The 57,671-nt window shown below is 53.8% G+C and carries 51 protein-coding genes and 3 tRNA genes (1 of these 54 running past the window's edge); 29 read left to right on the top strand and 25 right to left on the bottom strand.

Annotated features, from left to right (window positions below):
• Positions 1–219: 219 nt before the first annotated feature.
• Positions 220–1,497: an OmpP1/FadL family transporter gene (locus AC4IE8_RS19100; RefSeq protein ID WP_068987887.1), complete on the bottom strand. Its 1,278-nt coding sequence runs from the start codon at positions 1,495–1,497 to the stop codon at positions 220–222.
• Positions 1,498–1,852: 355 nt separating this feature from the next.
• Here AC4IE8_RS19100 and AC4IE8_RS19095 point away from each other — a divergent pair, with 355 nt between their 5' ends.
• From AC4IE8_RS19095 to AC4IE8_RS19085, 3 genes are all read left to right on the top strand, one after another.
• A complete protein-coding gene (locus AC4IE8_RS19095; RefSeq protein WP_068987888.1) occupies positions 1,853–2,761 on the top strand; it encodes a selenium metabolism-associated LysR family transcriptional regulator in 909 nt (302 codons plus the stop codon).
• Between the two features lie 27 nt (positions 2,762–2,788).
• A complete protein-coding gene (locus AC4IE8_RS19090; protein ID WP_490791744.1) occupies positions 2,789–3,175 on the top strand; it encodes a hypothetical protein in 387 nt (128 codons plus the stop codon).
• Between the two features lie 343 nt (positions 3,176–3,518).
• Positions 3,519–4,589: an AI-2E family transporter gene (locus tag AC4IE8_RS19085; protein WP_068987890.1), complete on the top strand. Its 1,071-nt coding sequence runs from the start codon at positions 3,519–3,521 to the stop codon at positions 4,587–4,589.
• Between the two features lie 60 nt (positions 4,590–4,649).
• Here AC4IE8_RS19085 and AC4IE8_RS19080 read toward each other — a convergent pair whose 3' ends face one another.
• Together AC4IE8_RS19080 and AC4IE8_RS19075 are read right to left on the bottom strand one after the other, a co-directional pair.
• Entirely contained in the window at positions 4,650–4,841 is a 192-nt protein-coding gene (locus AC4IE8_RS19080) for a YgaP family membrane protein (RefSeq protein WP_068987891.1), read from the bottom strand.
• A 206-nt stretch (positions 4,842–5,047) separates the two neighbouring features.
• A complete protein-coding gene (locus AC4IE8_RS19075; protein WP_068987892.1) occupies positions 5,048–5,737 on the bottom strand; it encodes a Crp/Fnr family transcriptional regulator in 690 nt (229 codons plus the stop codon).
• Between the two features lie 188 nt (positions 5,738–5,925).
• Here AC4IE8_RS19075 and AC4IE8_RS19070 point away from each other — a divergent pair, with 188 nt between their 5' ends.
• Complete coding sequence (locus tag AC4IE8_RS19070) at positions 5,926–8,769, top strand: hybrid sensor histidine kinase/response regulator (RefSeq protein ID WP_068987893.1); 2,844 nt, start codon at positions 5,926–5,928, stop codon at positions 8,767–8,769.
• A 176-nt stretch (positions 8,770–8,945) separates the two neighbouring features.
• Here AC4IE8_RS19070 and AC4IE8_RS19065 read toward each other — a convergent pair whose 3' ends face one another.
• From AC4IE8_RS19065 to AC4IE8_RS19055, 3 genes are all read right to left on the bottom strand, one after another.
• On the bottom strand, positions 8,946–10,355 hold the full coding sequence (locus tag AC4IE8_RS19065) for a PhoH family protein (protein ID WP_068987894.1): 1,410 nt from the start codon (positions 10,353–10,355) through the stop codon (positions 8,946–8,948).
• A 77-nt stretch (positions 10,356–10,432) separates the two neighbouring features.
• A complete protein-coding gene (locus tag AC4IE8_RS19060) occupies positions 10,433–10,918 on the bottom strand; it encodes a peroxiredoxin (RefSeq protein WP_068987895.1) in 486 nt (161 codons plus the stop codon).
• 56 nt (positions 10,919–10,974) lie between these two features.
• A complete protein-coding gene (locus AC4IE8_RS19055) occupies positions 10,975–11,514 on the bottom strand; it encodes a glycine cleavage system transcriptional repressor (protein WP_068988575.1) in 540 nt (179 codons plus the stop codon).
• Between the two features lie 272 nt (positions 11,515–11,786).
• Between AC4IE8_RS19055 and dapA the strand changes: the two genes are divergently transcribed.
• The 6 genes from dapA to AC4IE8_RS19025 all read left to right on the top strand — a co-directional run bounded on the left by dapA (position 11,787) and on the right by AC4IE8_RS19025 (position 18,140).
• Entirely contained in the window at positions 11,787–12,662 is an 876-nt protein-coding gene (gene dapA / locus AC4IE8_RS19050; protein ID WP_068987896.1) for a 4-hydroxy-tetrahydrodipicolinate synthase, read from the top strand.
• Positions 12,663–12,780: 118 nt separating this feature from the next.
• A complete protein-coding gene (gene bamC, locus AC4IE8_RS19045; protein ID WP_068987897.1) occupies positions 12,781–13,923 on the top strand; it encodes an NlpB/DapX family lipoprotein in 1,143 nt (380 codons plus the stop codon).
• Positions 13,924–13,928: 5 nt separating this feature from the next.
• Positions 13,929–14,696 carry an MBL fold metallo-hydrolase gene (locus tag AC4IE8_RS19040; protein WP_068987898.1) on the top strand — a complete coding sequence of 256 codons (768 nt, stop codon included), beginning with the start codon at positions 13,929–13,931 and terminating at the stop codon, positions 14,694–14,696.
• Positions 14,697–14,931: 235 nt separating this feature from the next.
• Positions 14,932–16,200, top strand: a complete 1,269-nt coding sequence (locus AC4IE8_RS19035; RefSeq protein WP_068987899.1) for an NAD(P)/FAD-dependent oxidoreductase — start codon at positions 14,932–14,934, stop codon at positions 16,198–16,200.
• 78 nt (positions 16,201–16,278) lie between these two features.
• The gene (ispG, locus tag AC4IE8_RS19030; RefSeq protein ID WP_068987900.1) at positions 16,279–17,490 is read left to right on the top strand and encodes a flavodoxin-dependent (E)-4-hydroxy-3-methylbut-2-enyl-diphosphate synthase; all 1,212 of its coding nucleotides are present in this window, start codon (positions 16,279–16,281) and stop codon (positions 17,488–17,490) included.
• Positions 17,491–17,639: 149 nt separating this feature from the next.
• Positions 17,640–18,140: a GlcG/HbpS family heme-binding protein gene (locus AC4IE8_RS19025; RefSeq protein ID WP_068988577.1), complete on the top strand. Its 501-nt coding sequence runs from the start codon at positions 17,640–17,642 to the stop codon at positions 18,138–18,140.
• Between the two features lie 26 nt (positions 18,141–18,166).
• On the opposite strand, the gene AC4IE8_RS19020 is transcribed toward AC4IE8_RS19025, so the two are convergent.
• The 3 genes from AC4IE8_RS19020 to AC4IE8_RS19010 form a co-directional block, all read right to left on the bottom strand.
• Positions 18,167–18,553 (bottom strand): NifB/NifX family molybdenum-iron cluster-binding protein, encoded by a 387-nt coding sequence (locus tag AC4IE8_RS19020; protein WP_490791743.1) that lies wholly within the window; start codon positions 18,551–18,553, stop codon positions 18,167–18,169.
• A 24-nt stretch (positions 18,554–18,577) separates the two neighbouring features.
• Positions 18,578–19,012 (bottom strand): DUF6858 family protein, encoded by a 435-nt coding sequence (locus tag AC4IE8_RS19015; protein WP_068987901.1) that lies wholly within the window; start codon positions 19,010–19,012, stop codon positions 18,578–18,580.
• Positions 19,013–19,105: 93 nt separating this feature from the next.
• A complete protein-coding gene (locus AC4IE8_RS19010) occupies positions 19,106–19,813 on the bottom strand; it encodes a Crp/Fnr family transcriptional regulator (protein ID WP_068987902.1) in 708 nt (235 codons plus the stop codon).
• Between the two features lie 560 nt (positions 19,814–20,373).
• On the opposite strand from AC4IE8_RS19010, the gene AC4IE8_RS19005 reads away from it, so the two are divergent.
• On the top strand, positions 20,374–21,369 hold the full coding sequence (locus tag AC4IE8_RS19005) for a response regulator (protein WP_490791742.1): 996 nt from the start codon (positions 20,374–20,376) through the stop codon (positions 21,367–21,369).
• A 233-nt stretch (positions 21,370–21,602) separates the two neighbouring features.
• Here the strand turns inward: AC4IE8_RS19005 and AC4IE8_RS19000 are convergent, their stop codons facing one another.
• On the bottom strand, positions 21,603–22,952 hold the full coding sequence (locus AC4IE8_RS19000) for a TrpB-like pyridoxal phosphate-dependent enzyme (protein ID WP_068987905.1): 1,350 nt from the start codon (positions 22,950–22,952) through the stop codon (positions 21,603–21,605).
• A 549-nt stretch (positions 22,953–23,501) separates the two neighbouring features.
• Between AC4IE8_RS19000 and uup the strand changes: the two genes are divergently transcribed.
• From uup to AC4IE8_RS18970, 6 genes are all read left to right on the top strand, one after another.
• A complete protein-coding gene (uup, locus tag AC4IE8_RS18995; RefSeq protein WP_068987906.1) occupies positions 23,502–25,400 on the top strand; it encodes an ATP-binding cassette ATPase Uup in 1,899 nt (632 codons plus the stop codon).
• Positions 25,357–25,851, top strand: a complete 495-nt coding sequence (locus AC4IE8_RS18990; RefSeq protein ID WP_490791741.1) for a hypothetical protein — start codon at positions 25,357–25,359, stop codon at positions 25,849–25,851. The genes uup and AC4IE8_RS18990 overlap by 44 nt, the downstream gene beginning before the upstream one ends.
• A 744-nt stretch (positions 25,852–26,595) precedes the next feature.
• Entirely contained in the window at positions 26,596–29,505 is a 2,910-nt protein-coding gene (soeA, locus tag AC4IE8_RS18985; protein ID WP_068987908.1) for a sulfite dehydrogenase subunit SoeA, read from the top strand.
• Between the two features lie 23 nt (positions 29,506–29,528).
• Entirely contained in the window at positions 29,529–30,254 is a 726-nt protein-coding gene (gene soeB / locus AC4IE8_RS18980; protein WP_068987909.1) for a sulfite dehydrogenase subunit SoeB, read from the top strand.
• A 126-nt stretch (positions 30,255–30,380) separates the two neighbouring features.
• The gene (gene soeC / locus AC4IE8_RS18975; protein WP_068987910.1) at positions 30,381–31,358 is read left to right on the top strand and encodes a sulfite dehydrogenase subunit SoeC; all 978 of its coding nucleotides are present in this window, start codon (positions 30,381–30,383) and stop codon (positions 31,356–31,358) included.
• 69 nt (positions 31,359–31,427) lie between these two features.
• Positions 31,428–32,219, top strand: a complete 792-nt coding sequence (locus AC4IE8_RS18970; protein ID WP_068987911.1) for an esterase/lipase family protein — start codon at positions 31,428–31,430, stop codon at positions 32,217–32,219.
• Positions 32,220–32,427: 208 nt separating this feature from the next.
• Here the strand turns inward: AC4IE8_RS18970 and AC4IE8_RS18965 are convergent, their stop codons facing one another.
• Entirely contained in the window at positions 32,428–32,826 is a 399-nt protein-coding gene (locus AC4IE8_RS18965) for a hypothetical protein (RefSeq protein WP_068987912.1), read from the bottom strand.
• Between the two features lie 586 nt (positions 32,827–33,412).
• On the opposite strand from AC4IE8_RS18965, the gene AC4IE8_RS18960 reads away from it, so the two are divergent.
• From AC4IE8_RS18960 to tsaB, 3 genes are all read left to right on the top strand, one after another.
• The gene (locus AC4IE8_RS18960) at positions 33,413–34,411 is read left to right on the top strand and encodes an efflux RND transporter periplasmic adaptor subunit (protein ID WP_068987913.1); all 999 of its coding nucleotides are present in this window, start codon (positions 33,413–33,415) and stop codon (positions 34,409–34,411) included.
• Between the two features lie 8 nt (positions 34,412–34,419).
• Positions 34,420–37,581 (top strand): efflux RND transporter permease subunit, encoded by a 3,162-nt coding sequence (locus AC4IE8_RS18955; RefSeq protein WP_068987914.1) that lies wholly within the window; start codon positions 34,420–34,422, stop codon positions 37,579–37,581.
• A gap of 73 nt (positions 37,582–37,654) precedes the next feature.
• Complete coding sequence (tsaB, locus tag AC4IE8_RS18950; protein ID WP_068987915.1) at positions 37,655–38,335, top strand: tRNA (adenosine(37)-N6)-threonylcarbamoyltransferase complex dimerization subunit type 1 TsaB; 681 nt, start codon at positions 37,655–37,657, stop codon at positions 38,333–38,335.
• A gap of 267 nt (positions 38,336–38,602) precedes the next feature.
• Here tsaB and AC4IE8_RS18945 read toward each other — a convergent pair whose 3' ends face one another.
• The 4 genes from AC4IE8_RS18945 to AC4IE8_RS18930 all read right to left on the bottom strand — a co-directional run bounded on the left by AC4IE8_RS18945 (position 38,603) and on the right by AC4IE8_RS18930 (position 41,718).
• Positions 38,603–39,142: a Slp family lipoprotein gene (locus AC4IE8_RS18945; RefSeq protein WP_490791740.1), complete on the bottom strand. Its 540-nt coding sequence runs from the start codon at positions 39,140–39,142 to the stop codon at positions 38,603–38,605.
• A gap of 8 nt (positions 39,143–39,150) precedes the next feature.
• Positions 39,151–39,690, bottom strand: a complete 540-nt coding sequence (locus tag AC4IE8_RS18940; RefSeq protein ID WP_068987917.1) for a Slp family lipoprotein — start codon at positions 39,688–39,690, stop codon at positions 39,151–39,153.
• A gap of 91 nt (positions 39,691–39,781) precedes the next feature.
• The gene (locus tag AC4IE8_RS18935) at positions 39,782–40,783 is read right to left on the bottom strand and encodes a hypothetical protein (RefSeq protein WP_490791739.1); all 1,002 of its coding nucleotides are present in this window, start codon (positions 40,781–40,783) and stop codon (positions 39,782–39,784) included.
• 5 nt (positions 40,784–40,788) lie between these two features.
• Positions 40,789–41,718 (bottom strand): hypothetical protein, encoded by a 930-nt coding sequence (locus tag AC4IE8_RS18930; RefSeq protein ID WP_068987918.1) that lies wholly within the window; start codon positions 41,716–41,718, stop codon positions 40,789–40,791.
• A gap of 154 nt (positions 41,719–41,872) precedes the next feature.
• Between AC4IE8_RS18930 and AC4IE8_RS18925 the strand changes: the two genes are divergently transcribed.
• From AC4IE8_RS18925 to AC4IE8_RS18915, 3 genes are read left to right on the top strand one after another with little or no spacing between them, the layout of a single operon-like run.
• Positions 41,873–43,129 carry a glycerate kinase type-2 family protein gene (locus tag AC4IE8_RS18925; RefSeq protein WP_068987919.1) on the top strand — a complete coding sequence of 419 codons (1,257 nt, stop codon included), beginning with the start codon at positions 41,873–41,875 and terminating at the stop codon, positions 43,127–43,129.
• Positions 43,119–43,934 carry a ferritin-like domain-containing protein gene (locus AC4IE8_RS18920; RefSeq protein WP_068987920.1) on the top strand — a complete coding sequence of 272 codons (816 nt, stop codon included), beginning with the start codon at positions 43,119–43,121 and terminating at the stop codon, positions 43,932–43,934. The genes AC4IE8_RS18925 and AC4IE8_RS18920 overlap by 11 nt, the downstream gene beginning before the upstream one ends.
• Positions 43,919–44,623, top strand: a complete 705-nt coding sequence (locus AC4IE8_RS18915; RefSeq protein ID WP_068987921.1) for a hypothetical protein — start codon at positions 43,919–43,921, stop codon at positions 44,621–44,623. Before AC4IE8_RS18920 ends, AC4IE8_RS18915 begins: the two co-directional genes overlap by 16 nt.
• A 44-nt stretch (positions 44,624–44,667) precedes the next feature.
• Here the strand turns inward: AC4IE8_RS18915 and AC4IE8_RS18910 are convergent, their stop codons facing one another.
• The 5 genes from AC4IE8_RS18910 to AC4IE8_RS18890 all read right to left on the bottom strand — a co-directional run bounded on the left by AC4IE8_RS18910 (position 44,668) and on the right by AC4IE8_RS18890 (position 47,675).
• Positions 44,668–45,396 (bottom strand): UDP-2,3-diacylglucosamine diphosphatase, encoded by a 729-nt coding sequence (locus AC4IE8_RS18910; RefSeq protein WP_068987922.1) that lies wholly within the window; start codon positions 45,394–45,396, stop codon positions 44,668–44,670.
• Complete coding sequence (locus tag AC4IE8_RS18905; protein WP_068987923.1) at positions 45,393–45,881, bottom strand: peptidylprolyl isomerase; 489 nt, start codon at positions 45,879–45,881, stop codon at positions 45,393–45,395. Before AC4IE8_RS18905 ends, AC4IE8_RS18910 begins: the two co-directional genes overlap by 4 nt.
• A 65-nt stretch (positions 45,882–45,946) precedes the next feature.
• A complete protein-coding gene (locus AC4IE8_RS18900) occupies positions 45,947–46,516 on the bottom strand; it encodes a peptidylprolyl isomerase (RefSeq protein ID WP_068987924.1) in 570 nt (189 codons plus the stop codon).
• Between the two features lie 298 nt (positions 46,517–46,814).
• Positions 46,815–47,195 carry a c-type cytochrome domain-containing protein gene (locus AC4IE8_RS18895; protein ID WP_068987925.1) on the bottom strand — a complete coding sequence of 127 codons (381 nt, stop codon included), beginning with the start codon at positions 47,193–47,195 and terminating at the stop codon, positions 46,815–46,817.
• A 162-nt stretch (positions 47,196–47,357) separates the two neighbouring features.
• On the bottom strand, positions 47,358–47,675 hold the full coding sequence (locus tag AC4IE8_RS18890) for a c-type cytochrome (RefSeq protein ID WP_068987926.1): 318 nt from the start codon (positions 47,673–47,675) through the stop codon (positions 47,358–47,360).
• Positions 47,676–48,071: 396 nt separating this feature from the next.
• On the opposite strand from AC4IE8_RS18890, the gene AC4IE8_RS18885 reads away from it, so the two are divergent.
• The 3 genes from AC4IE8_RS18885 to AC4IE8_RS18875 all read left to right on the top strand — a co-directional run bounded on the left by AC4IE8_RS18885 (position 48,072) and on the right by AC4IE8_RS18875 (position 51,987).
• Positions 48,072–49,613, top strand: a complete 1,542-nt coding sequence (locus tag AC4IE8_RS18885; protein WP_490791738.1) for a methyl-accepting chemotaxis protein — start codon at positions 48,072–48,074, stop codon at positions 49,611–49,613.
• Positions 49,614–49,861: 248 nt separating this feature from the next.
• The gene (gene cysS / locus AC4IE8_RS18880; protein ID WP_068987928.1) at positions 49,862–51,247 is read left to right on the top strand and encodes a cysteine--tRNA ligase; all 1,386 of its coding nucleotides are present in this window, start codon (positions 49,862–49,864) and stop codon (positions 51,245–51,247) included.
• A gap of 188 nt (positions 51,248–51,435) precedes the next feature.
• The gene (locus AC4IE8_RS18875; protein ID WP_068987929.1) at positions 51,436–51,987 is read left to right on the top strand and encodes an REP-associated tyrosine transposase; all 552 of its coding nucleotides are present in this window, start codon (positions 51,436–51,438) and stop codon (positions 51,985–51,987) included.
• A 154-nt stretch (positions 51,988–52,141) separates the two neighbouring features.
• Here the strand turns inward: AC4IE8_RS18875 and folD are convergent, their stop codons facing one another.
• Positions 52,142–52,999 (bottom strand): bifunctional methylenetetrahydrofolate dehydrogenase/methenyltetrahydrofolate cyclohydrolase FolD, encoded by an 858-nt coding sequence (gene folD / locus AC4IE8_RS18870; RefSeq protein WP_068987930.1) that lies wholly within the window; start codon positions 52,997–52,999, stop codon positions 52,142–52,144.
• A gap of 194 nt (positions 53,000–53,193) precedes the next feature.
• On the opposite strand from folD, the gene AC4IE8_RS18865 reads away from it, so the two are divergent.
• The 3 genes from AC4IE8_RS18865 to AC4IE8_RS18855 all read left to right on the top strand — a co-directional run bounded on the left by AC4IE8_RS18865 (position 53,194) and on the right by AC4IE8_RS18855 (position 53,790).
• A tRNA-Pro gene (locus tag AC4IE8_RS18865) sits at positions 53,194–53,270 on the top strand.
• A 358-nt stretch (positions 53,271–53,628) separates the two neighbouring features.
• A tRNA-His gene (locus AC4IE8_RS18860) sits at positions 53,629–53,704 on the top strand.
• A 10-nt stretch (positions 53,705–53,714) separates the two neighbouring features.
• A tRNA-Lys gene (locus AC4IE8_RS18855) sits at positions 53,715–53,790 on the top strand.
• 69 nt (positions 53,791–53,859) lie between these two features.
• Here AC4IE8_RS18855 and AC4IE8_RS18850 read toward each other — a convergent pair.
• The 4 genes from AC4IE8_RS18850 to AC4IE8_RS18835 form a co-directional block, all read right to left on the bottom strand.
• Entirely contained in the window at positions 53,860–54,372 is a 513-nt protein-coding gene (locus AC4IE8_RS18850; protein ID WP_490791783.1) for a tyrosine-type recombinase/integrase, read from the bottom strand.
• Positions 54,373–54,803: 431 nt separating this feature from the next.
• Positions 54,804–55,175, bottom strand: a complete 372-nt coding sequence (locus tag AC4IE8_RS18845; RefSeq protein ID WP_490791737.1) for a hypothetical protein — start codon at positions 55,173–55,175, stop codon at positions 54,804–54,806.
• Entirely contained in the window at positions 55,172–56,236 is a 1,065-nt protein-coding gene (locus tag AC4IE8_RS18840; RefSeq protein WP_490791736.1) for a site-specific integrase, read from the bottom strand. The genes AC4IE8_RS18845 and AC4IE8_RS18840 overlap by 4 nt, the downstream gene beginning before the upstream one ends.
• Positions 56,237–56,244: 8 nt before the next feature.
• Positions 56,245–57,671, bottom strand: partial view of a tyrosine-type recombinase/integrase gene (locus tag AC4IE8_RS18835; protein WP_490791735.1) — the 3' portion only. The gene runs 253 nt beyond the window's last position; 1,427 of the gene's 1,680 nt are visible here — the last part of the coding sequence; its start codon lies off the right edge, out of view — the gene reads right to left on this strand; the stop codon is at positions 56,245–56,247.

Genomic DNA, 57,671 nt, shown 5'->3' with positions numbered 1-57,671 from the left:
TTTTTTTTGCGCTTGAAAAAGCCACACTGGGGTTGCCAGCGGCTAAGCTTTCACAAGCCGCTAATGCCGGCCAATCACCGCAAGCATCCACAAAATGTATCGACCGGGTAGCCGCTCTGGCTCGTATTGAACGGGGCTGTTCAGAGTTAAAACTGAATTTAAATGGATAAAAAGGGGTGCGGCAATCACCCGCACCCGAATTATGGATCGTCAGATCTTCTACATGAAGGTCTTGGTCACGCCGAGACCGAACAGATGCACACTGGAGTCGTAGGTGCCGTTCACAGCGGTGGTGCCGTTCAACTCCTCACCCACAACGGCGGCTTTGTCGCTGTTGATGGTCCGTTTGTCGAAGTCCACATACATATAGGCCACATCGAATGTCCAGCCATCATCGATGGTGTGTCCAACGCCCAGGCTGTACAGCTGACGATCCGCATCAGGCACCCGCGGACTGAAATAGTCTTCTTTCTGTGGGGTTTCGTCGTAGGTGTAGCCAATCCTCAACTGGGTCGCCTTGGAGAAGTCATAGGTCACGCCTAGACGGTAGGCGGAGGCATTGTCGAAGTCGTTGACACTGGTAAAAATGTTGGAGCCGAACTGCTCATTTTTGACTTCCAGGGTATCGAACTTGTTCCAGCCGGTACGGGTGTAGTCAAATTCGATCGCCAGCTTTTCAGTGGCTTCATAGCGAGCCCCAACCTGCAGTCGCCAAGGCAGCTCAAGGGTCGCAGTGACCTCGTCTGAGAGGGTCGAGGGCAGAACGCCGACGTCATCATCCAGGGTGCCTTCCGCTTTGATCTTCGAACTGGAGTGGTAGTTCAGACCGAAACTCCAGCTATCCACCACCAACAGGCCGCCCAGGTTGAAACCGACACCCTGGCCGTCACCTTCCAGATTAAAGCCCGGATAGGTGCCGCCATCGTTGAGAACGCTGTTGAACAGCACTTCCCGCATCCAGTAGTAGTCAACACCGATTGCCAGAGCGGCCTGATCGTTGAGTTTGTAGGAGGCGCTGGGGCTGAAGGCGACGATCTCAAGCTTGGTCTGTGTGGGCATGAATGAACCCAACGGATATTGATCACTGTAGGTATCCGTCTCCCAGTCGGTCTCCAGACCGAAGGGGGCATTGACTGAAATACCCAGGGACCACTCCTCGTTGAGGGTGTCGTGTGCGGATATGGCCGGTACGGCAACCAGTTCGTTGCCTTCGCTGTCGACCGTTCCTGATCCGGTATCGACGCTCAGGTCGGGTAGCACCAGGTTGGTTCCCAAAGAGACGGAACTGCCTTCGTGAAAGGACATGGCGGCCGGGTTATAGGGGATGGCTCCCAGGATTTCGTGATTTGCGACCAGCGCGTTGGATGTGGCCGTGCCTGCGATGCTCAGCTCCGGAATGGCGAAGCCTGAGGCCTGTACCCCAGAGCTGGCCATCAACAGGGCCGAACTGCAGGCGACTGCCAGGGTTGTGGCTTGAAACTTATTTTTATGGTGCATGCGGATCCTCCACCTTTCTGTTGTTATGTCCAGACCGGCCTTGCTTAAGGAACCTCTGAACAAGTCATGAACCGACAATCTGTTCGGCTCAGATTTATTCAGAGGTTCCTAAATTTATTCTTAGGTCCTGGTTGAGTCTGGTGCGATTCTATTCCTGATCAGACCATTTATCATCCATCGGCAAGTTCAGTCAAACTGAAGATCAGTTAAATGTGCGAACAGGCCCGAGCAGAAATTACCATAACCTGTCTGCGGGAAAAAAGGAAAAGTGACTCAGCGCTCCCTAAAGCTAGCTGTTTGTGGTATAAAAGTTGTTTATCCATACAAAGAACAACTGATCGGACATCATAGACACATGGCGGATCGTAGATTACAGGTTTTTCATACAGTTGCGCGTCTTTTAAGCTTTACCAAGGCGGCTGAGACCTTGCATATGACCCAGCCGGCAGTAACCTTTCAGGTGCGGCAACTGGAAGAGTATTTCAATACCCGATTGTTCGACAGAACCCACAACCGGATCAGCCTGACCGAGGCTGGGGAGCGGGTATTCAGTTACGCCGATCGCATTTTCGACCTGTATGCGGATATGGAGAACTCTGTCAGGGAGATGACCGGAGAGATCCGTGGTGCATTGACCATTGGTGCCAGTACCACCATCGCAGAGTACATGCTGCCCTCGTTACTGGGCGATTTCGGTACACGTTATCCGGAGGTGACGATCCATCTGCGGGTTTCAAACTCCGAAGGGATTGTCTCCATGGTGGAGAACAACAATATCGACCTGGGAGTCGTGGAGGCGCCGGTCGGTAACAAGAATCTGGTGGTTGAAGTTTGCCGTAATGATCAATTGGTGGCCATCGTACCGCCCAACCATGACCTGGCGAATCAGGAGACCGTGGCGATAGAGGAGTTGCTGGAGTACCCCTTTATCTGCCGGGAAGAGGGTTCGGGTACCCGTGAAGTGATCAACGAGTATCTGGATAATAATTGTGCCGACTCGACACTCAATATCTACATGGAGCTGGGTAGTCCGGAAGCGGTAAAAGGCGCCGTGGAAGCGGGTATGGGTGTCTCGGTGGTCTCCCGGGCGACCATCCAGAAAGAGTTGAAGCTGGATACCCTGAGGGCGATCAATCTGGCGCCGGCAATGGAGCGTCCATTCTCATTTGTCCATCAGAAGCAAAAATTTCGCCTGCGGGCCATGGAAGAGCTGCTCGAATTTGCTCGTGGCTATTGTGAGGATCATGCTGAAGAGCAGTTGTAGGCTCTAACTGCAACGAGGTTGGTATCGGTGCATATTGTACCCAAACAGCAAAAGCTCGATCCTGAGCAGCAGCGGCTGCTAGACCTCTTTGAGCGGATTGCGCCGAGTGATCGGGACTCCCTGTTGGCGTTTGCTGAGTTTCTGTCACAACGACCCTCTCAGGAGGCCGTGTCTGTTGATCGAAGCTCGCCCCTGGAACCAAAACAGCTCGAACGGCCTGCGGATGAGTCCGTGGTGAAAGCGATCAAGCGTCTCTCCGAGAGCTACTTTATGCTTGAACGGGATCAGTTGCTGGATGAGACCTCGTCCCTGATGACCTCCCATGTCATGCAGGGTAGAACCGCCGTGGAAGTGATCGATGATTTGGAAGCGCTGTTTAAAAAGCACTATCAAAACTATCTGAGCGAGTCATAACTACCCGCGGGCTGAAAGCGATAGAGTGAGTCGTCGGGTTAACTAGGGCCTGTTAACACGAATCCAATACGTCCTGTTGTGCCTGAAAAAGCGCCAATCAAGGCGCGAGGAGTGTAGTTTGGTTATTCTAAATGAGCGACGAGCAACGCCGAGTGGCGCTTTTTCAGGCGCAACCCGAAGGGCTGGGTCTGTTTTTGCGCCCAGCGGCGTTATCATTCACTCATGTAGAATGACGACACGACGCTCATTCTGCCTTGCTGGGCACAAAAACAGACCCAGCAGGACGTATTGGATTCGTGTTAACAGGCCCTAACATCCGCCTATTTGGTACCGGGTTATTCAAATGCAGGTCATTACCAACTGGTTCAAGCGCTACTTCTCCGATCCTCAGATCATCTTTTTAACCCTCTTCCTGATCCTTTTTTTCGGTATCGTGATCATCATGGGGGATATGCTCGCGCCGGTATTGGCGAGTATCGTGATCGCCTACCTGCTTGAGGGAATCGTGACACAAATGGAGCGTCGCTCCTGGCCCAGGCTGATCTCGGTGGTCCTGGTGTTCATTCTGTTTCTGCTGTTTGTCGCCCTGATCCTGCTTGGACTGCTACCGCTGCTCTCCCGCCAGGTAACGGACTTTCTGCAACAGCTGCCCAGTATGATCGCTATGGGACAGCAGGCGTTGATGCAGCTACCCGAACGGTATCCGGATCTGATTCCCCAGGCACAGGTGGATCAGCTGATCCAGCAACTGCGTAACGAGGTCGCCTCGTTTGCCCAGCAGGCCGTCAGCTGGTCCCTCGCCTCGGTGGTCGGGGTGATCACCCTGGTGGTCTACCTGATCCTGATGCCCCTGCTGGTGTTCTTCTTTCTCAAGGACAAGCAGCTGATCATCGACTGGTTCGTCTCTTATCTTCCCCGCCATCGACGCTTCTCGGTAACAGTCTGGAAGGATGTGGATGTGCAGATCGCCAACTACGTGCGCGGGAAGTTCTGGGAGATCATCATCATCTGGTCATGCAGCTTTGTCGCCTTTTCGATGCTGGGATTGAATTATGCTCTGCTGTTGGCGGTATTGGTGGGTTTGTCGGTGATCATTCCCTACATCGGTGCTGCTGTGGTGACCATTCCAGTGCTGTTCATCGCCTGGTTTCAGTGGGGCTGGTCCTCAGACTTCGCCTGGTTGGCCGCGATCTATTTCATCATTCAGGCCCTGGATGGCAATGTACTGGTGCCATTGCTCTTTTCAGAGGTGGTCAATCTGCATCCGGTTGCCATTATTGTGGCGATTCTGGTGTTCGGTGGCTTTTGGGGATTCTGGGGGGTGTTTTTCGCCATTCCACTGGCCACACTGGTGCAGGCTGTGCTGGCGGCCTGGCCGCGGAATGAGCTGGTGGATGAGGCGGCTGTAAAATAACCCCTGCCCGGCTCCCCGGAATGGGGAGTGCCGGGCAGGCTGTCAGCAATGCTGGGAGTCTCAGGCTTTTTTGGTGTTGATGCCAAACAGGCTCCACAGTGGGCAGTAGGAGACCAGCCCGGTAACCAGCGGCACAGCACCAATGGCGCCAAGCCAGTTGATCGGGTCACTGAGCAGGAAGCCCCATCCAAGAATCGCCAGACCACCCACAATCCTGAGAATACGTTCAATACTGCCTACATTTTGAGTCATGTTATTTCTCCTGAGTAATACATAAACCGCTTTTGTTCAGACCAGGGCTTGATTCGCCACAATGGTTTGAAATTGACCCTGCGCCTGCGGACTATCTAACGCATCGGATCAATGGTGGATCAGAGGATAGATCTCCACTACGCAAATGTATGTGACTAAGTCACACTGCAGGTGGTGCTCAGGTGCCGGATGAGTGTTAACAGGCTCTAATAGTGGTTTTCACGACTCTTCTCGATCAGACGCTGTTCATCACAGATATTGATGACACCTCTGGCAGTGGAGATCATCTGCTGTTGCTCAAGGTCTTTTAAAATGCGACTGACGACCTCACGGGAAGTTCCGAGGTCAGAGGCGATCATCTGATGGGTCGATTCGATTCTTGCGCCACTCTGTTTGCCGAGTTGAATCAGGTGCCCTGCCAGACGACGGTCTACCCGGCGAAAGGCGATCTCTTCCACAATGCCGATCACCTCGGTGAGTCTGCTGCTGATCAAATTGAAAAGATAGTTACGCCAGGCAGGGATCTCGTCCGTCCAGCGAATCACATCCGCGGTACTGATCAGCACTGCTTCGATCGGTTCTTCCGAGACCGCATAGGCTGGAAAAGGCTCTCCATTCATGATGCAGGAGGCGGTGAGAATGCAGCTCTCGCCGGGGCCGATCCGATAGAGGGTAATCTCCCGGCCGTTCTCACTCAGTTTGTAAACCCGGGCGGTTCCCGAGATCACCAGAGCCAAATGGGAACATTCAGTGCCCTGGTGACAGATCGGTTGGTCGGCTGGCAGGCCGATCTTGCTGGCACGGTCAAAAAACCTCTGTTTAAAGTCGCTCTCCGCCTGCTGCAGAAACTGAAACTGCCGGGTAATTTGGGTTATGTTGCTGGTGTCGGAAATCAAGTCAACCTCAAGCTTTTGCTGTCACGTTATTGATCGAACAGGGGGATCGTTGCCGATAGTAGTTTGTTGCGGCGATCCAATGCAATGTGAATAGTGGGTTCAAACTGAAATGCTTGTAAATGAGGCAGTTGTATTCAGGATATGCTAATTTACTAGATATTTGTGATGTTAGGCGCCGAATTACTGTCATGTCAGAAGCGGACATAGAAGCGATTAAAATAAAGAAAGAGCGAGTACGCCTGTTATATGCCAATGGTGTAACCCTGATTATCGCCAATTTTATCGCCGGCGCGATCTTCTTCTATCTCAACAAGGTGTGGGAGTTTGATCAGGGCGTGATCTGGGGCGGGCTGTTTGCTCTGCTACTGATCGGTCAGAGCGTGTTGACACTGGCTGCCAGGTATAGCGAACTGGACAGATTACAGCTCTGGCGCTATGCCCTGTTGCCCGGCGTCCTGTTACTCGGTCTGTTGTGGGCGGCGGCTCTGCTCCATCTGCTCTTCAATCCGGAATCGACTGAGTTTCTGGTGATCGATCTGGTGCTGATCGGTACGGTCTTTCTGCTTACCGCACTTTTGCTCACCATCGATACTTTCTTCAGTATCATTTTTGTACTGACCGCCTCAATGGTGGTTATGGTGGTTTTAAACGGTGAGCAGGGGAGTGTCAGTGAGGAGTTTATTGCCGGGTTGATCGCCTACGCATTGGCGCTGCTGATTCTGGCTGCCTGGATGACGGTCTATCAACAAGGCTATCTGTTGATCGCCGCCAACCGGGTATTGTTGCATGAACGGATGGTGGCATCGGAAACCGAATTGAGTGAAATGCGCAGCCGGCTGATTCAGGAGAATGATCAGCGCCAGTCTGTGGAACAGGAGCTGTTTCTCGCCAAGGAGGCGGCGGAGGGGGCCAATCTGGCCAAATCAGAGTTTCTCGCCACCATGAGTCATGAGATTCGAACCCCACTGAATGGCATTCTGCCGATTCTGGAAATGCTCCTGGAGACCAAGCTGAATGGGGAACAGAAGCAGTTTGTCGCCACCGCCCTGAACTCCTCTCAGCTGTTGCTCAGCATCATCAACGACATTCTCGACTTCTCCAAGATCGAAGCCGGGAAACTCGATCTTGAGTTTATCGAGCTCAATCTGGAAGGCACCATCGAGCAAGTCACATCGTTGATGAAGAACGCAGCCGATCGGCGCAATTTGAAGCTGGGTTACCGTATTGACCGGGATGTACCGAAAACGGTTCGTGGCGATCCGATCCGTCTGCGCCAGATACTCACCAACCTGGTTAGTAATGCGGTGAAGTTTACTGAGCATGGGGAGGTGTCGGTTGAGCTGACCAATCGTCAGACCTCACGCACCGAGGTGGATCTGATGTTTGCCGTGCGTGATACCGGCATCGGCATGACCCAGGAGCAGGTGGAGCGCCTGTTCGAACCCTTTTCCCAGGCGGATGCCTCAACAACCCGCAAGCATGGCGGTACCGGCCTGGGGCTGGTGATCTGCAAGCGCCTGACCGAATTGATGGGGGGGAAGATCGGGGTTAAATCCACACCGGGAAAAGGCTCCTACTTCTGGTTCATACTGCCAATGCGCAAATCACTGCAGGAGATGCCATCCGGAAGACGCAATCTTCAGGATCTCCGTACCCTGCTGCTTGCCAACAAGACCTCTGCAGAGACCCGGCAGCTGCTCTATGCACTGAAGGAAGAGGGGATGCTGGTCGAGCAGTCCGAGGATCAGTACGACGCACTCAGCAAGCTCAAGTCCTCCGCCAACCTGGGTGCGAGTTGGCGCTATGAACTGATGGTGCTTGATGGGGGGCTGTCGAGTGTCAATCTGAGTAAGACCATCGGCTCGGCCAGAGAAGTACCCCATATGCGGGAGGTGGAGATACTTGCCGTGAATCTGCCTGAGGAGGATCAACTCACCTACGAAGCGATGGGTGTCGAGTGCCTGAGTCCTCATGCCACCGCGAAAGAGATCAAGCAGCGACTGTATCGAATTTTCGATGTTGAGCAGACGCCTGGGGCGGCGACCATGCCGGAAGAGATACCGGTGCCGCGCATGCCCGACGACCACCTTGCCTGGCAGGACAGTCAGGATGAACCATTGCCGGAACCCGGTGCGAAACGGGCAGAGGATATCAAACAGGATCAGCAGCATACCAAACTGGTTGGACGGGTTTTGGTGGTTGAGGATAATCCGGTCAATCAGGCGGTGGTGAAAAAGATGCTTGAGAAGGCGGGATTGTCACCGGTAACCTCCAATGACGGAGTTGAGGCGATGGAGGCACTGCAAGCCGAGCAGTTTGATGTGGTGCTAATGGATTGCCAGATGCCGAGGATGGATGGCTACGAGGCGACGGAGGCGATTCGGGAGCGGGAACAGAACCAGGGATTGATGCGTACTCCGGTCATCGCGATGACCGCCAACGCCATGGCCGGGGACCGGGAACGTTGTCTGGCGGTGGGAATGGATGATTATCTTTCCAAACCGGTGAAGCCGGCGCAATTGGAGAATATGCTGCGTCAATGGTTGCCTATGGAGGAGATGATATATCCAGGCGAGGATGCTAGTCTAAGGGAAGATCAGAGTGAGGCTAGTGAAGATACCGAAGTTGATATGTCAAGTGAGGGATTGCTAGAAGTTGGTGGAGATACAAGCATGACATCAAGCGGCATGATAGACCGCAGTGTGCTGGAAGAACTCTATGAAATCATGGAGGAGGATTTTGTTTCTGTGCTCGAAAGTTATCTTAAGAGTGCGCCAGGCCTGATGCTCGGTATTCGGGATGCGGTCAAGTCCGGGGATATGGAGGGGTTGGTCAAATCGGCTCATCCGTTGAAATCGAGCAGTGCCAATGTGGGAGCCATGGAGCTCTCGATCCTGGCCCGGGATCTGGAATTCAAAGGTCGCCAAGGGGATAGCAACGGACTGGTGGCCAGCTACAATCAAACAGCCGAGGTCTATCGGCGCTCGATCACCGAACTCAAGAGTATCGTTGATCGGGGTAGCATTCATTAGGTTTTGTTCAATCCGCAAATGAACGCAAATTTACAGGCTGATTCTGGTCAGCTGACTCAGCCGGCTGGGTAGCGGCTCTTCCTCATCTCAAATCCTCAAGAAAGCATCACGGGTTCCAAATCAATGGATCCGGTTTACCCAAATTTTTTACTTAGGGCGTGTGAACGCTCATCCGATTACAGATTGGCGGAAGCGTAATCCGCCAGACGTGAACGCTCACCCCGCTGCAAGGTGATATGTCCGCTGTGGGGCCAGTTCTTGAATCGATCAACCGCATAGGTGAGGCCGGATGTGGTCTCTGTCAGATAAGGGGTGTCGATCTGTGCCACGTTGCCCAGACAGACGATCTTGGTACCCGGTCCAGCGCGGGTGATCAGGGTTTTCATCTGTTTGGGGGTGAGGTTCTGCGCCTCATCGAGAATGATGTACTTGTTCAGGAAGGTCCGGCCACGCATGAAATTGAGTGAGTGGATACGAATCCGGCTGCGTAGCAGATCCTCGGTGGCGGCACGCCCCCATTCGCCTCCTTCGGTCTGGGTGAGTACTTCCAGGTTATCCATCAGCGCCCCCATCCAGGGGGTCATTTTCTCCTCCTCCGTACCAGGTAGGAAACCGATGTCCTCACCGACAGGTACGGTGACCCGGGTCATGATGATCTCCCGGTAGAGGTTGAGATCCAGGGTCTGCACCAATCCCGCAGCCAGGGTCAGCAGGGTCTTACCGGTACCGGCGGTGCCCAGCAGGGAGACAAAATCGAGGTCTGGATCAAGCAGCAGATTCAGTGCGTAGTTCTGTTCCTGGTTACGTGCCGTGATGCCCCAGACGGCATGTTTTGGATTGCTGTAGTCCTCCGCCAGTTCGATGACCGCGCTCTCCTCCTGCTTCTCTCTGACAATCGCCTGGAAACCCTCACCGCCCTTCAGGTAGAGGCACTGGCTGGGATACCAGGACTGGGTATCCGGACCGCTGACCCGGTAGAAGGTCCTTCCTTCCTCCTGCCAGGACTCCAGCTCCTTGGTGTGTTGCTCCCAGAAATCAGCAGCAACCTCATCGAGTCCGCTGTAGAGCAGATTGACATCTTCAAGTACCTGATCGTTACTGTAATCTTCGGCTCGTATCCCCAGCACGGTCGCCTTGATGCGCAGATTGATATCCTTGGAGACCAGCACGATCCGCTTCTCCGGATAGTCTGACTGCAGGCTCAATGCGGTGGCCAGGATGTTGTTGTCCGGGGTGTTTCCCGGCAGGCTCAAGGGTAGATCCTGGCTCACCGGTTTGGTCTGAAACATCAGATGACCCGTGACTGAATCGGTTGAGCCATTGAATTGAAGGGTATTCAGCGGGATGCCCTGACTGATCGTCTCTTGTGAGACATGGCCCATCAGCTCATCGAGAAAACGGCTGGTCTGACGCACATTGCGCGCCACCTCGGACATGCCTTTCTTGCCTTTGTCCAGCTCTTCAAGCACCACCATCGGCAGATAGATGTCGTGCTCCTTGAAACGGAACAGGGCGGTTGGGTCGTGCATCAGAACATTGGTGTCCAGGACGAACAGACGGGGTTTCTTAGCTTGGTTTTCTGACATGCTGGGTCTCATCTACAGGCAAGCGATTAACGGCCATGGCGTCGTGCCTTGGTGATTGAAATATATCTGGTGCTGGTTCAGGCGAGTTTTCCGGATCGCATGGCCTTAAGCGTTTCCAGGACCTCTTCAGCATGGCCTTTGACTTTCACTTTGCGCCACTCATGGCGTAGTTTTCCAGCTTCGTCGATCAGGAATGTGCTGCGTTCGATGCCGCGTACTTTTTTGCCGTACATCGATTTCATCTTGATGACATCGAAGCTGTTGCAGAGGGTCTCTTCCTTGTCCGAGAGCAGCTCGAAAGGGAAGCCTTGTTTGGATTTGAAGTTCTCCTGGGCCTTTACCCCGTCACGGGAGACACCAAGAATGACCGCCGACTGACGGCGAAACTTGGCGATTGCGGCGGTAAAGTCCAGGCCCTCCTGAGTGCAGCCGGGTGTGCTGGCCTTGGGATAGAAGTAGAGCACAATGGGTTTGCCGCGAAAATCGCTGAATTTTATCTCTTTATCACCCGTAGCCGGCAGTGGGATGTCAGGTACGGTTTTACCAATGGCGATCGAGCTCATGTGTGGGGACTCCTCCTTAGGGCCTCAGGTATCACGTGTTAGTATGAGACAGTACACTAGCCTTTAATGGGTTCGATGACAGCGTCCAGGTTGAGAGCATCACAGTAATCCATGAACTCCTCTCTGAGCACGGCGATTTGTCTGTCCGAGGGTATGCCCACGCTCAGGTGTACCGAGAACATCGGGGTGCCGGTATGGGCGGCGGAATAGCTGCTGGTGGTCATATCTTCGATATTGATCTGACGTTCGGAAAAAAATTCTGCCAGTTTGTTGACGATACCCGGATGGTCCATGGAGACCACCTCCACCAGATAGGGTAGCTGGTTGCTGGATTGAACCCGGCCTTCGGTACGTTTGCAGATGATGGTCAGACCAAGATCCTTCTGCAGCTCCGGCACGGCGGACTCCAGCTTGGCCAGGGTGTTCCATGGGCCCTCGATCAACAGCAGTATGGCAAACTCACCGCCGAGAACGGTCATCCTGCTGTCTGTTATGTTGCAACCCTCGTCGAGGATTTTTTTGGAAAGATTTTTAACGATGCCAGGCTGGTCTTTGCCAAGTGCGGAGATAACCAGAAAGTTTTTCGGTGTGGTCATTGATATCTCTAAACCCCAGTTATTGTTCACGGTTATGTCGAGTGTAACACCAGGAATGAGCCGCAAGCGATATTTCATGAGCATCTCATGGTTTAATTCCGAATCAGTGGGTTAAACAGGCCCTCAGAGTTTTGTTTCCACCGGAAACCGGAACCTTACGCTCTACACGCCTTTGTAGCCCACTGCTTCGGCCTAAATATATACACTACTTGTCAGAGTCACGAGCCACAGGCTAACATTGCGGATTGATATAAAGTTAGGGGTGTGGACTGATGTTTCACGGCAGTATGGTAGCAATGATCACTCCGATGAGTGAAGACGGCGTCCTGGATGACAACGCCTTGCGGGGCTTGGTGGATTTTCACGTCGAGCAGGGCAGTGACGCCATTGTCGCCGTTGGTACCACCGGTGAATCGGCTACTCTGGACGAAGAGGAGCATTGTGCGGTGATTCGTCGGGTGGTTGAGTATGTGGCTGGGCGGATTCCGGTGATTGCCGGTACCGGCGCCAATTCCACCCGGGAAGCGATTGATCTGACCCGTTGCGCCAAGCAGGCGGGCGCCGATGCTTGCCTGTTGGTTACCCCTTATTACAACAAACCCACCCAGGAAGGGTTATACCAGCACTACAAGGCGGTGGCAGAGGCGGTGGAGATACCGCAGATCCTCTACAATGTGCCTGGCCGTACAGCCTGTGACATGTTGCCTGAGACAGTGGGTCGACTCTCATCCGTGGCCAATATCATCGGTGTCAAAGAGGCGACAGGTGATCTGGATCGGCTGCATCAGATCCGGGATCTGTGCGGTTCCGAGTTTGAGCTCTATAGTGGTGATGACGCCACCGGTTGCGAATTTCTGTTGCAAGGTGGACATGGTGTCATCTCTGTGACGGCGAATGTCGCGCCGAAATTGATGCATGAGATGGTGGCGGCGGCTCTGGCTGGAAACCGGGCTGAGGCCGAGTCTCTCGATCAGCAGCTGGCCGGCCTGCACAGCGCGCTGTTTGTGGAATCGAGCCCGATACCCGTCAAGTGGGCGATGTCCGAACTTGGATTGGCAAACAAAGGCATCCGGCTGCCATTGACCTGGATGACTGCCTCATCCGAGCCTCAGGTTCGTGAGGCGATGCGCCAGGCCGGGGTTTTGTGATCGCAGTCGATGTGGCATGTATGCCTCACAAAATCCCCGTCTCAGGCAAGGCTTGGTAAACTAGATTTACAAATCCTTGTCATAGGCAACAGAGTATAATCTGACAAAACTTCATAATATGCATTTAAACCCAACTCTTCTCTCTCTGATCTCGTTGATTCTGTTTATCTCCGGCTGTAGTTCCGACGGGGGGTATTTCTCCGATTCGGAACGTGAATATCGCAGCCAGAAAGAGAGTGTGGACGATCTGGAGATCCCGCCGGATCTTTCAAGCAATGCGATTCAGGATGCGATGACCATTCCCGGTGCCGGAAGTGCATCCTACGAAGAGTATGCCACCCAGAGGGAAAAACGCAGCTTTGGCACCATCGTAGCCGAAGAGGTGCTGCCGTCGTTTGAAGGCATCCAGGTTGAGCGGGATGGTGACAAGCGCTGGCTGGTGATCGCAGCGACACCCACAAAGGTGTGGCCAAAAGTGATTGAGTTCTGGCGTAAGAACGGTTTGCTGCTGGTGGAACAGAATCCGGCGGTGGGTGTGATGAAGACCGACTGGCTTGAGAGTCGGGCTGATATCAAACAGGGATACATCACTGAATTCTTCCGCCAGGCACTGGGTAGTGTCTATAGCTCTGCGACGAGAGACCAGTTTCGTGTGCGTCTTGATAACGGTCTGGAACCAGGCACCACCGAGCTCTATCTGACCCATCGTGGCATGGAAGAGAAGCTGAAAGAGGATATCAGTGGTGATGCCGATACCACTTACTGGTCTCCCAGGCCGAACGATCCGGATATCGAGGCCTCGATGCTGCGCAGTCTGATGGTCCATCTGGGCGTTGCTAACGAAAAAGCACAACAGGCCATATCCGCGCCGGATTCCAAACAGGATCGGGCTCGTCTGGTAGAGACTGACGAGCAGCCTGAATTATGGATCGATGAAGCCTTTGCACGGGCCTGGCGTCTGACTGGGGTTGCGCTGGACCGGGTAGGTTTTGCCGTGGAAGACCGGGATCGCTCCAGTGGTACCTATTTCGTTCGCTACAGCAACCTGCTGAATGAAGAGCAGGAAGAGAAAGGTTTCTTCTCACTGTTGGCTTTCTGGGATGACGAAGAGAGCAAGATCGATACTGAGGTTCAGTATCAGGTGAAACTGCTGGCGGAGGGTGAGGCTACCCGGGTGGTGGTGAGAAATGAGCAGGGTGAAGCAGCCGATCAGGTGGCTGTTAAAACCATTTTGGGTCTGATCCACGAACAGATACGCTGATCCCTATGCCCTTGCGATTCGCCTACCTTGGCAGTGGCAGCCGTGGTAATGCTCTGCTTATTGAATCAGCCAATGCAAGAATACTTCTCGATTGCGGTTTTGCGGCTCGGGAGATTGAGCGTCGGTTGAAACAACTGGATGTGGACCCGGCCAGCCTGACCGGGATCCTGATCACCCATGAACATGGGGACCATATTCGGGGTGTGGGGGCAATGGCGCGGCGTTACGCTCTTCCGGTTTGGATGACTCCGGGCACCTATCACAGCGCCAGCTACGGAGAGCTGCCCCAGCTCGAGTTGATCGACTGTCACACCGGACCCTGGACGATCGAGGATATCGCCATCCACCCCTATCCAGTGCCCCACGATTCAAGAGAGCCCTGTCAGTTTGTCCTGACAACCGGCAAGCAAAGCCTCGGGGTACTCACCGATGTAGGCCATATTACGCCCCATATCATCGAGCGTTTGCAATCCTGCGACAGTCTGGTGCTGGAGTTCAATCACGACCTGCAGATGCTGGCGGAAGGCCCCTATCCGCCGTCGTTACAGGCCAGGGTAGGTGGCAGTCATGGTCATTTGAGCAATCAGCAGGCGTTACAGTTGCTCAGCCGGGTGCCGGTGGAACGGTTCAGCCATCTGGTGGCCTCCCATATCAGTGAGAAGAACAACGATCCTGAGTTGGTCAAATCGATGGTTTCCCTCCATCTGCCCGAGCTGGAAGCCCGCATCAGTCTGGCTGAGCAGCATTGTGTCAGTGACTGGTTAAGTGTCTAGTGACCCTGTGTAGACAGCTCTCCCGGGCTGACAGGGTTTGTCTGAACAGGCTCATCGCCAGCTCGCTTCAGATGCCTTCATTCAGGTAGATTAGAGCATACTGAATTACTTCAATAGCTTTGAATTTCAGTAGCTTGGATATAGACTGGTAAGCTTGATAATGAACGGTGTTGTATCCTCTCCTGGCAACATCGTGAAACAGATAGAAGAATCAGGAGGGTGGAGGTTTTACGATATGGCGCATATCGTGGTTATAGGTGCCGGGACTGGCGGGATGCCATGTGCTTACGAACTTCGCATGGAGCTTGGTCGCGAACATGAAGTCACGATGATCAATGAACGGGAGTATTTCCAGTTCGTACCATCCAACCCATGGCTGGCAGTCGGCTGGCGCGACCGCTCCCATATCACCTTTGATATCCGCCCCCATCTCGAGCGTAAAGGCATCAACTTCATCGCCCAACGGGTAGAGAAGATCGATCCGGATGCCAATCGGCTCACGCTGGATAATGGCGACAGCGTGGAATTCGACTATCTGGTGATCGCGACCGGACCCAGGTTGGCATTTGAAGAGGTTGAAGGCAGCGGACCGGATGGTTTTACCGAATCGATCTGTACCGTCGACCATGCTGAAAAGGCCTATCAGGCCTATCTTGATCTGCTCGACGAGCCAGGGCATGTGATTATCGGTGCTATGCCTTTTGCCAGCTGTTTCGGACCGGCCTATGAGTTTGCCTTTATCATGGATTCAGACCTGCGTAAGCGCAAAGTCCGTGACAAGGTACCGATCACTTTTGTCACCTCCGAACCCTATATTGGTCATCTGGGGCTTGGCGGCGTAGGTGATTCGAAAGGTTTTCTGGAGAGTGATTTTCGCAATCACCATATCAACTGGATCACCAATGCAAAAGTGACCAAGGTTGAATATGGCAAGATGTTTGTGGAGCAGTTCGATGATTCCGGCCACAAGATAAAGGATCATGAACTGGCGTTTGAATACTCAATGATGCTGCCGGCATTCAAGGGAGTGGATGCGGTAGCCGAAGTGGAAGGCTTGTGTAATCCACGAGGTTTTGTGTTTGTCGATGATCATCAGCGCAATCCCAAATACCCCAATATCTATGCAGCGGGTGTCTGTATCGCCATCCCTCCGGTGGAAGCAACCGCGGTACCGACCGGTGCGCCGAAAACCGGCTATATGATCGAATCCATGGTGACCGCGATTGTGCACAATATTGCGGCTGATCTGGCGGGCAAGGAGGGAACAACCCTGGCAACCTGGAATGCGATCTGTCTGGCGGATATGGGGGATACTGGTGCTGCCTTCGTTGCATTGCCCCAGATACCACCGCGAAATGTGGCTTGGTTCAAGAAGGGTAAATGGGTTCATATGGCCAAGATCGCGTTTGAAAAATACTTCATCCGCAAGATGAAAAAGGGAACTTCGGAACCGATCTACGAAAAGTACATTCTCAAGATGTTAGGTATCGGTAAACTGAAGTAACATTCCGCCAATTTATCCAGCGGCAATCAGAGCCGCTGGTTTGCAGTTAACAGGCCCTCCAGGCCAACAGGCCCATACATGGCAATCACAAGACATCAAACCCGAAGTGTCGTGGTAGGTGGTGTGGTGATCGGCAGCGACGCCCCGGTGGTCGTGCAGTCGATGACCAACACAGACACGGCGGATGTTGACGCCACCAGCGAACAAGTGGCGGCTCTGGCCCGCGCCGGTTCGGAAATGGTGAGGATCACCGTGAACAATGAAGCGGCTGCGAAAGCGGTTAGCCGAATCCGTGAGCGTTTGGATCAACAGGGGCTTGATGTGCCGTTGGTGGGGGATTTTCACTTCAATGGGCATCGTCTGCTGAGCGATCATCCCGACTGCGCCCGGGCCTTGGCCAAGTATCGAATCAATCCCGGCAATGTGGGCAGTGGAGAGAAGCGTGACTCCCAGTATGCGCGCATGATCGAGCTCGCCTGTGAGCATCAGAAGCCGGTTAGAATCGGCGTCAACTGGGGCAGCCTGGATAAGGGTCTGGTAGCCCGCATGATGGATCAGAATGCCCGTGCGGAGAGACCGCTGGATGCGGATCAGATGACCCGGGAAATCATGGTGACCTCGGCCCTGGAGAGTGCCCAGCAGGCGATTGAGCTGGGTCTCTCCCCGTCACAGATCGTGCTCTCCTGTAAAATGAGCGGGGTACAGGATCTGATTGCGGTCTATCGGGAGCTGGCCAGTCGATGTGACTATGCCTTGCACCTCGGTCTTACCGAAGCAGGTATGGGATCGAAGGGTATCGTAGCCTCCAGTGCGGCCCTGGCGGTGCTGCTGCAGGAGGGGATCGGTGACACGATTCGTATCTCTCTGACACCGGAACCCGGTGGGGCAAGGACCCAGGAAGTGATCGTAGCCCAGGAGTTGCTGCAATCGATGGGTATACGAGCTTTCACGCCGATGGTGGTTGCCTGTCCCGGCTGCGGTCGAACCACCAGTACCTTTTTTCAACAGTTGGCCCAACAGGTCCAGACTCACTTGCGTGAACGGATGCCAGGCTGGCAGGAGCGGCATCCGGGGGTCGCTGAGATGTCGGTCGCGGTGATGGGATGTGTTGTCAACGGTCCGGGGGAGAGTAAGCAGGCGAATATCGGTATCAGTCTGCCGGGCACCGGGGAGTCACCCTCCGCACCGGTGTATGTGGATGGAGAAAAAACGGTCACCCTGAAAGGGGAACGGATTGCTGAACAGTTTATCCAACTGGTGGATGACTATGTTGAGAAACATTATCGTTAGCGGGCTTGTCACTACGAGGTGCGATAGCCCGTACAGCATTTGAATCGATGCCAGAAACCAGCTGCAGCCTGTCGTCATCAGCATCTGGTCTGGAGAAGAATAAATCTTGAGTTGAAATCACAATAAAGCCACCCATTGAGGAGGAGATGATGAAGAGATCCCTGACAATCCTGGCGCTACTGACCAGCCTATGCGTAATACCCGGCGTACAGGCCGAAGATGAAGCTCCACCAACGGTAACACTGAAGCGCCTATCCATGGAGACAGCCAATCAGATCGCCTTGGCCACAATCGAGGCCTGTAGAAAACAGGGTATCCAGATTGGAGTCACAGTGGTCGATCGGAACGGTATTGTGCAGGTGACCATGCGCGACACCATTGCGGCGCAAATCACCGTGCCGATCAGTCGCCAGAAAGCCTTCACCGCCGTCAATTTCAATGCCGCCACCTCAGCTTTGAAGAGCCGTGCAGACACGCCGATCGGACGTTTGGACGGGCTGGTGATGTCCGCCGGCGGATTGCCGGTTCAGGCCGGTGGCCAACTGCTCGGTGGGGTTGGGGTGAGTGGTGCCCCATCCGGTGAAACCGATGAGGCTTGTGCCCAGGCGGGAATCGATCAGGTGATCGATGATCTGGAGATGGAAATGTAAAACGTCGTGTTTTGGCCTAACAGACCCTAACCAGGTTTCGGCATGATCGGAGCACTCTTCTGGTGGTGGGCATCGGCTTCTACCACCGGTAGAGGCTCGCCCTCCAGAAAGGCGTCGGCGGCACGATAGGGATCTGTCTCACTGGTACAGATCACCTTCACCTGCTCCTGTTGCAGGCGTCTGATAAATCCCTGGCCAGCACTGGCGGTCAACAGGATGTCGGAGTCAAAAAGCGGGTGCCGCAAGCCCTTGAACTCATGCATGGACATCTCTTTCGGAAGATCCAACCTGTCGAGTTCAATCAGCTCCCCCTGTTTATTTCTGCCCAGGATCAGAAAACGGCGACACTTCCCCGCATGGGGTGTGATGGTACGGAAGTTCTGGCTGGTTACGGCAATTTTCATCATCTTCATCGGGCTGGTATTAAGATGCGCAAGCTACTCCGCTGAGACGCTCTTGAAGTGGGGGGCGGTTGAGACATTTTCAATCAGCAGCGATTTGGCCCACACTTCCATCAGGGCATTGGCTACCGGCATGGGTGCCTCGAGAAATGAGACAATGATCTGGTCATTCATCTGACAGATGCCGATCGATCTGGGTCGGCTGGCCAGTTGATCCGGAGTCTGCAGGGTGAAGCCGAAACAGAACACCAGATTGTAGGCCGCCACAATACCCTCTGCCAGCTGTCCTTCCGGGAGCTCAGCTGTGTGCTTCCTGTGATCGAAGGTGGCAATGAATTCAGCGGCCTTATGGGCCGAAATTTCTGATTCAAAGTAGGCAACAATCTCTTCAATTGAGTCAAATCGACACTCATCGAGATCGATTTGGAGTGAAAATACCGGAATCTCGATTTCCTTGACGACTTGGTGCAAGTGGCGTCTCCATTGACCATCGGGATTTGATGGCAGAACAGTTTATTGTCCTGGAAATGTACTGACAGGGCCGATCTAAAGCATTGAAAATGATCAATCCTCAGCGATTCGATGGAGATTGGGGGTATCCAGCAGGAATTGATTCGGTGCTGTCTCGATCAGCAGACTCTGTCGTTTGAATTCCGCAATGGTGCGACTGGCCGTCTCGGTGGTGATTCCCAACATGGCTCCCATGTCCTCTCTGGCGAACAGACTGCACTGGCTCTCATGGGTGTCTTTCACCAACCTCAACAGGAGCCGTGCGACCCGCTGTTTCGCCGATCCGGTGGAGAGCTCGGTCAGCCAGGCATCCGCCTCCTTGAGTGCCCGTTGCCAACGGTTGAGCAGCTCCATGTGGAGAGCCGGGTTTTCTTTACTGAGATTATCCACCACCCGTACCGGCAGGGCGCAGACTTCAGTCTCCTGCAGTACAACCGCATCGTGTTGATAGGCTTCGCCCAGGATGCACTCCAGGCCGGTGATATCGGTGCTGCGGATCAGGCGTACGATCCGTTGACTGCCGTCCGGCAGGTACTGAACAAGCTTGAGTATGCCGGAGCGAACGGTATACATGCGATCGCCTTTGTCGCCGGAATGATAGAGAGTGGATCCAACCGGAAGGGTGTATTGATCAATCGGGTCGTGCAGTTTTTCGAAATCCTCCTCTTTGAGGTCGGCGAACAGAACCGACTCACGCAGAGAGCATTTCAGGCAGTCCGCAACCCCATCCCTGGCTTCCTTGAAGGAAACGATCTTAACCATATTTTTTTACCACATAAAATTAACGGCCATCAGGCAACTGTAAACACGATCAACTGCAAGCTTATGATAATCTGTAGTTGATAGTCATTCGGTACCCATTATCTGCCAGATGCGACCATTAGTATTAACAGGCCCTAGTAGCAGTAACATCTTTGTTAACAGGTACTAGAACAGTCCTCAAACATATGGTTTTAGTTCCCCGGTTGGTCAAGCTTGGCAGCGTTGAGCAACCTTGGGTTGGGAATTATATTCCCAGCTCTGTAAACTTGTATTCTTTAAAGCAACATAAAACACAGCCACACAGTCAACCATACCAGAAGCGGCTTTCAAAGGCAGTGAATTTTTATCTGACTGTGGAACCGGTTTGGGCTGAGGTGTATGGTTGAACCTGTGTAACAGCAATTTTCCAAAGCAAAAGCCGGAGTGAAATCAGGGATAAAAAACATGCGCTTAACTGGGAAAGTGGGGTTGAAGCATTGCATCCATAGGGTGGTTCAGGCATCCGTGCTGTCTGCGGCAGAATCCTGTGTTGTTTTCGATGACCCATGGGGGCACTGGTCATGAGTCGTCAAGAGCAGATTACTGCGACGCAACATATTCTGGTCGTGGATGATCAGCAGGCCAATCTGGACAGTCTGCAGCTGATCTTAAAGTTCAATTACCAGGTCTCTCTGGCCTCCACGGGTCAGGCCTGTCTGGATCAACTGGCGGTTGCAACGCCGGATCTTATACTGCTGGATGTGGATATGCCGATGATGGACGGCTTAACTGTCTGTCGTATCATCAAAGCCAATCCTGCCACATCGGACATTCCGGTGATCTTCGTCTCTGCCCTATCAAGATTGAGTGAACGACTGGCCGGCTATCGGGCTGGTGCCGATGACTATGTCGCCAAACCCTACGATGCCAAAGAGTTACTCCTCAAGATCAGAGTCGCATTGAACAATCGGCATGATCTGGAGAATGCGAAACAACGTTCTGTTTTGATCCGGGAAGAGATGGAGGATTCTCTGGCACTATCCACGGAATTGGCAGAGATAGCCAAGTTTATCGGCCGCACGCTGGAGTGCGATGATATTCGTTCCCTGGGCGAACAGATGCTGGTTACTCTGGAGCGTTTCGGTTTGCGGGTGATTGTACGGATGATTCCCAGTGGCCACTATTTTTCCCATGCAGGCGAGGTTGGTGTGCTGGATCAGGAGATGATGGAGAGTATGTATGAAAAGGGGCGGATCATCGATTTCGGTCATCGTACCCTGATCAATACGGAATCTGTCTCACTGCTGGTGCGAAATATGCCCATCCATGATGATGACCGCTATCATCGCTGGAAAGAGAATATCAATCTGATGGTTGAAGTGGTTAACCAACGTATCTCCGATGTCCAAAGATTACTGGATAAATCGGGTGAGCGAGAACGCCTGCAGCCTTTGATCAATGGCCTTCATCAACTGATTGAAACTGTCCAGGAGAGGGGCTATGAAGTGGTGAAGGAGGAGGCGGCTGACACGGTTAGTCGCCTGCTAATGGCCTGGGAATCGAAACAGACGATTTAACGAGGCAGACTGGAATGCTGCTTGATAACGTACACCTGCAGCAAATCATTTGTTATGCGGCAGGCCATTATTTCTGAGATTAACCGCCAATGAACGCGAATCACCGTAAAATGCCACAAAACGCCTTTGCGATACGGCTTCTTTTGGTGTTGATTGGCGCCCATTAGCGGTTTCATTCTCTTAGGGCCGTCTGATCACACTAAAGTCAGAACTATCTTTTTTCGTTGATGCATTCAGCCGACTTTCGGCAGATTGGCGAGGGACTCCTGGATCGCCGCATCAGGATAGTCATAATCCTCCAGCTCACCCTTGAAATAACGATCATATGAGCTCATGTCGAAGTGGCCATGACCGGAGAGATTGAACAGCAGGGTTTTGGGTTCACCGGTCTCTGCGCAGCGTTTGGCTTCACGAATGGTCGCCGCCACCCCGTGGCACGATTCGGGCGCCGGAATAATGCCCTGGGTTTTGGCAAACAGCACACCGGCTTCGAAAGTCTCCAGCTGGGGAATCGCCACCGCACTCAACAACCCCTCATTGTAGAGTTGGCTGACCAGTGCCGATTCGCCATGGTAACGCAAGCCACCGGCGTGGATTCCCGGTGGCATGAAGTCGTGACCAAGGGTATACATTTTGGTTAACGGGGTAAGGCCTTCGGTATCCCCGAAATCATAGGCATAGACACCCTTTGTCAGCGTCGGGCAGGAGGTTGGTTCCACCGCAACCAGCTCCACCTCTTTGCCGCTCGCCTTATCGGCAAAAAACGGAAATGCCACACCGGCGAAATTGGAGCCACCACCACAGGGGGCAAAGATCATGTCAGGGTATTCACCGATCATTTCGAACTGCTTTTTCGCCTCTTCACCTATGATAGTCTGATGCAGGATGACATGATTGAGTACGGATCCCAGTGCATAGTTGGTATCGGAACGGCCTGCCGCCTCTTCCACCGCTTCTGAGATGGCTATCCCCAGGGAGCCGTCGGAGTCCGGATGCTTTTCCAGAATATGCCTTCCCGACTGGGTCATATCGGTCGGGCTGGCGAAGACCTCGGCACCCCAGGTCTGCATCATGGAGCGACGGTAGGGTTTTTGACCGTAGCTGACCTTCACCATATAGACCCTGACATCAAGGCCGAACATCTGCCCCGCCAGAGCAATCGAACAGCCCCACTGTCCGGCGCCGGTTTCGGTGGTCAGGCGTTTGATACCCTGTTGTTTGTTGTAATAGGCTTGAGCGACCGCAGTGTTCGGTTTGTGCGAGCCGGCCGGGCTGACCGCTTCGTTCTTGAAATAGATCTTCGCCGGAGTGTTCAGCGCCTGTTCCAATCGTTCGGCACGATAGAGCGGTGATGGCCGCCAAAGCGTGAGTACTTCCCGTACCTCTTCCGGTATTGGTATCCAGCGCTGTGCACTGACTTCCTGTTCGATGATGGCCTCGGGAAATATTGCGCTCAGTGCATCCGGCGTCACCGGATTTCCATCAGGAGCAAGGATTGCTGCCGGGGGATTAGGCATGTCGGCCACAACGTTATACCAATGGGTCGGCATTTCTGCTTCTTTAAGCAGAATCTTGGTTTTCATGGTGTTCTCTCTCCAGATAAATGGCCAACCGGGTAGCCATCTTAGATAATCTATGCTGACAGATGAGTCGGCCGCGTCTCAGCAGCATTGCTGCAGCAGATAAATGGCGTGCCAATTCATCAATCAATCGCTAAGCTAAAGCACTTACCTGCTTTCACTTAGGCTTTCTGTCACCTTTGAGCATGCTTGATGCACAGAGCGTGACCTATTATGGTGCAGAGCAAAACTCGGCTCAATTACTTTTCTTGATATAGATCATTCGGGCCTGTTAACACGAATCCAATACGCCCTGTTGGGACTGTTTTTGTGCCCAGTAAGGCAGAATGAGCGTAGTGTAGTCATTCTACACGAGCGAATGATAACGCCACTGGGTGCAAAAACAGTCCCAGCCCTTCGGGTTGCGCCTGAAAAAGCGCCACTCGGCGTTGCTCGTCGCTCATTTGGAACAACCAAACTTAGCTCCTGGCGCCTTGAATGGCGCTTTTTCAGGCACAACAGGGCGTATTGGATTCGTGTTAACAGGCCCTAGCATTCACAATAGGAAAATCGATGCCTTTAATTACCCTGCGCAATCTCCATCTGAGCTTTGGTGACGCTCCTTTGCTGGATGGTATCGAGCTGAGCATCGAGAAGGGTGAGCGCATTGCCTTGCTGGGTCGCAACGGTATGGGCAAATCGACTCTGATGAAAGTGATCATGGGAACCCAGCAAGCTGATGATGGGGATCGGGTAGTCAGTAATGGGGTCAGTGTCGCACGACTGATTCAGGAAGTGCCACAGGATATCGAAGGTACGGTCTATGATCTGGTGGCGGACGGTATTGGTGATCTGGCGGAAAAGTTGAAGACCTATCATCGTATCAGTCATCGTCTGGGGGAGGGGGATCAGTCGCTACTCGACAGCCTGGCAAAAGCCCAACACGATCTCGAAGCCGCTGGCGGTTGGCAACTTGAACAGCGGGTGGAAACCACGATCTCCCGAACCGGCCTGGATGCGGATGCAAAGTTCGGTGAACTCTCGGGCGGTATGAAACGACGGGTTCTGCTGGCCCAGGCGCTGGTGGCCGAGCCCGACCTGTTGTTACTCGACGAACCGACCAACCATCTCGACATCGAGGCCATCGACTGGATGGAAAACCTGCTGTTGGGATTCTCCGGTGCGGTGTTGTTCGTTACCCATGACCGGGCTTTTCTGCGTCGTCTGGCGACCAGGATCCTGGAGCTCGACCGGGGCGAGCTAACGGATTGGCCCGGCAACTACGACAACTTCCTGCGCCGCAAGGAGGAGATGCTGAATGCCGAGGCGCAGGCCAATGCCCGTTTCGATAAAAAGCTGGCACAGGAGGAGATCTGGATACGCCAGGGCATCAAAGCAAGACGCACCCGCAATGAGGGACGAGTCAGACAGCTGAAATCGATGCGGGATGAGCGAAGTAAACGTCGCAGCAGCATGGGGCAGGTGAAGATGCAGCTGCAGACCGCTGAGAGATCGGGGAAACTGGTGGTTGAAGTCGATGATGTCAGCTACGCCTGGGAAGAAAAACCGATCATCCGTGGACTCTCAACCACCATCATGCGCGGTGACCGGGTCGGCATTATCGGACCCAACGGTTCGGGTAAGACAACCTTGCTGAATCTGTTGCTCGGCCAACTGCAACCGGAACAGGGCCAGGTGAAACTCGGTACACAGATTCAGGTTGCCTATTTCGATCAGCTACGCAGTCAATTAAACGAATCCCTGTCAGTTCAGGAAAATGTGGGGGGTGGCAGCGATAAAGTGGAGATCGATGGTAAAAGTAAACATATCATCTCCTATCTACAAGATTTTCTGTTCACTCCTGAACGTGCCAGAGCACCGGTGAACGCTCTCTCCGGTGGAGAACGAAATCGTCTGCTGTTGGCCAAACTGTTTACCAAGCCGGCCAATGTGCTGGTGCTTGATGAACCGACCAACGATCTGGATATTGAAACCTTGGAACTGCTTGAAGAGTTGTTGGTGAGTTACCAGGGTACGCTGTTGCTGGTCAGTCATGACCGGGAGTTTCTCGACCACTCTGTGACCAGCTGCCTGATTTTCGAAGGGGAAGGCCGTGTCATCGAATCTGTTGGTGGATACAGTGATTGGGAGCAAAAACAGCAGCAGATAACTATCAGTAGAGACAATGCCGCTCAGGAAAAGGTCAAGTCTCAACGGCAGAAGCCGAAAAACAGAACAGCAAAGTTGAGTTATAAAGATCAGCGGGAACTGGATCAATTACCGCAACAAATTGAGCAGCTGGAGCAATCCCTCAGCGGCTTGCAGGAGCAGCTCAGCGATCCGGATCTCTATCAGACCGGCGAAGCAGAGCAGGTCGTTGAGCTGCAACAGCAGATGACAGAGGTGGAACATGACCTGGAGCAGGCCTATGCGCGATGGGAAGAACTCGAGACATTCAAAGCAGGGGGTTGAATATGGCCGAATTTTCTCGTCCGGTGTGGTGTTCAGGTCAATCCTGATGCTGTTGCTGTGGTCGCTGTTGACGACTGCTTCGGCAGGTGGCAGCTGCGTGGTCGCCAAGCGCCAAGGGGACTCCCTGGCGATTGAGTGGCAGGCCTCCTTTTCCGACAGTGCGTTGTCGGCCATGGAGAAGGCGAAAAAAAGACTGCTCGATCAGGGATATCGCAAAAAGGGTCAGGATGTACACGCTCAAGCCGGCAGTGATCTGCCCCATGCCTATGTGGTGATCGTCAAGACCGTCTACAACACCCTGAGAGGCCAGCCACGAACCAGCTACGGTTGTGGCTTCAGCCCTGTCTCCGCAGGGGAAGCTGAACGGGCGGCACTCTACGATCTGCGAAACTACTCCTGGGGCTGGAAGCCGGAGTTTGGCTATGAAGTGATGGAGCGTTTCCGCTATTGAGCGGCTTCGAGTGTCTCTGGAATGGTATAGATAGAACGGATTTGCATTAGCTGTAACTGACTGATTAAAAAAATTTACGTATGATCAATGTACTGTTGGCTTGTAGCCGCTGTATTGTGCCGGTTTTCTAAAATGGTTGTGTCGTCATTCCCTATCAGCCTGTTGTTCGATTTTCGGTTTTGATCAAGCTATAGCGGGAGCTGGAGTCTATCAAGCTGCCGGGTTTGGCTGCCCACCTACTCGATTGGATTTCTACCTGATTAATTGCCATGGGAATACCACCAGCTGTGCGGGGGGACTAGGGCCTGTTAATACGAATCCAATAGACCCTGTTGTGCCTGAAAAAGCGCCAATCAAGGCGTGAGGAGCACAATTTGGTTGTTCCAAGTGAGCGACGAGTAACGGGTAGTGAGACTATTTCAGGCGCAACCTCACCTATAGATGACATTACGAGAACTGAGGCTTTTTTTCACCCAGCTCCGTTACCCTGAAAACAGAGAACTTATTCAGTTTTTTCTTCAGAAACCTGCCTGGATAGGCTCTTTTTTGCCTCAAGTCGTTGCTTGGAAATTTGTATTGTCGATCTGTGTCTATTCGCTACTGACGCTCTGTCACCAAACTCCCCATTAAATGAAATAGGGCCTCCCCAAAGGATTGTGATGGATATCGTCTGGCATGCTAAATAATAAAAAGCTAATATAAGAAAATACTTACTTTATTCTAATTTGACCAGGGCATTCCACCATGCAGGACCCTACAAAACAGTCAGACAGCGAACTTGGCCGCGTCGAAACCAAAGAGACGACCTGTTACATGTGCGCTTGCCGTTGCGGCATCCGGGTGACCCTGCGTGATGGAGAAGTGCGGCATATCGAGGGGAATCCCAATCACCCTTTGAATAAGGGGGCAATTTGCGCCAAGGGCTCCTCCGGCATCATGAAGCAGTACTCCCCGGCCAGACTGACCAAACCGCTGCTGCGAAAACCGGGTTCCGAGCGTGGCGATTCCGAGTTTGAGGAGATCTCCTGGGAAAAGGCCTTCGATCTGGTCGAAGAGCGGCTGGGAAAGATACGTGCTGATGATCCCAAGCGGTTCGCCCTGTTCACCGGGCGTGATCAGATGCAGGCCCTGACCGGCCTGTTTGCGAAACAGTTCGGTACCCCTAACTATGCGGCCCATGGCGGCTTCTGCTCGGTCAACATGGCGGCCGGCCTGATCTATACCATCGGCGGCTCCTTCTGGGAGTTCGGTGGACCGGATCTGGAGCGCTCAAAACTGTTCATCATGATCGGGACAGCGGAGGATCACCACTCCAATCCGATGAAGATCGCCCTGGCGGATTTCAAGCGACGCGGTGGCAGATTTATCTCCATCAATCCGATCCGTACCGGTTATTCTGCAATCGCCGATGAGTGGGTACCGATCAAACCGGGTACCGATGGTGCCTTGTTGCTGGCCATCATTCGTGAATTGATCCAGCAAGGGCTCTACGATCGTGAATTCCTGATCAAATACACCAACTCCGCCGAACTGGTGGTGGATGATCCTGAATTGGACGACCACGGCCTGTTTCGTCGTTTCGAAACCCATGTGGAAGAGGGCTGTTTCGATCCGGAGAACAAACTCTGGTGGGATCGGGAGCTGGACCGGGAGATATCGACCCACACGCCTGGCACCGACCCTCGACTGCTCGGCAGTTTCATACTGGAGGACGGCACCAAGGTAAAACCGGCCTTTCAGTTGCTGAAAGAGCGTGTCGAGGAGTATACCGTCGAATGGGCGGAAGATATTACCGGGATTCCGGCGGAGACCATCAAGCGGCTGGCTCATGAAATGGGTGTGGTTGCCAGGGACCAGAAGATCGAGCTGCCGATCCAATGGACCGACAGCTGGGGCAATGACCACGAGAGTGTCACCGGCAACCCGGTATCGTTTCATGCCATGCGCGGACTGGCGGCACACTCCAACGGTTTTCAGGCGATTCGCTCCTTGGGCATTCTGATGACCATTCTCGGGACCGTCGATCGGCCGGGTGGTTTTCGCCATAAAGCGCCTTTTCCCAGACCCATACCCCCGTGCCCCAAGCCACCCAATTCTCCTGATGGAGTACAGCCCAATACCCCGCTGGACGGCATGCCCCTGGGCTGGCCCTCGAAACCGGACGACTTGTTCGTCGATGAGCAGGGTGAGGCGGTACGCATCGACAAGGCTTTCTCCTGGGAGTACCCCCTGTCGGTGCATGGACTGATGCACAATGTGATCACCAACGCCTGGCGGGGTGACCCCTATCCGATCGATACTCTGCTGCTGTTCATGGCGAATATGGCGTGGAACTCCTCCATGAACACGGAAAATGTCAGGGATATGCTGAAGGATAAGGATGAAAACGGAGAGTATAAGATCCCGTTCATCATCGTCGCCGACGCATTTCAGTCGGAGACCGTGGCCTTTGCCGATCTGGTACTGCCCGATACCACCTATCTGGAGCGTCATGATGCGATGTCGATGCTCGACCGGCCGATATCGGAATTTGACGGGCCGGTGGACTCGGTACGTATTCCGGTGGTGCTTCCAAAAGGGGAGTGTAAGCCTTTTCAGGAGGTGCTGATCGAGCTGGGCAGCCGACTCGGTCTGCCGGCGTTCGTCAAACAGGATGGCAGCCGCAAGTTTCGGGACTACCCAGACTTTATCACCAACTATGAGAGTTCCCCCGGATCCGGGATCGGTTTTCTCGCCGGCTGGCGGGGCAAGGGTGGTGAGAAGTTTCTCAAAGGCGAGCCCAATCCCCGCCAGTGGGAGATGTACCAGAAGAATGGTTGCGTCTACCATCATGAACTGCCGAAATCCTACCAGTACATGCGCAACTGGAACCAGGGCTATCTGGAGTGGGCCAGGGCACATGGCATGACCCGCTATGTGGAGCCGATCACCCTGCATCTCTATTCCGAAGTGCTGCAGCGATTCCGTCTTGCGGCGCAGGGTAAGTCGTCAGGTAAGCAACCACCGGAGCGGTTGCGCAAAAGGATCATCAGCCATTTCGATCCTCTGCCTTTCTATACCGCGCCACTGGAACACAAACTGATCGACTCGAGACAGTATCAGATCAGTGCGTTAACTCAGCGCCCAATGGCCATGTACCACTCCTGGGATTCGCAAAACGCCTGGTTGCGCCAGATTCACACCCATAACTACCTGTTCGTCAATCCCAAGCTGGCGGAGGCCAACGGCTTTGGTGATGGAGATTGGATCTGGGTTGAATCACCCACCAATAAAGTTCGCTGTATGGCGCGTCTCTCGGAAGCGGTGGAGCCCACCACGGTGTGGACCTGGAATGCCATCGGCAAGGCGGCCGGTGCCTGGGGCTTGAGCGCCAAAGCGAATGAGTCGCAAAAGGGTTTTCTGCTCAACCATTTGATCTCCGAGGAGCTGCCACCCTGTGACGCCGGGGAACATATGTCGAACTCCGACCCTGTCACCGGCCAGGCCGCCTGGTTCGATGTGCGGGTAAAGATCTACCCGGCCGGCGAGGATGAGCCGAAGGTCACATCACCACAATTCAAAGTGCAGAAAAAAGTGCCGGGCCAGGATCCTCAGCGGGGCCGTTGGCAGGCCTACTTCGCCGGAATGTTTCGGCGCAAGCACAAACTTGACTGAATGATTTAACGAGTGGTTTTAACATGACACAACTTGCACTTGTCATCGATTTAAACGTCTGTGTCGGCTGTCACGCCTGTGTGACCAGTTGCAAAGAGTGGAACACCTCCGGTTGGGCCGGTCCGATGACCGACCAGCGACCCTACGGGGAGGATCCTACCGGCACCTTCTTCAATCGGGTGCAGACCTATGAGGCGGGTGTCTTTCCGCATACCGAGACCTATCACTTTCCCAAGTCCTGTCTGCATTGTGAGGATCCACCCTGCGTACCGGTGTGTCCGACCGGCGCTTCCTATAAACGTGAAGATAATGGCGTGGTACTGGTCGATTATGACAAGTGTATCGGTTGCAAATACTGTTCCTGGGCCTGCCCCTACGGTGCGCGGGAGATCGATGAAAAGCTACGGGTGATGAAGAAGTGCACTTTGTGTATCGATCGCATAACCGATATGAGCCTGCCCGAGTCAGAGCGTAAACCGGCCTGTGTACTGGCCTGTCCGACAAGTGCGCGGCTGTTCGGTGATGTGCATGATTCGGATTCTGAAGTCTCCGTGGCGATCCGTGAGGAGGGCGGCTATGCCCTGCAGCCTGAGTGGGGGACGAAGCCAGCCAACCACTATCTGCCACGTCGCAAGACCCGTATTCAGATTCATGAGGATGAACTGGTTCGGGCTGACAACCCATTGAAGAAAGAGCAGTTGCCCACGCTGCCTGAGGGTGGTGAGACTCTGGACGATGTGGCCTGGTGATCGGTATCAGTGGGCATAGAGATTATGTTGCTGAAGCAACCCAGGGCAAATGTCGACAACCGTAGCGCCGTGATGTCGTCGTGTGTTGAGTGGCTTCAGGCTATTTGAGTTTTTGGAGAATTTATCATGCATCCAGCCTTTTCAGTCATATTTCTGACTACGCTGATCGGCGTTGGACAAGGGCTGTTCCTGGCCCTGTTTACCGGTCAGCTCTATGCGCTGGCCAATCTGTTACCGGCGCAGACCGATGCGTTTTACGCCCAAGGCAGTTTGATTGCGTTGCTGTTACTGATCGCTGGGCTGGTGGCTTCGGTGTTTCATCTAGGACGTCCTGAACGGGCTTGGCGTGCCGCCACCCAGTGGCGTACTTCCTGGTTGTCCCGAGAGGTGATCGTCTTGCCGGCGGCGATGATGTTTACCGCCCTTTACGGTCTGTTCCACTATTTAGGTTGGACCCAACCCCTGTTTGTCATCTCCCAGACTCTGCCGGTGGATGCCACATTGATCGTTGGGGCATTGGGGACCGTGGCCACCTTTCTGCTGTTTCTCTGTACGGCGATGATCTATGCCAGCCTGCGTTTCATCAAAGCCTGGCACTCACCATTGACCGTGGCCAATTTTCTGTTTCTCGGTATCGCTTCCGGGTTCATGCTGGCGGCTGCCCTGTCGGCCTATCTCTCATCCAGTCTGGTGGTTTTCTATGGTACCTGGGCGGTTGTGGCGACCCTCCTGGGTGCCATCAGTCGTGGTGCAGCTCTCTATCGCAACAACGATTTTCGTTGCAAGATCAGTATGCAGTCAGCAATCGGCGTGCACCATGCCAAGCTGCATCAAAAAGCCCAGGGGTTTATGGGTGGGGCATTCAACACCAGGGAGTTCTTTCACGGCAAGAGCGATGCTCTGCTGCAGATGCTGCGCTACGGTTTTCTGCTGATGGTTTTCATCTTGCCGGTACTGCTGATATTGCTTGCCTATCTGCTTGAGTCCTCACGATTGCCGATCGCAGCATTTCTGATTCAATATGCCGGTTTGGTGATCGAGCGCTACTACTTTTTTACTGAGGCCAAACATCCGCAAAACCTCTATTACCAGAGTATGGCGTAGCGCATTCCAGGGCCTGAATGCAGAGCCCTGTTTTTAAGGTTCCGGGTAAATAAATCGGAGGGTTAGATCATGAAATGGTTTACTATTTTACTGTTGAGTCTGACGGCGTTGTCGGCAAAGGCCGATGTGGCGGTGCTGGTGCATGGTTATCTTGGCAGTGCCGCTTCCTGGGAGCGCAGTGGCGTCACCAATCTGCTGCACCAGGGTGGCTGGCAGGCGGCCGGTGTCCTAACGCCTCGAGGTTTGCTGCCTCTGCCGGGTGCCGAGGCGGAGAATAAGTTCTATACCGTGGAACTGCCTTCGATTGCGCCCATTGCAAGCCAATCAAGGATCCTCAACGGCATGCTGAATGCGGTTGCCCAAAAGCACCCCGATGAGTCGCTGGTTTTGGTCGGTCACTCGGCCGGTGGCGTGGTTGCGCGCATGACCCTGGTGATGGGCGAGATTCCGGCCAAGGCGCTGGTCACCATCGCCTCACCCCATTTGGGTACTGGACGTGCCGTGCAGGCGTTGGATGAGACGGATGATGTTTTTCCGATCAGTATGGTGAAATCATTCTTTGTCGGAGACATCTACGATGTGGTGAGAGACTCCTGGGGGGTACTGCTCGACCTGACCCCTGAGCATCCCGGCACTCTGCTGTTTTGGCTTAACCGTCAACCACATCCGGAGATCGAATATGTGTCAGTGATCCGGCCTGGACCCGTGGGTCTGGGGGATGAGGTCGTTCCAGCCTATAGCCAGGATATGAACAATATCCCGGTGCTGAAAGGGCGGGTGAAGAGTCGGCACACGACGCTCAGTCACTCACTCCATCCGGTTGATGGTGAAGTGCTGGCCGATATTTTGTCATCACTTTGAGTGGCGATCTGCCTGGCGGCAGAAGCTGAACTGCTTGGTCGCCGGGTGGATATGTCGTGGCTTGGTCACAAATCATCGGACGTGACCATAATGCGGTTAAGGAGTGACTTGCCTGATCTCAGGTGACGGTAATATTTTGCGTCCGTTTGCGTTGTTCTGCGTACCTCGGCGTCACATTGAGCTTAGCCTGATCGTATCCATTCCGTTTTCAGTCGATCGCCATGACTCTGGTGATCAGATTATCGCGACGCCTGTCCGATTTTCGCCGCTCGCCAGACTGATGATCGTAGTTTTGCATGTTTCGTCTGTCGCGATTGGCAAATCTTCTTTGATAGCGGTGAGGTCTCAGATAGAGGCCGTTGACGGTACGGCCATCCAGGTTATCAATAATGGTATCGGTTACCGACGTTGGATTAACCTGGACGATGGCATGATATTCAATACTGTCCTTCTGCAGATCCCGGATACGGATGATTTTTGTACGTTTGATTCGTGGTTTTTTGAATACGGATAGGGGTGACCAATTGCTGCGGGCGCCCTTCAGGGTGACGTTCTGGATCTCTTTCAGGGTTACATTCTTAGGAAGATGTTTATAAAAAATCCACATGGTTGCCTCCAAAAATTATCGCTGATCCACAAGTTTCTTCCGGTGAACAGTGTTCCAAAATCCTTGGAGGGGTGGTATCACAAAAATGTGTCAGTGCAATGAACAAACGCTGTATTATGGTTTGTCATCATGGATCTGAATGTGATTTGCCTCTCCTATGCCGATCTTTCCTCAATCTATCCTTAATTATAGAGAGAGACAGCTGGTCAGAATAGAGTCGAATAAACGCTGGCATCGACCGATGCACAGGTGACTGAAAACCGACCTAAGATAGGTTTGTATGTAGTGTCAAGAGGCTTTGAACTCTGTATCGATCCTAAATGTATACCATTACACAGCACATCCATCCCTATGTTCCCAATCGGTCTTCCCATGGATGTCTCAGATGTTGCGTAAATTGACTGAGTTGAATAGTCACAGTTTATGCAAACAGCTGGTCTGGATGTGTAAACTATTGTAACCAGCCAGATGGTGCTTGTACTCGGCTAAAACCACTGAAACATTAAGGAATAAGAATGGATTCATCAGCAGCTTTATGTTTTTGTTGGGTTGACTACCATTTAAGGTTAAAGAGAACCGTGTCGTCATGAGATTGCTGTCTATCCTTATATGTCTTCTGGGTCTGCTATCGGTTTCCAGCCCGGTAGTGGCGAATGCACTGGTCGTAGCCCGGGTTGCCGTACAAAACGAAATCCAATCCGGTTTTACCCGTGCTCATTCAAGAGTGACACTTTCCGCGGAAGAGTCCGGTCGGGTGGAGAGCGTCAATGGCGATGTGGGGGACAGGGTGGATGCAGATAGCCCATTTGCCTGTCTTGATGATACCTATCTGAAGCTTGAGCTGAGAACCAATCAGGCCGAGCAGCAGGCGCTGCAGGTGGATATGGCCTACTACCGCAAGGAGGTGGTGAGATACAGCAAACTGGTGAAAAAGAACAGCTCTTCCGAAAGCCAGCTCGATAGCGCACAGCGAAACCTGGACAAGACCCGAAATCAACTCAAAACCTTATCGATTGCCGAGAAGATTCTACAGGAAAGAGAAGATAGGCTCTGTGTTACTGCACCCCAGGGATGGCGGATAATCAAACGATATGTTGAACCTGGTCAATGGGTGAATGGGGGAGAGCCGCTGGTTGAGGTCGGAGACTACAGCCGCTTGGTTGTGCCATTCGCGCTCAGTGTCGCAGAGTTCCGTGCACTGCTGAAACAGCAGCAGCAAGGTCTGTCGGTGAGTTTGCCGGATCATCAGCTGGTTCTCCCCGCTCAGTTGATACGCCTCTCTCCCGCCTTTGATGAACGTTCACGCAAAATCTATTTTGAGCTGCAATTGAATGAGGGTCTGCCGGTTCATCGGGGAGGTATGAGAGTTGAGTTGAGTTTGAATATTCCTACCCGCTCCGGTGCTGTGCTGGTGCCAAAACAGGCGCTGCAACAGCGCTATGAACAGTATTGGATGCGGCGTCCCGACGGCAGTGAAATTTCTGTGGTCTATCTCGGGCGGGCGAATGGCACCGATGGAGATTGGGTGAGGGTGACTTCACCGCAGATCAAGCCGGGGGATCGGTTCCAAATGATTGGTGAGTAAACCAAACCATGCGTGATCTTGTCGCTTTCTCTTTGAAACAACGGGTTTTCTACAACCTGATGTTTGTGGTGTTGATCGTGGTGGGATTTATCACGCTGTTCGCATTGCCTGCCGAACGCTACCCCAATTTCGGTTTTGGTGAAGTGATCATCTCCACAGTCTACCCAGGGGCCTCTCCGGTAGAGGTGGAGAGCCTGGTCACCCGTAAGATCGAAGATGCGCTGGAGCAGGTCGATGATGTGGAGTGGATCAACTCCACCTCATTCAGTGGCCGCTCCAATATCCGCGTCAAATTCATCGACGACTCCGATTATGACACGCTCTTCAATGAAGTCAGGTTTGAAGTCCTGAATGTAATCAGTGAGTTGCCGCAAGGTGTCGATCCACCACAGCTGCTGAATGCAAAAGTTCAGGACTGGTTACCGGTGATTGCGGTCAACCTGCTTGGCGATCAAAACAATCGGGCGCTGGCTTTGATGGGGGAGGAGATCAAGACCCGAATCCTCAAAGTGCCGGAAGTGCAGCAGGTGGAGTTTTCCGGAAAACAGACCCAGGAGTTTCATATCTACCTGGATGCACAGAAACTGCGCGAACTCGGTGTCAGTTTCGATCAGGTGGCAAAAGCCCTGATTGGCGCCAACCACACCATCCCGGCCGGTAAGTACACCAACGAGAGTGGTGAGTTCCTGGTCAAGATGGATGAAAGATTCAACAATCTGGAACAGGTCCAGTCCACCGTGGTGCGGCGGGATGCGGATGGCAGTCTGGTCAAGGTATCCGATCTGGCCAGCGGTATCGGCATGGACTACCGGGATCCGATCGTCATCGCCTCGGTAAACGGCAAACCCTCATTGGGATTGAAGATCATCAAGTCCGAAAAGGGTAATGCGATGAAGATCCGCGATCAGGTGGTCGCGATTGTTGAGGAGTTCCGTCCAACCCTCAAAGCGCAAGGGGTGGAGCTGGTTCTGACCCAGGATTCGACCGTCTATATCAAGGATGGATTGAGCACCCTGGGGATGAACATGCTGGTGGGTATCAGCCTGGTATCGTTGATCATCTGGTACTTTATGGGCATTCGGAATGCCGGGCTGGTCACCATCGGCATCCCCTTCGCTTTCATGATCACCATGCTGATCATGTATCTCACTGGTAACAGCTTGAATGAGATCACCCTGTTCTCGTTTGTCCTGGTGACCGGAATCGTGGTGGATGATGCGATTGTGGTGACCGAGAACATCTATCGCCATGTGCAGGAGGGTAATCCCCTGCGGGATGCGATCATCAATGGTACGTCTGAGGTGGCGCTGCCGGTCATCTCGGCCACCATGACCACGGTGGCTGCGTTTCTGCCGATGCTGATCATGACCGGTTCAACCGGACAGTTTTTCGCTCTGGTGCCGAAAGCGGTCACCTTTGCCATCGTCGCCTCACTGATCGAGTGTCTGCTGATCCTGCCGATTCACTATCTCGACTTCGGTCCGCGCAGTCAGAATGCGGTCAAGTTATTGGAGCGGGACAACGCCATGATGCGGGTCGCCCGTCGCTTTACCGACTGGCTGCTCAATCTGACCATGCGCTACCGGCTGCTGTCGGTATTCATCGTCTCAGTACTGTTTGTGGTTTCGGTGGCGATCATCGGTCTATCCGCCAGTGGCAAGGTACCGTTGATACGGATTCAGTTTTTTCCCGATGACTACAAAATCTACTATGTGGATGTGGTCGGTCCGAGCAATGTCTCCCTTGATGAGATCGACAGTCGGGTGAAACAGATCGCTCAGACCGTGATGGAGGATGGTCCGGGGATGGCCAGTGCCGCATCCGGGCTGGCCGGGATGTACTTCAACGAGGATTACGAGCCGATCTACGGCAACAATCACGGTTCTGTGATTGTCACCATGCCGAGCACCAAACAACAGTCCTTCGATGATCCTCTGGCCCATCTGCAAAGGATGCGGGACAAGCTTAAACCGATCTATGAAAAGGAGGGTTATCATCTGCATGTGCATCCGCAGAATGATGGACCTCCCAGCGGTAAGGATATCAACGTGCGGGTGGTTGGTGCGAATGTCGAGGCGGTATCGGCGTTGTCCGCTGAGTTGCTGAAATTCATGCAGGCTTCCGAAGAGATCGGACCAAACCTGATCGACCTGAAGGATGACAGAGGGGTGCCCAAACGGGTGTTTCGTCTGCAGGTGGATCAACAGCTGGTGGCTGAGTACGGCCTCGACAACAGCCAGGTCGCGCAACTGGCGGCGAGTGTCCTGGATGGTCGATATCTCGGCAAGTACCGGCACATCGATGAAGAGGTGGATATCAAACTGCGACTCGATCCCGGTGCCTTGAAAGAGCCGGAAAATGCCCTCTATATCCCGGTGATCGAGGATGCCGGGCGGCCGGTCTATTTAAACGATCTGGTACAGGTCAAAGCCTATAATGAGAGTGGTGAGATCAAGCGCTACCAGGGGCAGAGGGCGATCAGTTTGAAAGCCGATATCCGTGAAGGTGCTCCCACTTCAACGCCGGCAGTTGTGGAAGCGGTGAGGCGCTACTATGAAACCATTCGTGAGGGCTATCCCGGTGCAACGGTAACCTTTGGCGGCGAACATGAGGATACCCAGCGCTCCTTCCAGTCGCTGGCCTATGCCTTCATCATCGCTGTACTGGTGATGTATGTGATTCTGGCGACCCAGTTTCAGTCCTACCTGCAGCCGCTGATCATTCTCTCTGCGGTGGTTTTCGCCTTGATCGGCGTGGTGTTCGGCAAGCTGATCACCCAGTCCCTGTTTACCGTCAACAGTTTTATTGCAGTAATCGGTGTGGCGGGTGTGGTGGTCAATGATGCGCTGGTGCTGATCGACTTTATCAACAAGAGATATCGCAGTGGTATGACACGACGCGAGGCGATCACCGAAGGGGTTCATATTCGCCTGCGACCGATTCTGCTTACCACCCTGACCACCAGTCTCGGATTGCTGCCAATGGCCGTGGGTTTTCCCAGCTACTCACTGGTCTGGGGCACCATGGCATCGACCTTCGTTACCGGACTTGCCGCAGCCACGGCTTTGACCCTGTTTATCATTCCGGTGCTGTGGGACCTGTTAATGGGATTGCAGGAGAGAATAGCCAGACGCAGAGCGAACAGGGATCTCTCTTCAGAAAGTTATTAACCCTGGGCCTGTTAAGCGTAAGCCAATTGGATTATTGTAGGCAGCTCACTGCAATTTCAGCTTTTCCTGCTTTATGAAACTACTTGCCATAGAAACCGCGACAGAGGCCTGCTCTGCCGCGCTGCTTATCGATGACCAGATCGAGTTGCGTTATGAGATCAAACCGAGAGGCCACAGTGAGCTGATCCTCGGCATGATGGATGGGTTGCTGGCCGATGCGGGCTTGTCCGCCAATCAGCTCGATGCGATGGCGTTCGGCCGGGGGCCGGGTTCTTTCACTGGTGTGCGGATTGCCACCGGGGTGATCCAGGGCGCGGCTTTCGCAGCCGATCTACCGGTGGTTCCGGTCTCCACGCTGGCGGCGCTGGCTCAGCGGGCCTATCGGGAAAAGGGCGAGCCGAATCTGCTGACAGCCTTTGACGCCAGAATGGGGGAGCTCTACTGGGCGGGTTATCGGGTCGACAGTAACGAGATTGTTCGTCTGGTCATGGATGAACAGGTGTCCAATGCGCAACAGGTTCATCTGCCTCTGGACGAGGAGTGGTATGGGGTTGGCTCAGGTTGGGGTGTCTATGGTCCCCAGTTGGGTGAGCGACTTGGGGAATCACTGCTCGGTTACAAAGCGGATCTCTACTGCAGCGCCCGTGATGTGGCGACACTGGCTGCCGTTGATTTCGAAGCCGGTCTGGCGGTGTCTGCCGAACGGGCGTTGCCGGTCTATCTGCGTAATGAAGTGGCACATAAAAAGAGGTAAGTCCGCAAATGAACGCAAATAAGAGTCGCAAATTGTAGTATTTACCCTGAATAGTAATTACTTAAGTGCCAAGACCCTCATTGCCCTGGGGATTCTGGTGGGGCTGGCCCCACCCTACACACTGAAATTACAGTAGGGTGGGGCTCTGCCCCACCAGAAAGTGCTTAAGTAAGCGTCATCCACATTCGGCCAAGGTTTGCTATGTTGCAAACTGAAGCGCCTGCACTTGTAACACTGCATTTGCGTTCATGATCGGACTGATACCGCTTAAAAACCAAAGCCGATACCAATACTGCCGTAGCTGCTGCCGCCACTGCTGGCGCCGAAGCCGAATCGAATCCTTGGTTTGGCCCGGGATTCCTGTTGTTTCGGCCAGAGGGCAAGTTGATTGCAATGCATCACGGGAAACACGTATTCCGCCTCACCGACCCGGCCTGAACGAACCGCTGATATCTGGCCGGTCGCCGTGACCATTCTTCCCGATGGGTAGTCTCCGGCTTCCAGGTAGCCCGGCTGTGTGGCAATAAAGCGCCCGATGGAGCTGGACTCTGTCATCGGCTTTCCCCGCTCATCCAACGGGTAGGCGAGGATTTCCACTTCGCTCGATTCCGCGAGGTTGGTGATGGCAATGACAATCCCACCCCACTCCAATTTTTGCTCGGGAAGTGTTGAGTCTGTGTCAATTTGCTTTGGGGAGAGGCTGCGGTCTGCGTGTTCAATGACCGGATTGCTGCTGCATCCCGCGACGCTGAACAGCAGAGTGATCAAGCCGATAACCAAAGCGTTCTCTTTCTGTGCTTGATGCATGACTCAGGCTACCAGTAGATCGGATGTCTTCGCCAATAGGGGTAGTAAAAGGGGTCGTAGAAAGGGTCGTAGAAGTATCGGTGCTGATAGGACGTGTCGATCTGTTTGGGCCACAGATGGTAGCTCCGCACCTTCACCTGGGGGTAGCTGTAGGGGTATTCACCGACAGGTTTCTCGACCATCTCTTGAAGTCGCCCGACCACTGTGATCAGACGTGTTTTGGGAAAATCCTCAGGCTCCAGAAAGCCTTCCATGCGGGCGATGAAACGGCCGCGGCTCTTTTTGCTGTCCAACGGCTTACCCGATTTGCTCAGGCGCTGGGAGAGAATCTCGATATGGGTCTCATCCGCCAGGTTTTCCACCGAGATGATCTCACCTCCCCAGCGTACGCGGCTGCCGATAAATGGTTCGGCGTCCTGCTGCACTTCATCGACCCGGATGTCGCCGTCAACTGGGGTGCGGATGGCGAGTGGTATCTTTGATGCGCAGCTGCTGATGATTAGGCTGCCGACAACAATGAGAAGGATACGTCTGCTCTGTCTGTTCATGTTCCCCGAGGCTTCCGATGCAATTCCCAACTGTTGGACTGTCAGGTCTTCGGTAAATTCCCTGCAACCTGTTTATCCTGCGCACGGAGGATTATTCCACGATGCGCTCTTTTTTCGCCTCTTCCTGATAATAGTAGTCGTATTTCCGATGCATATGGTTGGTGAAGCTCCAGGCTTCATTGTAGGAGAGACCACTGTTTTTCGGGATGATGACCTTCACATAGAGACTGCTATGCTGTTTTTTCAGGCTAGCAAGATTCTGTTCCAGCTTGCTGCGTGAAATGGATTTGAAACGGCTGTCCTGGGGACCTTTATACTCGATTCGGGTCTGTTTGCCCTTTTTGGTGTAACGCACTTCGACCAGGGTTTTACCCTTGGCGGTACGGGCCGGACGCAGCAGTTTGTTGTACTGGATCTTAAGATCGGAATAGTCCTCTTTCAGGTCGCTCAGCTGTTCGTCCCGCTCCTGATTGAGAGCTAGGGCTTGCAGCAGCTCTTCGTCCTTACTCGACAGGGTGATGCGCAGCTGCTCCAGATCCTGCAGGGTTTCGGCCTGACGGCTGTTTGCCTGGTCCAGATCGGCGGTGAGGGTCTGGATATTGAGATTCGCTTCGCTGATCTGATTGCGCAGTCTTTCACCCTCCTGGCTAAGTCGAGTGATCTGGGTATTGAGCAGGGTACGTTCGCTGGTGAGGGTGTTGACCCGGCTGTTGAGCTCATCCCGCTCCCGGTTCAGCTGGCTGATCTGGAACCGTTGACTGGAGATCGCCGCCTCCTGCTCTTCGGATCGCTCCTGCAGCTGCATCATCTGCATGCGCAACATGGTCAGCTCATGCTCCCGCGCGATCAGCCGCTCTTCCAGGGTCTCGTTCTCTTCACCGGTGCTCCTGACCAGTTCCATCGCCTGCTGCTCCGCTTCCATGGTGGCGCGGAGTTGGGAGAGCAACTCCATGTTGCGCAGTAGCAGAATCACCATCGCAAGCATGAAGATCATCACGATCACGGTCATGATGTCGGTGAACGAGGGCCAGAAGCTGTCGTCCCCCTGGGTGCCCTGGTTATTGAGCCGCAGATCGATGAAGCTATCGTCCATACGAATCAATCATCCTCGTGCAGGCGGAAGCCTAGCTTCAGAACATGCTTAATCTCTGACAGATCATTGTGCAGCGCTTCGTTTTTCTCCTCCACATTCTCCAGGGAGTCGAGCAGATGTTTTTCGATATTCTCAAACGCCTCCTGGGAGTTGCTCATCTGACTCACCAGCTTCTGCAGTGAGCGGACCAGACCGGTGAACTCATACAGAGCGCTATCGGTCTGAACCTGAAATCTGGGGATCAGCTCATTCACCGTGACCTGTTCAATGCCACTGATCAGGTTGGTCTGTACATCGCTCAGCTTGAGATGGAAATAACCGAAAAACATGAAGCAGACAATCGCGGTAATGGTGGTCGAGAGGGCGGTGGACATACCATGCACCACCATCCCCATACCGCCTACGTTGATCGAGGTTTCGAGCAGGTCCGAGGCGCCGATCAAAGCGATCGAGAGGGAGACGATGGTGCCGAAAACGCCGGTCAGGATGAGGATGTTGTTGATGAACTTGGGCAGGCTGTTGCGGGTGCTTTCACTGGCCACCAGGGTCGAGGCAAGAGAGCCGTGATTGATCGGGCAGTTCGCTTTGTGCAACCCCTGCATGGTGCGGAAACGGTTGGCGATGATGGCTCGTTTGTGGATCCGCTTCAGTGGATCGCTCTCGCCCTCGCGCAGATTGCGCAAAAACCGCAGCAGCGCATTCTCTTCCGAGGCGTAGTGCAGAAAAATCGTGATCATGCGCAGGATGCCGATGGTGAACAGGCCGACAATGGTGCCATTGATGATCAGACCTGTACTGGTGAGCTGGTCGCGGAAATAGACATTATTGATGAACTCGAATTTCCATACCATCAGTGCTGCGATCACTGCGAACAGTAGAATCATCCTGATCAGGATGTTACGGCTGAAGTTTCGGCGTAGCTGTATGCTTCCCAAAGCAATACTCCCGGCGTGATACTGAATAGATCGTACAGTGTAACTCAGTAGCCGTGTTTCATGGAATAAATCCTGATACATTGCTATGCAAATTTATGGTATTGCAGTCAGGAACAGTGATAAAACCTGGACCGTTTGAAACAAGGTAGCTTGAATGTTGCAACACACAACGCCAACGGATGCTCGAGAGGCACTGTTGAAAATCTATCAGAAGGGATTGAGCCGGGTGGAAGGACGGGGCGCCGTTGCCGACTGGTTGCAGCAGCATCCCATCACAACAGCGGTGAGAATGGTTGCCATCGGCAAGGCGGCCCAGTCGATGGCGATGGGGGCCCGGGAGCAGTTGGGCGATGCCATTCAGCAGGGATTGGTGATCTCGAAAACTGGTCACCTGGATCAGCGCTATTGCCGGCAACAGGGTTGGCGCGCACTGGAATCGGCCCACCCGGTGCCGGACGCGGCGAGTTTAGAAGCCGGGGATGCCGTGCTGGCGTTGCTCAATGAGCCTGTTTCAACTCCTCTGCTGGTATTGATCTCAGGTGGTGCCTCCAGTCTTGTCGAAGTACCGATCGAGGGGGTGGATCTGGCGTTTCTGGTAAGGACCAATGAGTGGCTGTTGGGCAGTGGGCTCGATATCGTCTCAATGAACTGGGTACGCAAGGGCCTCTCCCGAATCAAAGGGGGCGGCTTGTTGAACTGGCTGCATGGCAGGCAGACCACCCTGTTGGCGATCTCAGATGTGCCCGGTGATATCCCCGCTGCGATCGGTTCCGGTCTGCTCACCCCGGAACCTCAACTTCAACAACGACTTGAGACACTGACGCTGCCGCACTGGCTGAGTGAAAAGCTGACGACCGGGGCGCAACAGCGGGTTGTCACGGTTCCCCAGGAAGAGGTTCCACCGCTGCAGATCGTGGCCAATCTCGAAGCGGCTAAAACCGCTGCGGCCCAAGAGGCTGAAAGTTTGGGTTTTGCCGTCAGTTTGCGCCCTGAGTTTCTCGATGGGGAGGCGGCAGACACCGGACGTAAATTGGCGGATCAGGTGATCAAAGGCCCTCCGGGCATTACCGTCTGGGGTGGTGAGACCCGGGTCAATCTGCCTCCGCAGCCGGGAAGAGGCGGCCGTAACCAGCACCTGGCGTTGGCCGCTGCGGAAGTCTTGTCAGGGGTGGATGGATGTCTGCTGCTGTCGGCCGGCACAGATGGTACCGACGGACCTACGGACGACGCAGGGGCACTGGTGGATGGTGCAACCCTGAAGCGGGTTGATGGGTTGGGTTTCAGTGCCGGGCAATCCCTCACCGACGCGGATGCGGGTACGTTGCTGGAGGCGAGTGGCGACCTGATCACCACCGGCCCAACCGGCACCAATGTGATGGATCTGGTGGTTGGCTTGAAATATGAATCCTGAGAAATCCCTCTACCAAGCCGCCAGAGCCTGTCTGCTGAGTGATGCGGTGGATGAGAAAATGGCGATGACCGGAGAGATCGCTGAAGCCTGGTCCAAAGGCGAGCTGGCTCTCACGGGCTGGACCGATGCGGCGGAGATTACCCGGGCAGGGCATCCGCAACGGCCGGTTCTGGTACATCCGAGTAAATTGCCCCGGCGTCGGATGGGCAGTGAAGCGGGGCGTCTGGCACTGATTCATGCGATTGCCCACATCGAATTCAATGCGGTCAATCTGGCCTGGGATGCGGTACAGCGGTTTGCCGGCATGCCCGCTGATTTTTACACCGACTGGATCCAGGTGGCGGTGGAGGAGGTTGAACACTTCCAGCTGCTGCAGGCACGCCTGAGTGCGGCCGGAGCGGCCTATGGGGATTATCCGGCCCACAACGGTCTATGGGAGATGGCGCAACGCACAGCCCATGATCCGCTGGTGCGCATGGCATTGGTGCCGCGCATGCTGGAAGCCCGGGGACTTGATGTGACACCGGGTATCATGGAGCGTTTCCGGGAGATCGACGATGCTGAGACGGTAGCTGCACTGGAAGTGATCCTGCGTGAGGAGGTGGGGCATGTCCAGTTTGGCAGTCGCTGGTTCAACTATCTCTGCGAACAGCGGGGTTTGTCACCGGAAGAGACCTATTTCGATCTGTTGGAGAATTTTCTCAATGGTGAGATCCGTTGTCCCCTGCATCATCAGGCTCGGCGTGAGGCGGGATTCAGTCAGTCCGAGCTGGAACGTTTGGAGGCGCTATGCAAAAAGGTATGAGAATACCGCTATTAATCCTGGTCTGTCTGCTGCAGAGCGGAACTCTGCTGGCGCAGACCCTGCAGGTCCAAAGGTTGCACTATGAGGTCACGGAGACGGGCCAGACCCCCTATCTCAGCCGTATGCTGGTGACAGAGCAAATGGTGCGTATAGACCAGGGGAGTGACACGGCCGATTTCATTCTGTTCGATCGCGCTGAACAGGTGATCTACAGTGTCGATAGTGAAGAGCGCACGGTTCTGGTGATCAAGCCCAAACCGGTCAACCAGCCCGATACCCGGTTACCGGAAATCAAGGTTCTGGCAAAGGATGCGGGTGAGGCGCCGTTGGTTGCGGGTCGTAAAGCACAACACTGGGCACTGCAGGTCAATGGCCAGCCTTGTCAGGAGGCGATGGTGTTACCGGAGATGATGGCAATGAGTGTGGCAGCTCAGGTGGAGTACCTGGGGCTGCTGGCCGAACAGCATAAAATCAGCCTGTCCGGGATACCCATGGCTTATCGTGATGAATGTGCCGATGCAATCCAGGTCTATGCCCCGGATGCCCTACTGGGGAAAGGGTTGCCGTTGCGGTTGTGGGATATCAACGGAAATCAGCAGGCTCTGACCGACTATCGCGAATCGGAAACGGTTGATGCGGATCTGTTTACTCTGCCGGAGGCCTATACCCGGAAACCCATGCCTCAATGAGTGGCATGCGGTGAATCACATCCATCTGGAAAGATTTATAGTTCTCAGAGGGTGATGGTTTCGCGAGTGACTCCATCCTCGGTTGCGCACAGGATCTCGGCATGATCCCCATACCACTCACCCAGCACATGTCGGGTGACTGTGTGACTGTCGAGCATAAAACGATGGTCTGCCGGTCTGTGGGTATGGCCATGAATCAGCCTTTGCGCCCGATGCTGTTGCAGGGTGTGCTCCACGGCTTGCTGATTCACATCCATGATATCGTCGGATTTTTGAGCATTCGCCTCACCGCTTTTCGCCCGGTACTCCTGAGCAGCGGCAATACGCTGATCGATGGTCAGTGAGAGAAAATGGCTGGCGAATTCGGCCGAGCGGATCTGTTTGCGAAATGCCTGATACTCCTGGTCATCGGTACATAACAGATCCCCATGCATCAGCAGGGTGGGCGTACCATAAAGATCGATCAAACAGGGATCGGAGATCAGTTGCGCGCCGCTGGCTTTGCAGAAATCCTCTCCGATCAGAAAATCCCGGTTGCCGTGCATGACCTTCAGTTCAGTGCCGCTCTCATTGAGCTGCCGCAGTGCCTGCCGGACCTCCACGGCGATCGATTGCTGGTCATCATCACCCAGCCAGGCATCGAACAGATCGCCAAGAATGTAGAGTGTGTGGGCTGAGGTTGCCCGGAATCTCAGAAAGTTCAGAAACAGCTGCAACCTGTCTGCCCCTTCGGCAGACAGGTGCAGGTCCGAAATAAAAAGCTGTTGGGTCACTCGATGACTTCAGCCTTCTCGATGATGATGTCATCCACCGGTACATCCTGATGTCCGGATTGGGTGGTTGTATCCATTCCTTTGATCTGATTGATCAAATCCATGCCGGCTACGACTTTGCCGAACACACAATAACCCCAGCCATCCTGTCCCGGGTAGTCGAGAAACTTGTTGTTTGCCACGTTGATGAAGAACTGCGCGGTAGCCGAATGAGGCTCCATGGTTCTGGCCATGGCAATGGTGCCCACTTCATTCGACAGGCCGTTTTTCGCCTCGTTCTCAATCGGATCTCTGGTATCCTTCTGGATCATGCCCGGCAGAAAACCGCCACCCTGAATCATGAAGTTATCGATTACCCGATGAAAGATGGTGCCGTCGAAGAAGCCATCCTGCACATATTGTTTGAAGTTTTCACAGGTTTTCGGGGCTTTCTCCTCATCGAGCTCGATCTGGATGGGGCCTAGGTTGGTTGTCATTGTAATCATCAGTTTTCCTATCAGTTTCTTTTGTTATGGCGTGTTATCAGGCTCTGGAATAGAGGCACATCGATCTATTCGACAATGCTGACCTTGTCGATGGTAATTGTGCTGCGGGGTACGTCACGCATACCGTTACTGACCCCGGTAGGCTGGTCTGCAATGGCGTTGACCACATCCATCCCCTGGGTGACCTTACCGAACACCGCATATCCCCAACCGTCACGACTGGGGTAGTCGAGGAAGCTGTTGTCCTTGTGGTTGATGAAAAACTGGGCGGTGGCGGAATGGGGCGCCGATGTACGAGCCATGGCAATGGTGCCTTTTTTGTTTTTGAGCCCGTTTTTTGCCTCATTCTCAACCGGTTCGCGGGTCGGTTTTTTGTTCATATCGGCTGTAAAACCACCACCCTGAATCATGAAGTCCTTGATCACGCGATGATAAATGGTCCCGTCATAGAAGCCATCCCGTACATATTGCAGAAAGTTCTCCACCGATTTGGGCGCTTTCTCCTGATCGAGTGAGAGTGTGATGTCGCCCATCGAGGTCTTCATCAGCACTTTCACCGGTTCGGCCAGAAGGTCTGCTGAGAACGCGAACAGCAGGCTAAAAGAGAGTAACAGGGATTTATGGATTTTTTTCATATCATCCTCTTGGCAATAGTTATGAGACAGTACACTAGACTGTTGCGTCAGCTTCCGTTTGATTAATCAGGGAGCATGATAGCGGTTCAAAACCATCATCACAAAGTGGTCGGTGGGGTATTTGAGGCTATTCGGTAGATTCCACTTCCACAGTGAATTGCTCAGCACAATGGCCCGGAACGGGTTGATTTGAGTTAACAGACCCTAACTTATTGATGAAAATAAAAAATCCGTAAACCATGAGTGACCATGGAATACGGATTTCTTGGGTTGTCTGTTTCAGTATCTGATGACTGACTCAGTTATTTTTCGCACCCTGGGTTATCCAATGCTCAATTTTTGCGATTTCGGCCTCAGACAGGGCCTCTTTGCCGTGTGGCATGCGGATGGATGGATCTACCTTGCCAGCCACCAAGCGATAGAAAGAGCTTGACAAAGGATCTCCTGCAACCACCACAGGACCGAATTTTGTGCCTTTCATGATCGCATCGTAATCCTGAGTGATGAAGCCACTGGATTCAGCGCCTGTGCCACCTGCCAAATGGCACTCTGTGCAATATTTGTCGATGATCGGTTTGATCTCAGATTTATAACTGACCGGCGCCGGCCCGGCACTACAACCCGCCAGCAATGCGGTTGAAAGGGTTGTTAATAAAATCAGTGTTTTAGGCCTGAACATAGAGTGCTCCTGAATAATTATGCTTATTTATCGTCTGGGCGAAGTTTTACACACCCCGCCTGACTATCTCAATTTAGCCAACCATAGCATGAGGTGATTTTGCCCTGATCCAATGGGCAAACCTGTCTCCAAGGAAAATGATATCCAATCAAACTGCTCCTCCTATTTTAATGTCATGATCCACTCGATAACACCTTTAATGTTCTCTTCGCTTGCTGGGCTGGCTGGCATCATGGCGCTACCCCAAACCAATGGTTCACCCGGTTTGCTACCCGATTTCACCTTATTGGTCAGGCGATCGACTTCGGCTGCATCGCCGGCATATTTGGCTGCAATATCCTTGAATGCCGGGCCAACCAGCTTTACATCGGTTTTATGACAGCCAAGACACCCGGACTGCATGGCCAGGGCTTGACTGGCCTGAGCGGATGGCACTGAAAATAGGGCGGCTAGCATTAAAGCGGAAGCGAATTTTCCCATTGGATAACTCCGAATCTATGAAATAGTCAGGCCAATTCCTTATGAAATGTGCCTAGGAGGCAGGTCAACACAATAGCCAACCAGACTTCCTGTCTCATTAAGTACACTCTATTTGTCGGGAGAAATTAGAGATTCTTTAGCCTTTCTCGTACTTTGTGGCGTTAATTCTTGGCGGCAAGATCGGTCTGTTCTTATTTATAAGGGAGCATCTTTCGCCAGCGCCGGAATGGCTTCTTTTTTAGACAATTTTGATAAATATTCAAGAGATGTAGCTGTTTGCCGAAATAGTCATTAGCAGTATTAACCATTCCTAGAATACCGAGTTGAGCGATGGGTAAATATATCTCTGTCCAATGGAAGATAATCGCGCCGATGGCACTGATTTTCATCCTGATAATGTCAGTCGTAACAGTTTATTCAGCACAGCAGCAAAAGGACAGGCTCTTAAGGTTATCGGAACACCAGATATTTGATGTGCTGAATGGATATCTCGACAGCATGAACGCCATGATGTTCACTGGAACCATGGGTAACCGGGAGATGCTCCGGGAAAAGATATCAAAGCGGGAGGGCGTGCTTGAAGTACGCATGCTGCGTGCGGAGACGGTCAATAAGACCTTCGGCGCCGGCTTTGATGATGAAAAACCTCTGGATGATCTCGATCGTCGGGCTTTGACCGGTGAACAGATCATCGAGGTGAAAGAGGTCAAGGGTGAACGGATCCTGACGATCATCGAACCTTTTCCGGCGGTTTCCGACCGCAACGGCACCAACTGCCTGACCTGCCATCAGGTCCCTGAAGGTACTGTACTTGGTGCCGGACGGCTGACCTTCTCCATGGGGGAACGGGATAAAGCGATCGATCGTGAGCTGTTGATCAGTGCCGGAATCAACTTTCTGGTGCTATTGGCAGGGCTGTTTGTCATCGCGATGATTGTCAGAAAGGTCGTGATCAAGCCATTGTATGGGTTGAAGAAGACGATGGAGCAGGTCGGGGCAGATTCCGATCTGCGGCCAAGGGTACCGGCGAATGCCAATGATGAGTTCCAAGAGGTTGGCCAGGCGGTAAACAGTATGCTGGACCAGTTTCAGCCTACAATCAATGACCTGGCTAATACTATGGATGGCTTGGCAAGCTCTGCAGAACGTCTGGCTCAGGTTACTAAAGTAACCCGGGACGGGGTGGATGAGCAGGAGAAAGAGACCGGGCAGTTAACGGTGGCGATTGGTGAGTTGACGGTGGCAGCCGAACGTGTGGCGGAGAACGCCGCCGGAGCGGAGCAGGCCGCTGTTGAAGCGAAGACCAATGCCAATGCCGGTGGTAAAGTTGTCAGTCAGGTCTCCGAGTCGATTGTCAGTCTGGCGAAACGGATTGATGATGCTTCCGGTGTGGTCAAACGCCTGGCGGAGGGAACCCAGAATATCGGTCAAGTCTCAGAATCGATTACGGCGATTGCAGAGCAGACCAATCTGCTGGCGCTGAACGCGGCGATTGAGGCTGCCCGGGCCGGTGAGCAGGGGCGTGGTTTCGCAGTCGTTGCAGACGAGGTGCGGAATCTCGCTCAGCGGACCCAGGAAGCGACTCATGAGATCCAGGAAATCATCGAACAGTTGATCTCTTCCTCAGAGCAGGCTGTGAAGGTTATGGGCAGCAGTAAGCAGGAGGCTGATCAAAGCGTTGCCGACTCGAGTCGTGCCGGTGAAGCTCTGCAGCAGATCTCGGGTGCGGTGGAGATGATCAGTGAGATGAATGCTCATATCTCGACTGCGGCCCAGGAGCAGACCAGCGTGGCCAGTGAGATCAACAAGAACATCATTGCGATCAACGAGGTCTCCCATCAAACAGCTGAAGGAACCTGCAGGACCCTCAAAGAGAGTGAGGAAGTGGCGCAGATCTCCCAGAAACTGGACAAAATGGTCAATCAGTTCAAAGTCTGAACTCCACATTTCACCCGGCTGTATTATGGGAACCTGGGTGAATCAGGAATGCTTGGTGGCTAAGAAGCCCGGCCGTACACCTTCGTGTCGGTCGGGTTTCTGATTACCGGGCCACGATTGACGCCCCCTCGATATCAGCTTAATAAAAATCACGGTTTCTGATCCGCCATCCAATCAATTGGCTATGAAGCCAACGACCTTTTGGTTAAGATGCCCAGGTTTCATCTCAGTAGGATAGGCCTGGAGCAATGCTGACAATCTACAACGACCTCACCAACCGAAAAGAGACCTTTCAGCCACTGCAGGCGGGGAAGGTCAGTATGTACGTTTGCGGCATGACGGTATACGACCTTTGTCATCTGGGGCATGCCCGTGTGATGGTGGTGTTCGATGTGGTCTATCGTTATCTCCAGGCGAGTGGCTATGACGTCAGTTATATCCGCAATATCACCGATGTGGATGACAAAATCATCAATCGGGCCAACGAAAGAGGCATCCCCTTTACCGAGCTGACTGAAGAGTTCATCCGGGCGATGCACCAGGATGCGGATGCGTTAGGTGTATTGAGACCCACCGATGAGCCTAAGGCAACCCAGCATATGGAGCAGATTCTGGCGATGATCAGTCGGCTGATCGAGAAGGGCCACGCCTACGCAGCGGACAATGGCGATGTCTACTACGATGTGCGCAGCTTTCCGAGCTACGGCAAGCTGTCCGGAAAATCGATCGAGGACCTGCAGTCAGGGGCTCGGGTGGAGCCTGGGGACGCCAAGCGAGACCCGCTGGATTTCGCGCTCTGGAAATCGGCCAAACCCGAAGAGCCCGCCTGGGACTCTCCCTGGGGCCGGGGTCGCCCCGGCTGGCATATCGAGTGCTCGGCCATGTCCACCAATGCTTTGGGTGACAGCTTCGATATCCATGGCGGTGGTGCAGACCTGACCTTTCCTCATCATGAGAATGAGATTGCCCAATCCGAAGGGGCAACCGGGCATCCCTTCGTCAAATACTGGATGCACAACGGCTTTGTCCGCATCAATGATGAAAAGATGTCCAAATCCCTGGGTAACTTCTTTACTGTTCGGGAGATTCTCGATCGTTACCAGGCGGAAGAGGTGCGCTATTTCATCCTCACCAGTCAATACCGGTCTCCGCTCAACTACGATACCGAACACCTGGACAATGCCCGTGGAGCGTTGACCCGCTTCTATACGGCGCTGAGAGGCCTGCCCGAGGGGCAGTCTGCTGGCGGGGAGAGCTATAAAACCCGCTTCCATGAGGCCATGGACGATGATTTCAACACCCCGGAGGCGCTGGCCGTGCTGTTCGATCTGGCGCGGGAGATCAACCGCATCAAGGAGACGAATGATGAGGATGCGGCCTCTCTTGGCGCTCTGCTCAGAGAGCTGGGTGGTATGTTGGGTCTGTTGCAAAGCGATCCGGAGAGCTACCTGAAGGGCGGGGCATCCGCTGATGACGATCTCTCCGACGAAAAGATCGATGCCATGATCCAGGCCCGTATCGATGCCAGAGCCGCCAAGCAGTGGGCGGAAGCGGATCGGATTCGGGACGAGCTTCAGGAAGCGGGGATCATCCTAGAGGATGGGCCTGAAGGGACAACCTGGCGCCGGGGCTGAGGTTAGTCGGTGCGGCAAGCGGTACATTACGGTTTTCACTCCACGAATGAACACAAATATTGGGTAGGGTGGGGCCATGCCCCACCAAAAAAACCACCCAAAATTAATCAAACTCAGTGGGTAGGGTGGGGCCATGCCCCACCAAAAAACCACCCAAAATTAATCAAACTCAGCCAAGGAAAGGCAACATGTCCAACTATCGTAGAGCCTGTCTTGCAGGCGGCACCTACTTCTTCACAGTTGTTACCTACAACCGCAAACCACTTTTTAATAGTGAACTGGCGCGTCGTGTTCTACATCGAGCGATCAAAGATGTTCGTGAGAGAAACTATTTCAGAATTGAAGCACTTTGTCTGTTGCCAGACCACCTCCATACAATTTGGAGGCTACCTGAAAAAGATAGTGCGTATCCCCAACGCTGGAATCAGATAAAAGGAATCTTCACAAAACAGTTCAGAGATTTTTCACTGATTGATGAAAGCACCTCAGGCTCCCGTTTAAAAAAAGGGGAAGGGACTATTTGGCAACGACGCTACTGGGAGCATCTGATCAGGGATGAGCATGATTACAGCAATCATGTGGACTATATCCACTACAATCCTGTCAAACATGGTTTGGTTGAGCAAGTGGTTGATTGGCCGTGGTCGAGCTTCCACAAATATGTCAGAGCTGGAATATATCCTGCGGATTGGAGTGGTTCATCTCCTGCAAAAACCAATCTTGTTACAGCGGGAGAGTAATCGGTGGGGCAGGGCCCCACCCTACGGTGACTTCACAGATCAAATGCGCTGGTAGGGTGGGGCCATGCCCCACCATAGGTTTAGATAAGCACTCCGACTATACAGTGGGTAGGGTGGGGCCATGCCCCAACATAGGTTCAGATAAGCACTCCGACTATACAGAGCTGTGCAGCTCGGCGGCCTGCAGGGTATTCTCGAGCAACGTGGCAATGGTCATCGGGCCGACACCCCCAGGTACCGGGGTGATCCATGAGGCACGTTCCTTGGCGGCATCGAAGGCCACATCGCCAACCAGCTTACCCTCGTCGGTTCGATTGATGCCCACGTCGACCACAATCGCCCGCTCTTTTACCCAATCACCGGGTACGAACTCCGGTCGACCCACGGCAGCCACCAGAATATCCGCATTGCGCGCTTTCTCCGCCAGGTCTTTGGTGCGGCTGTGACAGACCGTGATGGTGCAGCGGGCTGCCAACAGTTCGAGTGCCATCGGACGCCCGACGATATTCGACTGACCGATGATGACCGCATCGAGTCCTTCCAGTTTCTGGCCGGTGTGCTCCAACATGGTCATGATGCCCCGCGGGGTGCAGGGGCGCAGGATCGGCATCCGCAGGGCCAGACGCCCGACATTATAGGGATGGAAGCCATCCACATCCTTGGTCGGCAGGATGCGTTCGATGACCGACTCCTCGTCGATCTGTTGCGGTAGCGGAAGCTGCACCAGAATGCCATCGATGGCTTCGTCCTGATTCAACCGGTCAATCACTTTCAATAGATCGTCCTGGGAAGTATCTCCTGGTAAATCAAAGGATTGAGAGTGAAAGCCGACCTCTTCGCAGGATTTGCGTTTGTTCCGTACATAGACTTGCGAAGCCGGATTCTCACCCACCAGCACCACGGCCAGGCCGGGTCGACGCTGTCCGGCAGCGACACGGCGCTCGACGCCAGCTTTGATTTTTGCTCTTAATTCAGCAGCAATCGCCTTGCCATCCAAAATCTCTGCACTCATGGAAATTCCATCGGTCTAAAAAGAGCTGCATGATACCGAAAGTGGGACAAACTGTCAGCGTATCAGGGTACGCGGATGAGAAGTAAAAACAGTGAAATGCGGCTCGTTTGGCATTGACCTGCGCGGTTAACGACAGTATGATTCCCTCCCTTCGCCTTTCCAGGTCGAACTGGTAGTCACCTGGGGCGGTATTTCGGGGTATAGCGCAGTCTGGTAGCGCGCCTGCTTTGGGAGCAGGATGTCGGGAGTTCGAATCTCTCTACCCCGACCAATTTTTCTGCGCCCGTAGCTCATCTGGATAGAGCATCGGCCTTTAAGTGCGCACATCAATGTGCCAAATAGGAGCCTTTATGGGGAAAAAAGAACCCATAAAGTGGATCGCACTGTATCGGGGAAACCTTAACAGGTAGTGCTGATGGCAATCCCGAGGAAACCCGCTAGGGGATCCGTAGAGACTATACGTGCGACGCCTGAGACGGTGAAGAGATAGTCCAGACCACAAACCCCGCTTGGGGGCGTCGAAAGGCGTAGTTGGTAAGCTAAGCCGAGGGTAGCAGGTTCGAATCCTGCCGGGCGTGCCAAGTCTGCAGGAGTGGCTGACTCGTTGCAGCCAGGTAAAACAGTTAATGGTGGACGTAGCTCAGTTGGTAGAGCTCCGGATTGTGATTCCGGCGGTCGTGGGTTCGAGACCCATCGTCCACCCCATCTTCAGAACGGGCCATTAGCTCAGCTGGTAGAGCAGTGGACTCTTAATCCATTGGTCGAAGGTTCGAATCCTTCATGGCCCACCAGTATTCAAAGGGTTAGTGTCATAGTAAGCGCTAACCCTTTTTTCTTTTGCGTGAGTTTTGCGTGACCCTCTAGCCGACATTCAGCCTTCGCAAAACAACCAGCTCCAGTTTTCCTTCACCTCGATCACAAACACTTTCCGCTGCTTCGATCAGCTTGGTCAACTCAGCCGCCGAATAGTGCGTCGTGATCCTTCCCGAGCGGTGTCCCAGCAGATCCTGCCGATCCTCGAAGCTTACACCCGCCGCCCTTAACCGACGACCAAAAGTGTGCTTCAGATCATGCACCCGAACCTGAGGCAATCCGACACGTACTCTGGCCCGTTTCCAGGCGCTTGTGAGCATATGCCCGACCGGTTTACCCTTGTATTGAAACACATGGGTGGGGTGTTTCCCACGCTGTGTTTCCACCACCGATCTTGCGACCCGGTTCAGGATCACCAACCGCTCGTCTCCATTCTTCACCAACTCGCCAGGGACCAGAAACACCGAAGTGTTCAGCTGGGGGATTTTCATCTCCCACTCCCACCGCAAGTTACAGACTTCACTATCCCTGCAACCTGTATTGACGGTAAAGAGCGCCATCTGTGCGAGATGGTCAGGCAGTTCCTTGAACAAAGCTGTCTGCTCTTCCCAATTCAGCGGGTAAGGTCTCCGCTTATTAGTATCGGGCAGCAGCTTGATCTTCGGAGCCGCCTGTAACCAGGTCATACCATTCTCATCCATCCACTCAGACGCGGCGAGATTCAGGATGCGTCGGACGACCTTCAATCCGTGGTTTATGGTGCCCACGGCAACACCTACCTTCCTGCGATGTTCGATCCAGGGCTGTAACATGCCGATATGCAGCTTGTTGAGCGGCACGTCGCCAATCCAGGGCATCAGATTTTTCAACCGACCGATGTCCTCGTTGATGCTGCGTTTGTGCTGATTCTCCAGCACGAACTTGGCGGCGGCCTGCTCGAAAGAGCGTTCGGGTCTTACACCGTAGATCTTCGCCTGCCGGGATTGCTCGATCAGTCGTGCGAGGTAGAGTTCCGCCTCTGCGAGCTGATCCGTGCCAGTGCTCTGGCAAACTCGCCGCCCGCAGATGCGTTTGTCGATGTGCCAGATGCCTGCACGTTTTTTGAGCCCCGGGGTTGTTTTGCGTCCCATAATTGGTCTCCTGTTGGTCGACCGGGACGCCCGTTGCGTTGAATATATTCGTCCACCCAGCCATCGATTTCAAGTCGGTCAAAAGCGATGCCCTGTTCACCGATCGGAATCTCGGTGAGGTAGGGCCTGACCTCTTTGTTGAAACGGTTACGGTCCATGCCCAGGTAGTGGGGCGCATCCCGCAGCCGCAACAGGCGGGGGATCAAGACAGGTTTGGATACTGTCTTGCTCACTTCTCCTCCATGAACGGGGAGTGCTTCTGCCTGAGTCCGGAGAGCGTCTCCTGATAGCGTTGTGCAGCTTGGCGACTTTGGGCATGGATATAGTGTCGGTCCGCTGTTTTGAGATCGGCATGGCCCAGCAGGGGAGCCACGGCCAACACATGGTCAGGATCCTCGTTGGCCAGTGTGGTCGCGGCGCAGTCCCTGAACAGATGGGGATTGATGCGTACACCCAGAACGGCTTCTGTGTGACGACAGATGCGATCATAGAGTTGGCTGTAACTCAGGGCCCGGCCCCTTGCCGAAATCCAGAGGTGGTCACCATTGTGGTCACCCAACAAGTAAGGTCTGACCTCTGTCAGATAGGTCTGCAGATAGGGCTCGAGTATGGGGGGCAGGGGAAACTCCAGTGGCCGTCTCTGCTTGGTGTCCTCTGCTGTGAACAGCAGATACCACACGCCATTGAGTTGCTGCAGATGCTGACCCAGCCGGATCAGGCTCAGTGTGCGCCGACGCAAGGGGCGGGTAGCCAGCAATGCAATGATCAGCCCGTCCCGGTACTGAAGCCTGTCAGGCAAGGTAGATGATCCACCGAGCCCCTTGACCGAATCCATCAAGTCGCACCCTACCTGGAACAAAACACGAACGTCATGCAGTTTGGCCCGCTTGTCTCTCACAGGGCCGTCGGACTGGCAATGGATCTGTGTGGCGATCTTCAGAATAAATTGGTGATCCACATCTGGACACATCACCCGGCAAGCCAGTGCCAGGTGATTGAGATAGCTGCTGGCAGTGCGCAGTGAGATCTGTCCCATCAAGCACTGACTGAAGGCAGCCATGTACTTTTTGGCGAATCGATCAGCGGGTGAAAGATGCCATGCGGCAGTCTGGGATTGTTTGATAAAGTTCAGCCATCGCCCATAGGTCCATTTGACTTCCCGTTGTGTCATGGAAGACCAGTGAGCCGCCTTACCCCGAGTTTCGAACAACCCGACATCCTGAATAGCGGCCTGCCAGCAGGCCTGGTCCACTGCGGGCCACTGGTTGAAGGGTAAGGCGCTATTGGGTTTCATCAAAAAACTCAACCATTGCGGATCTTAGTGAGCAGTTGATCGAAGTGCGCCACCGCCTGCCTGCTCTCGAGCCCGGTATAGAAATGGGTGGTGGTCTTGAGCGACTTGTGCCCCAACAAGCGCCGGACAGTTTCATAGGACCCCGGGTGGGCATCGAGCTGGAGTTTGGCCGCGAGATGCCTGAATTGATGAGGGGTGAGTGTCAGCCCGAGTTCCCGTGAAAGGGTTTGGCTGATCTGCAGAGCCATGGTCTGGGGCAGTTTGTGAACACCCTTGTCACCGGGAAACAGCCAGGTCGCATCATGATGTTTCAGCAGGTGAGGGCGATGAACAGAGAGATAGAGGTGCAGTAAGGCGCTGGTCTCCTCCGGTAAGGGGTACTCCTGTGCGAATTCGTTCTTCACCTCGTGCTCGCACAAACTGATCGTGACAGGACCACCCTTCCTGTGGGGTAGGATGAGCTGCTTACCCAGTTCCAATGAGACAAGGTTATTGATCCGCATGGGTGCCATCAACAGCAGCTCGATGGCCAGTGCGATCTGAACGGCCACCGCCTGGCGTTTGGGCGAGGGCAGTTTGTCGGCTTTATTAACCAACTGCTCCGGAAGCTGCAGCAACCGCCTGACCTGGGTTGATTCATCAAACTGCCTGAGCGCGGCCCGGTTCTTGTCTGTCAAACCACCCTGTTTGGGATTCAGGCGGGTGATAAGAACCTTCAACCATTCGAGATGATCATTCCCGACACGCACCCAGTGCCTGGCAATTGCGTAGAGGGTGACCACGAGATCCTTCTGATAGACGGTGGTCTGCTGCTGGTTCTGCTTAAAATACCAGTTCACTGCAGCCTTCACGGTTTCCCGCTCGACCAATGTTTTGAGAGAGTTTATCTGCTCAATAACAACTCCACCCTGTACAGCGGCTGAGGCCATCATATGGATCTGCTTTTCCCTGAGACGGATGGTGGTGTGTTTACAGATCCTGGGAGGTTGATGGTCGGCCAGAAGATCCTTTCCCCCCAGCCAATCGAGATGACACTGAACCTCATCGCGAAGCGATAAAGGGAAAGAGGCCCAGTCCAGCGTCTTCCTGGGTTGCTTATAACTGGGCACCGTCAGGCGCTGGTCAGGCCATGCCGGGTAGTGTTCAACCGCCTCGTTCCAAAGGCGACAGGTATACCGGTGAACCTGGCGCGGCTTGGAACGCAAGGTGTGGGTTTCCAGGTAGCGCATGAATTCATCGACGGTTTCATCATCCACGCTGCCGGGAGAGATGTTGTGGTCATTGCAGTAGTGGATAAAGCTGGAGAGCCCATTGCACCGGCGCTTGGTATCCAGGCAGTCATAGCACTGCTTCCAGGCGGGGCTCAGGGGGAGATAGTAATTTACACGATACCCCTTGTTCTTGAGTATCCGCAGTGTCGACACGAGACTGGCGC

This window comes from Candidatus Thiodiazotropha sp. AKAK2 (genome assembly GCF_058244685.1).
This window is presented reverse-complemented; position numbering and strand designations above follow the sequence as displayed.

Coding starts and splice junctions, on each gene's coding strand:
- AC4IE8_RS19100 (WP_068987887.1), bottom strand. CDS start 1,497: ATGCACCATAAAAATAAGTTTCAAGCCACAACCCTGGCAGTCGCCTGC.
- AC4IE8_RS19095 (WP_068987888.1), top strand. CDS start 1,853: ATGGCGGATCGTAGATTACAGGTTTTTCATACAGTTGCGCGTCTTTTA.
- AC4IE8_RS19085 (WP_068987890.1), top strand. CDS start 3,519: ATGCAGGTCATTACCAACTGGTTCAAGCGCTACTTCTCCGATCCTCAG.
- AC4IE8_RS19080 (WP_068987891.1), bottom strand. CDS start 4,841: ATGACTCAAAATGTAGGCAGTATTGAACGTATTCTCAGGATTGTGGGT.
- AC4IE8_RS19070 (WP_068987893.1), top strand. CDS start 5,926: ATGTCAGAAGCGGACATAGAAGCGATTAAAATAAAGAAAGAGCGAGTA.
- AC4IE8_RS19065 (WP_068987894.1), bottom strand. CDS start 10,355: ATGTCAGAAAACCAAGCTAAGAAACCCCGTCTGTTCGTCCTGGACACC.
- AC4IE8_RS19060 (WP_068987895.1), bottom strand. CDS start 10,918: ATGAGCTCGATCGCCATTGGTAAAACCGTACCTGACATCCCACTGCCG.
- AC4IE8_RS19055 (WP_068988575.1), bottom strand. CDS start 11,514: ATGACCACACCGAAAAACTTTCTGGTTATCTCCGCACTTGGCAAAGAC.
- dapA (WP_068987896.1), top strand. CDS start 11,787: ATGTTTCACGGCAGTATGGTAGCAATGATCACTCCGATGAGTGAAGAC.
- bamC (WP_068987897.1), top strand. CDS start 12,781: ATGCATTTAAACCCAACTCTTCTCTCTCTGATCTCGTTGATTCTGTTT.
- AC4IE8_RS19040 (WP_068987898.1), top strand. CDS start 13,929: ATGCCCTTGCGATTCGCCTACCTTGGCAGTGGCAGCCGTGGTAATGCT.
- AC4IE8_RS19035 (WP_068987899.1), top strand. CDS start 14,932: ATGGCGCATATCGTGGTTATAGGTGCCGGGACTGGCGGGATGCCATGT.
- ispG (WP_068987900.1), top strand. CDS start 16,279: ATGGCAATCACAAGACATCAAACCCGAAGTGTCGTGGTAGGTGGTGTG.
- AC4IE8_RS19025 (WP_068988577.1), top strand. CDS start 17,640: ATGAAGAGATCCCTGACAATCCTGGCGCTACTGACCAGCCTATGCGTA.
- AC4IE8_RS19020 (WP_490791743.1), bottom strand. CDS start 18,553: ATGAAGATGATGAAAATTGCCGTAACCAGCCAGAACTTCCGTACCATC.
- AC4IE8_RS19010 (WP_068987902.1), bottom strand. CDS start 19,813: ATGGTTAAGATCGTTTCCTTCAAGGAAGCCAGGGATGGGGTTGCGGAC.
- AC4IE8_RS19005 (WP_490791742.1), top strand. CDS start 20,374: ATGAGTCGTCAAGAGCAGATTACTGCGACGCAACATATTCTGGTCGTG.
- AC4IE8_RS19000 (WP_068987905.1), bottom strand. CDS start 22,952: ATGAAAACCAAGATTCTGCTTAAAGAAGCAGAAATGCCGACCCATTGG.
- uup (WP_068987906.1), top strand. CDS start 23,502: ATGCCTTTAATTACCCTGCGCAATCTCCATCTGAGCTTTGGTGACGCT.
- AC4IE8_RS18990 (WP_490791741.1), top strand. CDS start 25,357: ATGCGCGATGGGAAGAACTCGAGACATTCAAAGCAGGGGGTTGAATAT.
- soeA (WP_068987908.1), top strand. CDS start 26,596: ATGCAGGACCCTACAAAACAGTCAGACAGCGAACTTGGCCGCGTCGAA.
- soeB (WP_068987909.1), top strand. CDS start 29,529: ATGACACAACTTGCACTTGTCATCGATTTAAACGTCTGTGTCGGCTGT.
- soeC (WP_068987910.1), top strand. CDS start 30,381: ATGCATCCAGCCTTTTCAGTCATATTTCTGACTACGCTGATCGGCGTT.
- AC4IE8_RS18970 (WP_068987911.1), top strand. CDS start 31,428: ATGAAATGGTTTACTATTTTACTGTTGAGTCTGACGGCGTTGTCGGCA.
- AC4IE8_RS18965 (WP_068987912.1), bottom strand. CDS start 32,826: ATGTGGATTTTTTATAAACATCTTCCTAAGAATGTAACCCTGAAAGAG.
- AC4IE8_RS18960 (WP_068987913.1), top strand. CDS start 33,413: ATGAGATTGCTGTCTATCCTTATATGTCTTCTGGGTCTGCTATCGGTT.
- AC4IE8_RS18955 (WP_068987914.1), top strand. CDS start 34,420: ATGCGTGATCTTGTCGCTTTCTCTTTGAAACAACGGGTTTTCTACAAC.
- tsaB (WP_068987915.1), top strand. CDS start 37,655: ATGAAACTACTTGCCATAGAAACCGCGACAGAGGCCTGCTCTGCCGCG.
- AC4IE8_RS18945 (WP_490791740.1), bottom strand. CDS start 39,142: ATGCATCAAGCACAGAAAGAGAACGCTTTGGTTATCGGCTTGATCACT.
- AC4IE8_RS18940 (WP_068987917.1), bottom strand. CDS start 39,690: ATGAACAGACAGAGCAGACGTATCCTTCTCATTGTTGTCGGCAGCCTA.
- AC4IE8_RS18935 (WP_490791739.1), bottom strand. CDS start 40,783: ATGGACGATAGCTTCATCGATCTGCGGCTCAATAACCAGGGCACCCAG.
- AC4IE8_RS18925 (WP_068987919.1), top strand. CDS start 41,873: ATGTTGCAACACACAACGCCAACGGATGCTCGAGAGGCACTGTTGAAA.
- AC4IE8_RS18920 (WP_068987920.1), top strand. CDS start 43,119: ATGAATCCTGAGAAATCCCTCTACCAAGCCGCCAGAGCCTGTCTGCTG.
- AC4IE8_RS18915 (WP_068987921.1), top strand. CDS start 43,919: ATGCAAAAAGGTATGAGAATACCGCTATTAATCCTGGTCTGTCTGCTG.
- AC4IE8_RS18905 (WP_068987923.1), bottom strand. CDS start 45,881: ATGATTACAATGACAACCAACCTAGGCCCCATCCAGATCGAGCTCGAT.
- AC4IE8_RS18900 (WP_068987924.1), bottom strand. CDS start 46,516: ATGAAAAAAATCCATAAATCCCTGTTACTCTCTTTTAGCCTGCTGTTC.
- AC4IE8_RS18895 (WP_068987925.1), bottom strand. CDS start 47,195: ATGTTCAGGCCTAAAACACTGATTTTATTAACAACCCTTTCAACCGCA.
- AC4IE8_RS18890 (WP_068987926.1), bottom strand. CDS start 47,675: ATGGGAAAATTCGCTTCCGCTTTAATGCTAGCCGCCCTATTTTCAGTG.
- AC4IE8_RS18885 (WP_490791738.1), top strand. CDS start 48,072: ATGTCAGTCGTAACAGTTTATTCAGCACAGCAGCAAAAGGACAGGCTC.
- cysS (WP_068987928.1), top strand. CDS start 49,862: ATGCTGACAATCTACAACGACCTCACCAACCGAAAAGAGACCTTTCAG.
- AC4IE8_RS18875 (WP_068987929.1), top strand. CDS start 51,436: ATGTCCAACTATCGTAGAGCCTGTCTTGCAGGCGGCACCTACTTCTTC.
- folD (WP_068987930.1), bottom strand. CDS start 52,999: ATGAGTGCAGAGATTTTGGATGGCAAGGCGATTGCTGCTGAATTAAGA.
- AC4IE8_RS18850 (WP_490791783.1), bottom strand. CDS start 54,372: ATGGCGCTCTTTACCGTCAATACAGGTTGCAGGGATAGTGAAGTCTGT.
- AC4IE8_RS18840 (WP_490791736.1), bottom strand. CDS start 56,236: ATGAAACCCAATAGCGCCTTACCCTTCAACCAGTGGCCCGCAGTGGAC.